The sequence below is a fragment of the Falsiroseomonas sp. HC035 genome, assembly GCF_050563525.1.
Classification (GTDB): domain Bacteria; phylum Pseudomonadota; class Alphaproteobacteria; order Acetobacterales; family Acetobacteraceae; genus Falsiroseomonas.
In genome coordinates, this window is record NZ_JBNXUN010000001.1 from 664,883 (window position 1) to 719,126 (window position 54,244).

Here is a 54,244-nt window from a genome sequence, read left to right on the forward strand (position 1 = left end):
CGGCGCGATCTCCGTGTGCTCGAGATGCAGCAGCAGGTAGACGGCCAGTTTCTGACCGCCCGGCCAGCGGAACTCCGGGCGCGCGGGCTGCGGGCTGAAGGCGTGCAGCGCGTGGTCCGGGCCGGGGCCGGGGCGAATCACTTCGCCGCCTGCGCGTAATGGTGGTCGAGGTACCAGTCGGCCATTTCGGCGCCCGTGGTGAACCAGATACCGTCGTGGCGGCGGATGTGGGCCAGAAGCTGGTCGAGGAAGCGGATGCGGTGCGGGCGGCCCATGATGTAGGGGTGCAGCGCGATGCACATCACGCGCGGCTGGGTTATGCCCTCGGCATAGAGCGTCTCGAACATGTCGAGTCCGGTGCGTAGGAAGTCCTCGCCCTCCCCGGCCCCGGCGCCGATCATCACCGCGTCGTTGAGGTCCATGGTGTAGGGCAGCGAGACCAGGCGGCCCGTGCGGGTCCGGATCGGGGTGGGCTGGTCGTCGTGGTAGAAGTCGCAGAGGTAGGAGATGCCGGCTTCGGCGACGAGGTCCGGCGTCAGCAGGGTGTTGGAGGCGGCGGGGGAGAACCAGCCGCGCAACTGCTTCCCCGTCATGCGACGCCAGGCTTCCACGCTGGCCATGATTTCGGCGCGCTCGGCGTCTTCCGGCAGGTTCCAGTGGTAGCGGGTATTGAACAACCCGTGGCTGAAGACGTCCCAGTCGCGCGCCAGCATGGCGTCGAGGATCTCGGGGAACATCTCCCCGACCGCCATGCTGAAGGACACGCTGCCGCGGATGCCGTGCAGGTCCAGCACCTCCATCATCCGCCACACGCCGGCGCGGTTGCCGTAGTCCTTCAGGGAGTAGGACAGCACGTCCGGATGCGGCGTGCGGGGCCAGGGGTCGCGCGGACTGCCCTGCTGGGCGGGCAGGAATTCGTAATGCTCGATGTTCGGACAGACCCAGACCGCCAGCCGCGCCTCGTTCGGCCAGGTGAGCCTGGGCCGGAACGGCAGCGGGGCGTGCGGGATGCGGTCCTCCGGCGCGATCATGCGGCAAGCTGGTCCTTCACGAAGCGGCCGTCGAGCATGATCGCGGGCAGATGCCGGCCCTGGTTCGTCAGCAGCGACAGGTCCTTCAGCGGGTCGCCGTCCACCACGATCAGGTCGGCGAAGGCGCCGGCGGCCAGGGTGCCGACCTGGCCCTCCATCCGCAGCAGCTTCGCGGCGTGGATGGTGGTGCTGCGGATCACCTCGATGGCGGGCAGGACGCGGCCGCGAATGGTGAACTCGTCGGACTGGTGGCGGTGCATCTCGCCCAGCAGGTCGGTGCCGAAGGCCATGGTCAGGCCGGCGCGGTGCATCTTCTCCAGGCTCTCGAGCCCGGCCAGCCGCACCGTGTCGATCTTGCCGACGCTGACTGCGTCGAGGCCGAGCGAGGCGCCCTCCGACTTCAGCGCTTCGTAGGTGACAAGGGTCGGGCAGGCGATGGCGCCGGCCTTGGCGGCGGTGCGGGCGGTGGCCTCGGTGATCAGGTTGCAGTGTTCCAGGCTGTGCACGCCGCATTCCACGGCGCGGGCGATGGCCTCATCCGTGTAGAGGTGGGCGGCGACATAGGTCTGCGCCATGGCGGCTTCCTCGACCGCGGCGCGCATCTCGTCCTTGGAATAGCCGAGGAAGGCGATCGGGTCGGTTGGGGAGGCGACGCCGCCATTGGCCATGATCTTGATGTAGTCGGCGCCGGCCTTGATCTCCTCCCGGCAAGCGCGGCGCACGGCATCGACGCCATCTGCCAGGCGGCCGAGGCAGCCGAGGCGGGCCTCCAGATAAGCCATGTCCCGTGAATCGTGGCGGCCGCGGCCGTCGCTGTGGCCGCCGGTGGCGGAGATGGCCTTGCCGCAGATGATCATGCGCGGTGCGTCGAAGTGGCCCTCGTCGCGGGCCAGGCGCAGGCCGTTCGTGGCGCCGCCGAGGTCGCGCAGCGTGGTGAAGCCGCGCATCAGCATGCCGTGCATGATCTTCGCCGCGCGGAAGGCGACCAGGGCATCGGGCAGCAGGGCGTGGCGGGCGAGGTTCACCTCGGAGGCGATGACGTGGACATGCGCGTCGATCAGGCCGGGCATCAGCGTCCGGCCACGAAGGTCGACGGTGCGGGCGGCGGCGGAGTTCAGCGGCTTGTCGGAGATCTCGCGGATCCGGCCGTCCTCGACCAGCACATGGCCCTCGCGGTCCGTGGTGCCGTCGAGCAGGCGGGCATTGGCGAAGAGGGTGGCGGTCATCGGGAGCTCCGGGCGATAGTTGAGCCCAGGCTAGACCGGTTTGGCAGCAGGGCAAGGGAGGCGGCGATGGAGCGGACGGCGTTTGAGGCTGAGCTGGCACGGGACGGCTTCGGAGAAACGGTGGAGCGCAGCCTGTCACCAGGCGAGGCGACGCCGGAACACGCGCATCCCTTCGATGCGCGACTGCTGATCCTGTCGGGCGAGTTGGTGCTGGAGCAGGATGGGGCGCGGCGGGCCTATCCGGCGGGGGCGGTGTTCGAGGTGGCCCGGGATGCGCGGCATGCGGAGATCGCAGGGAGCCAGGGGACGACCTATGTCGCGGGGCGGCGGCGCTAGAAGGCGACGCCCTCCTCGGCCAGCCGGGCGCGGATGAGGGCCTTCGGAACCTTGCCGTAGCCGGATTTCGGTAGCGCGTCCCAGACCACGACGCGCAGCGGCTGCTTGTAGCGGGCGAGACGGGGGGCGAGGTGGGCGAGGATTTCGGCCTCAGTTACCGATAGGCCGTCGCGGCAGACGATGCAGGCCACGCCGGCCTCGCCCCATTTCGGGTGCGGCAGTCCAACCACGGCGACCTCGGCTACGGCGGGATGGGTCAGGATCGCTTCCTCGGCCTCGCGCGGATACACGTTGGAGCCGCCCGAGATGTACATGTCCGAGCCACGGCCGGTGATGAACAGGAAGCCGCGGGCATCGAGCCGGCCGAGGTCGCCGGTGTGGAACCAGCCACCGGCGAAGGCCTTCGCATTCGCCGCGTCGTTCTCGAAATAGCCGGCGAAGACGGCGGGGCCGCGGACGCAGATCTCGCCGATCTCGCCGGGTGGCAGCCGCGTGCCGTCCTCGGACTGGATGGAGATGTCCATGCCGGTGCGGGCGGTGCCGCAGCTTCCGGCGTTCTCCGGCCTGTGCTGGTCGGGGCGCAGGACGGTGATGTTGCCGGTGACCTCGCCGAGGCCGAAATATTGCACCAGGCAAGGGCCGAGCTTCGCCAGGGCTTCCTGCTGGTCTGCCGCGTACATGGGCGCGCCGGCGTAGATGACGTGGCGCAGGCTGGAATGGTCGTAGCGATCCGCGGCCGCATGGCGCACCAGCGCTGTCAGGATGGTCGGCACGGTGAACATGTTGGAGACGCGATGGCGGGCGATGAGGGCGTAGGCTTGCTCGGGGTCCAGCTTCTCGCCGGGCAGCAGGATGGTGGCGGCGCCGCGCGCGACCTGGGCCAGCTGATGGATGCCGGCGCCGTGCGAGAGCGGCGCGACGGCGAGGGAGGCGTCGCGTTCGGTTGTGCCGGGCATCAGGTCGGCCAGGTGGTTCGTGACCACGAAGGCCATCTGGCCATGCGTCAGCACTGCGGCCTTGGGACGGCCGGTGGTGCCGGAGGTGTAGAAGAACCAGCAGGGATCGGCGTGTTCGACATCCGCCTCATGGTCGGGCGGCGGCGGCGTGGCGGCGGCGAGCAGGGTTTCGTAGTCGTGCTCCCCTGCCCCGGCATCGCCCACGGCGATGACGTGGCGCAGATGCGGGTTGGCCTCGCGGACTGCCTCGGCATGGGCCGAAAAGCCGGCATCGCGCAGCATGGCCACGGCGCGGGAGGAGCCGCCGAGATACGAGACCTCGGCCGGGGTCAGGCGGTAGTTGGTGGGCACCCAGACGGCGCCGATCTTGAAGCAGGCGAAGGTCGATTCGAACATCGCGTTGGTGTTGCGGGAATGCACCAGCACGCGGTCGCCCTTGGCGACGCCGAGGTTGCGCAGCGCCTGGGCCAGGCGGTCCACGCGGGCGTCGAGTTCCGCGAAGGTCCACGTATGGTCGCGCCAGACCAGGGCGGGGTGGTCCGGGATGCGGCGGGCGGTCTGGGTCAGCAGACGCCCGAGGTTCATCGCAGTCGCGCGGGACATCAGACGGGCCTGTCGCCCTTCTCCACCTTCAGTGTGCGGTTGTCGGCCGCGGGCAGCATCTTGGCGGGGTCGCGGGTGACGACGATGTCGAGGATGGTCGGCGTGTCCGTGTTCTCGAGGCCGGTGCGCAGCGCGCCGGCCAGCTTCTCCGGGTCCTCGACGCGGATGCCCTTGCAGCCCATGGCGTTGGCGATGTTGGCATAGTTCATCTCGACCAGGTCGCTGGACTGGTAACTGCCGGGGCCGAACACCGCGTGCTGCAGGGCCTTCACGTAGCCGGAGGCGGCGTTGTTGAAGATGCAGGCGACGATGGGGGCGCCGACGCGGCGCGCGGTCTCGAGGTCGCCCATCGACATGTTGAAGCCGCCATCGCCGGTCAGCGCCACAACGCGGCGCTTCGGGCCGACGCCGATCTGCGCGCCGATGCCGCCGGGTACGCCGTAGCCGATGGAGGCGAAGCCGCGATCGGCGACGAAGCCGCGGCCGGCACGCTTGGTGTCGAACAGCAGGCCGCCCCAATGGCCGGCGAAGCCGCCATCGGCGACCAGCACGGCGTCTTCCGGCAGGATGCGGTTCAACTCGCCCATCAGGCGGCCGACATTGATCGGCGTCTCGACGGATTCCAGGCGATCCTTGGCGGATTCAAGCCAGGCCGCCATGCGCCGCGGCACCTCCGCGCACCATTCGGCGCGCCGGTCGGTGTGGCGGCCGAGGGCGGCGTGCAGATCCTCCAGTGTGCAGCGGGCGTCGCCGACCAGCGCCACGTCCTGGCGGGTGGTGCGGCCGATTTCCTCGGCGACGATGTCGGCGTGGATCAGCGGGACGCCGGGCGGGATGAGGGTGAAGCGCTGGGTGGCGATCTCACCGAGCTTGCAGCCGACGACCAGCAGGCAGTCGCTCATCCCGATCAGGTCGTTGGCGATGCGGGAATAGCGGCCGAAGACGCCGGCGGACAGGGCGTGGTTGCAGCCGATGGCGCCCTTGCCGGACATGGTGTGCGCGACGGGGATGCCCTGGGATTCGGCCAGGGCCAGCAGGGCTTCATGCGCCTCGCTGATGTGGATGCCGCCGCCGGCCAGGATCAGTGGGCGCCTGGCCTTGGCCAGCAGCGCGGCGGCGCGCGAAAGATCATCCTGCGCGGGGCGGGACCGGCGGGACTGGGCGCGCAGCGTGCCGGGGTCGAACCAGAAGTCGCCGGCGTCGAAATCATGCTCGCCATGCGCCACATCCTCCGGCACCGCGAGCAGGACGGGGCCGGGGCGGCCGGAGGTGGCGACGGCGAAGGCGCGGCGGATGTGTTCCGGGATGCGGGAGATGACCTCGACGCGGATCGCTTCCTTGACCAGCGGGCGCAGCACGTCGAACTGGCGTGCCTCCTGCGTCATGTTCTTCCAGGCGTGCTGACGGTTGGCATCGCCGATGATGGCGACCATCGGCATGCCGGCGTTGAACGCCTCGGCCAGGCCGGTCGCCAGGTTCGTCGCACCCGGGCCGAGCGTGCCGTCCACCAGGCCAGGACGGTTGGTGACGCGGGCATAGGCATCCGCCGCGAAGGCGCCGCAGCGTTCGTCGTTGATGAGATAATGCTGCACACCCAGCACGCGGCAGGCCTCGTAGAAGGGCAATAGCTGGAAGCCGCCCATGCCAAACATCGGGCCAGATTCGTGCAGCTTCAGCATTTCGGCCAGGGCGGCGCCGCCGGTCATGCGGCGGGTGGCGTTCGCGGACATGGTCACAGGCTCTCCAGCAGGCAGGCGACGAGGTCGCGGGTGGAATGGCCGATGCGGCCGCCACGACGAATGGCGACCTCGTTCAGGGCGGAGACGTAGCCATCCTCCCAGGTGCTCATGCCGTCGCCGATGCGGGCCGAGAAGCAGGAGACGGTGGCAGCGGCGATGCCGCGGGCCGCGAGGGCCGGGAGGCGGGAGGTGCCGGCGCCATCGATGCCTATGCCGGCGTCGTTGTAGATGGCAGCGAAGACATCGGCCTTCACCGCGCTGGCCGGCTTGCCGCCGAGCAGCCCGCCATGCGAGCCGGTGACGACGATGTGGCCGGCATCCTCATGCGTGACCAGGCCGTTCGAATCGAGCGCGATGATGCGAAGGGGGCCGTCCGTGGCGATGTCCTGCCGCGCCTCGTCCTTGGCACCGGGCGCCTCGGCGGCCGGCAGGCGGGCGGCGATGAGGCGGGCCATGGCGGCGCGCACCGGCATGCCGGGCACCAGGCCAAGCGCGGTGGCCGGGCCATTGACGATGGACAGGACGCCGCGGGCCTGCATGTCCGCGCCATCGCCGATACGGGCGGAGTGATGCGATACGGCGGCGGCGGGCACGAAGCGGCCCTCCAGCCAGTCCAGCCCGCCAACCCCTGCCCTTTCGCGGCCGATTCCGGCATCGTGCAGGATCAGGCCGGCGACTCCGAGGCGGGCGGCGTACCAGGCGGCATAGACGCCGCCATGGCTGGCGCAGCAGGCGACCAGGCCGCGCGAGCTGGCGTCCAGTTGGGTCACGCTGTCCAGCACCAGCGGCGCGGCGTCCGACATGCTTCGTACCTCCCCCGGCTTGATTCCTTCGCGCGCTGACGCATGCTCCGCAAGCCCCCCTTGGCGCGGGGGCGGGGGAAACGGGGTGGGCGAATGACCGGGACGGGCGACAACCGCGCGCGATTGCTGGCGCTCTACACGATGATGTGCCGCATCCGCGCCTTCGAGGAAACGGCGCTGGCGGCGCACAAGGCGGGAGAGATTCCCGGTCCGCTGCATGTCTCGGTCGGGCAGGAAGCCGTAGCGGCGGGGGTGTGCCTGAACCTGCGGCGGGACGACCGCATCACCTCCAACCATCGCGGCCATGGGCATGCGCTGGCCAAGGGCGCCGGCGTTTCCGGCATGATGGAGGAGCTGTTCGGCCGCGCCGGCGGACATTGCCGCGGCAAGGGCGGGTCCATGCATATCGCGGATTTCAGCGTCGGCATGCTGGGTGCGAATGGCGTGGTGGCGGGGGGCATCCCGATCGCGGTGGGAGCGGCGCAGGGGCTGAAGCTGCTCGGGCGGGATTCGATCGTCGCCTGCTTCTTCGGCGACGGCGCGATCAACCGGGGGCCGTTCCTGGAGGGGCTGAACTGGGCGGCGCTGTACCGGCTGCCGGTGCTTTTTGTGTGCGAGGACAACGGCGTGGCTGCCTTCACGGCGACCGCGAGCGTGACGGCGGGGCCCGGCGTGGCGGCACGTTCCGAGGCGCTTGGCGTGCCGGCGCTGAGCGTGGATGGCAACGACGCGGCGGCGGTGGACGCGGCGGCGTCGCGCCTGGTTGCGGAGATCCGCGGCGGGTCCGGGCCGCAATTGCTGCACGCGACGACCTACCGCATCACCGGGCATACCAGCAGCGATCCAGCCGCCTGGCGGCGCGCGGAGGATGTGGCGGCGGCGCGGGCGGCGGAGCCGATCGGGCGGCTGGCTGCACGGCTTGCGGCGGAGGGCATGGCGGAGGCGACGCTGGAGGCCGTGCGCGGCGAGGCCTTCGGAGAGATGTCCGCTGCGCGGGCGGCTGCGCTGACGGCGCCCTGGCCGGACCCGGCGGTGGCCTGGGAAGACGTGCAGGATGCGGGTAGCCAGCGGGGAGCCGCCTGAAATGGCCATGATCACCTTGGTGGAAGCCGCCCGGCTCGCCGCGCAGCAGGAGATGCGGCGCGATCCCGGCATCTGGGTGCTGGGCGAGGATGTCGCGCGCGGCGGGCTGTTCGGACAGTATCGCGGCTTCCTGGAGGAGTTCGGCGAGGCCCGCATCGTCTCCACGCCGATCAGCGAAAGCGTCATCATGGGCGCGGGGCTCGGTGCCGCGCTGGTCGGCACGCGGCCGATCATCGAGATGCGGATCTTCGACTTCGTCATGTGCGCGATGGACGAACTGGTGAACCAGGTTGCCAAGGTGCGCTACATGTTCGGCGGGCAGGCGCGGCCAGCGGTGGTGATCCGCATGCCGCACGGCATCTGGCGCAATTCCGCGGCGCAGCATTCGCAGACGCTGGAATCCTGGTTCACGCATATTCCGGGATTGGTGGTGGCGGTGCCCTCGACGCCGGCGGATGTGGCGGGGCTGCTGGTTTCGGCCATCCGGAGCGACGACCCGGTGCTGTTCTTCGATCCGAAGAACCTGTTCCCGCTGACCGGCGAGGTGGCGGAGGTGATCGAGCCGATTCCGTTCGGCGAGGCGCGGCGGGCGCGGGCCGGCGGCGACCTGACGCTGGTGACGTGGTCCGCCATCGTGCCGCAGGTGGAGGAGGCGGCGGGGATGCTGGCGGCGCGGGGGATTGCGGCGGATGTGCTGGATTTGCGGACGTTGTGGCCATGGGACGAAGACGCCGTGGTCGAGTCCGTACGGCGCACCGGGCGGCTGCTGGTGGTGCATGAGGCGGTGACGACGGGCGGCTTCGGCGGGGAGGTGGTGGCCCGCGTCGTGGAGCGGCTCGGCACGCAGGGCGTGAAGGCGGTCGCGCGGCTCGGGCAGGCGCGGGTGCCGGTGCCCTTCTCACCGCCGCTGGAGGATGCGCTGAAGGTGGATACGGCGAAGATCGTGGCGGCGGCGGAGGCGTTGATCCGCGGTTGATGCCGGCATTTGCTGCTGTGCAGCATCGGTGCGGCACATGACGCTTGCGCTGCCTTAGCCCGGCGAAGCCAACCTCGACCGGGCCCAGGCGAGGTTGCGCGCTTCGCAGAGGCGTGTGTAGCTTTCGAGTGCGCAGCCCCGGCAAGGTGGCGCGCCAGGGGGAGCCAAGGACGGTATGGCAACGGTTTCGGTGCGTCAGGCGCTCAAGTCCTTCGGCACCACGCGCATCCTGCACGGCGTCGACGTGGAGATTGCGGATGGCGAGTTCGTCGTCCTGGTCGGCCCCTCGGGCTGCGGCAAATCCACGCTGCTGCGGATGATCGCGGGGCTGGAGAACATCACCGGCGGTGAGATCGCCATCGGCGGGCGTGTCGTGAACAACGTGCCGCCGAAGGACCGGGACATCGCGATGGTGTTCCAGAACTACGCGCTGTACCCGCACATGACGGTGCGGCAGAACATGGCGTTCTCCATGAAGCTGGCCAAGGCGCCGCCCGAGATCATGGAGGAGGAGGTGCAGCGCGCCGCCAAGATCCTCGGGCTGGATGTGCTGCTGGACCGCTACCCGCGGCAGCTTTCGGGCGGCCAGCGCCAGCGCGTTGCCATGGGCCGCGCCATCGTGCGGCATCCGCAGGTCTTCCTGTTCGACGAGCCGCTGTCCAACCTCGACGCCAAGCTGCGCGTGCAGATGCGCTCCGAGATCCGCGAGTTGCAGCAGCGGCTGGCGACGACGACCATCTACGTGACGCATGACCAGATCGAGGCCATGACCATGGCCGACCAGATCGTGGTGATGAACGCCGGGCGGATCGAACAGGCGGGTGCGCCGCTGGCACTGTATGACAAACCGGCGAACCTGTTCGTGGCGGGCTTCATCGGCAGCCCGGCGATGAACCTGCTGCCCGGTACAGTGGCGGATGGCGGCTTCCGGACCGCCGGCGGCGCGCTGCTGCCGCTGCCGCCGCACGCGCATACCAACGTGGCCACCTACGGCATCCGTCCGGAGCACATGAGCCTGGCCGATGACGGGGTGGAGGGCACCATCGTGCTGGTGGAGCCGACCGGCTCCGAGACCCAGGTGACGCTGCGGGTGGGCGAGACGGTGCTGACCGGGGCCTTCCGCGAACGTGTGCAGGGACGGCCCGGCGACAAGCTGCGGGTCCTGCCCGACCTTGGCATGGTGCATCTGTTCGGTCCCGACGGAGCGCGCCTGCCGAGCTGACAACCAAGAAACGCGAACAGGAGGAAACCAGAAGAAATGGCACATCTCATCACCCGTCGTGCGGCGCTTGCGCTCAGCGGTGCCGCGATCGTCGCGGGCCAGGCCGCGGCTCAGGGCAGCGCTCCGCGCGTCAGTTCCATTCCGACCCAGCAGGCAAACCCGCCGAACCTGCCGATCGAGCAGGGCGCGACGCTGCGCATGCTGCGGCCGGTGCGCTTCGTACAGCCGGATGAGGAGGTGTTCCGCGCCAACTGCGCGCGCTTCACGCAGCAGACCGGCGTCGAAGTCCGCGTCGACTTCGTGGGCTGGGAGGACATCACCCAGCAGACCGCCGTCACCGCCAATACCGGCGCCGGGCCGGACCTGATCATCGGATTCAACGAGGCGCCGCACATCTACGCCGACAAGCTGGTCGAGCTGACGGATGTGGCGGGCTACATCGGCCAGAAGTACGGCGGCTGGAAGGCGATGGCGCAGCGCTACGGCAAGCGTGCCGGCAGCGAGGCCTGGCTTGGCCTGCCCTTCGGTGCTTCCGGCGGGCCGCTGGTGTGGCGGAAATCTTCGGTGAACGCGGCGGGGTTCGAACGGCCGCCCGAGGACCATGCCGGCTTCCTGCGGCTGTGCCAGGCACTGAAGGCGGCCGGCAAGCCGGCGGGCTTCGCGCTGGGCAACGCGGTGGGCGACGGCAACGGCTTCGCGCAGTGGCTGGTCTGGTCCTTCGGCGGCTACCTGGTCAACGAGGACAACGAGGTCGCGATCAACAGCCGCGAGACCATCGCATCCCTGGAATACCTGAAGGAACTGTACCCGACCTTCATCCCGGGCACGGTCGCCTGGGGCGACATCAGCAACAACCGTGCCTATTCGGCAGGTGAGTGCCATCTGACGGCGAATGGCGTCTCGTTGTACTTCTCCCTGAAGAACGACCCGGCGATGCAGGCGATCGCGACGGATACCGAGCATTCGCTGCTGCCGAAGGGCCTGCAGCAGACCTCGCCGATGGCGGGGCTGACGCTGAATGCAATGGTGTTCAAGCACAGCCGCTTCCCGAATGCGGCGAAGGCGCTGCTGGCTTTCCTGCTGGAGACGGACCAGTACGACCCGTGGTTGCAGGCGAACCTCGGCTACTGGTCGCAGCCGCTGAACGCCTATTCCAACAGCGCGGTCTGGGAATCGGACCCGAAGGTCTCGGTGTTCAAGGGCGTGATGGATACGACCTTCTACGCCGGCTACAAGGGGCCGATCAGCCAGGCCTCTGCGGCGGCGAATGCGGACTACGTCATGGTGCAGATGTGCGCCTCCGTCGCCTCCGGCCAGTCGACGCCGCAGCAGGCGGCGGCGGAAGCCGAACGCCGCGCCCGCCGGTTCTTCCGCTCGCGCCGCTAGCCACCTGCCACGGCGCCCGCCTCACGCGGGCGCCGTGTGCCTTTCCGGGGATTGACCATGTCCGCGACAACAGCCGCGCCGGTCTGGACCAAGATGCGCCCGAAGCAGGGCGCGCTTTCGCGGTTGTTCGACTGGAAGCCGTTCCTGGCCTTCATCTGCCTGCTGCCCGCCGTCGGGCTGCTGATGACCTTCCTGACCTACCCGCTCGGTCTCGGCATCTGGCTGGCGTTCACTGACACGACGATCGGCCGGGAGGGTATCTGGGTCGGGATCGAGAACTTCGTCTGGTTGATGGACGACCCGATCTTCTGGAATGCCGTGTTCTACAGCGTGTTCTACACCGGCGTCGCGACGATCGGGAAATTCGCGCTCGGGCTTTGGCTGGCGCTGCTTCTGAACCAGCACGTGCCGTTCAAGTCCATGCTGCGCGCCATCATCCTGCTGCCGTGGATCGTGCCGACCGTGCTGTCCGCCATCGCCTTCTGGTGGATCTACGACCCGCAATTTTCCATCATCTCCTACGTCTTCGTGGAGGTGCTGGGCTGGCGCGACACGAATATCGACTTCATCAACACCGCCTGGCCGGCGCGCTGGTCGCTGATCGCGGCGAATATCTGGCGCGGCATTCCCTTCGTTGCGATCTCCCTGCTCGCCGGCTTGCAGACCATTTCGCCGTCGCTGTACGAAGCGGCGCTGCTGGATGGCGCCAGCGGGTGGCAGCGGTTCCGCTACATCACCTTCCCGATGCTGCTGCCGATCCTGGCCATCGTGATGACGTTCTCCATCATCTTCACCTTCACCGACTTCCAGCTTGTCTACGCCATCACGCGGGGCGGGCCGGTGAATTCGACGCATCTGTTGGCGACGCTGGCCTTCCAGCGCGGCATCCAGGGCGGGCAGCTTGGCGAGGGTGCGGCGATTGCGGTTTCGATGATCCCGTTCCTCGTCTTCGCCACGCTGTTCAGCTATTTCGGCCTGGCCCGGCGCAAGTGGCAGCAGGGAGAGGGCAATGACTGACGCCACCGTGGTCGACGAACCGAAGGCGACCAATGCCTCCTCCGCCCAGCCGGAGACGATGTCGTGGGACAGCAAGTCGCGGCGGTTCGTGCTGCTTTACCTGCCGCTGGGCTGCTTCCTGATCATCCTGCTGTTCCCGTTCTATTGGATGACGGTGACGGCATTCAAACCGAATGCGGAGCTCTACAACTTCGCCGCGCACAATCCGTTCTGGATCAGCTCCCCCACGCTGGACCACATCCGGCTGCTGCTGTTCAACACGGCCTATCCGAAGTGGCTGATGACTACGATGCTGGTCTCGGTCTGCGCCACCATCCTTTCGCTGTTCGCCAGCACGCTGGCGGCCTACGCGATCCAGCGGCTGCGTTTCCAAGGCAGCCAGTATGTCGGGCTGGCGATCTACCTGGCGTACCTGGTGCCGCCCTCGATCCTGTTCATCCCGCTGGCGACGATGGTGTTCCAGCTCGGTCTGTTCGACACGCCGTTCGCGCTGATCCTGACCTACCCGACCTTCCTGATCCCGTTCTGCACCTGGTTGCTGATCGGCTACTTCAAGTCGATTCCGTTCGAGCTGGAGGAGTGTGCGCTGATCGACGGCGCGACGCGGCTGCAGATCCTGTGGCAGATCACGCTGCCGTTGGCCGTCCCCGGGCTGATCTCGGCGGGCATCTTCAGCTTCACCCTGTCCTGGAACGAGTTCATCTACGCGCTGGCGTTCATCCAGAGCAGCGAGAACAAGACCGTGCCGGTGGCGATCCTGACGGAGCTGGTGACGGGCGACGTGTACCAGTGGGGCGCGCTGATGGCGGGGTCGCTGCTGGGGTCGCTGCCGGTGGCAATCTTCTATTCCTTCTTCGTCGACTACTACGTGTCCTCCCTGACTGGGGCTGTGAAGGAGTAGCAGCGGGAACCGGCTGACCGTTCCGGCGCTTAGCCCGCCGGAACGGGAGACCGAGGATGCCGCTCAAGGCCATCGCGCTGAACTGCACGCTGAAGCCCGATACCGGCACGGCGTCTTCCACCGATGCGATGTTGGCGGTGGTGAACGATGCCTTTGCCCGGCAGGGTGTGCAGGTGACGGAAACGGTGCGGGTGGCGGCGCTGGACATCAAGCCGGGCGTCACCTCCGACGAAGGGCTCGGTGATGCCTGGCCGGCGCTGCGGGCGAAGATCCTGGCCTGCGACATCCTGATCTTCGGTGGGCCGATCTGGCTCGGCCAGCCCAGCAGCGTCGCCAAGCGGGTGTTGGAACGGATGGATGCCTTCATCTCGGAGACCGACGACAAGGGCCGCATGCCGAGCTATGGCAAGGTCGCAGTCACCGCCATCGTCGGCAACGAGGATGGCGCGCATGCCTGCGCGGCTCAGATCTACCAGGCGCTGAATGACGTGGGCTGGACGATCCCGCCCTCGGCCAGTTGCTACTGGGTCGGGGAGGCGATGGGGTCCGTGGATTTCAAGGATTTGGACCCGGTGCCGGACAAGACGAAACAGACGGCGGCGATGATGGCCGCCAGCGCGGCGCATCTGGCGCGGCTTCTGCAAGCCGCGCCCTATCCCGGCCAGCCGGAAGACTGATCGGCTACAGCTTCTGATTCAGCGCCGCGACGTAGCTGCGGTTGTGCGTCGGCGTGATCCAAACCTCGTTGATCGTGACGTGCTTCGGCAGCATGGCGACGTAGCGGATCAGATCGCCGACATCCTCGGACTGCACCATGCGCGCGCGTTCCTCGGCACTCACCGGGTTCGGGCGCTTGTCGAGGATCGGTGTCGCCACTTCGCCGGGCAGGACGGCGCAACTGCGGATGCCGTTGATGCCTTCCTCCATGTTGATGGTGTGGCTCATCGCCACGACGCCGTGCTTGGCCGCGGTGTACCCGGCGCCCGACAGCATGGAGATGTTGCGGCCGGCCATGGAGGCGGTGTGGATCAGCACGCCGTCCTTCTGCGGCCGCATCAGCGGCAGCGCCACCGTCACGGCATAGAAGGCGGAGTTCAGGTTGCCGCGCACCAGCTCATCCACCCCCTCCGGCGTCAGCACGGCCCAGCGACGCGGCTGGATGTTCAGGCCGGCGTTGTTCACCAGGATGTCGAGCCTGCCGAATTTTTCGGCGATGAAGCTGCCGATGGCCTGTACCGCGCTCGCCACCATCATGTCGGCGGGCTGCACATGGGCTGTGCCGCCCTTCGCCTTGATGCGCGCGGCCACGTCTTCCAGCGGTGCGGCGCGGCGGCCGGTGAGGATCACCTCCGCGCCGTGCTCGGCGAGCGACAGTGCCGCGGCCTCGCCGATGCCGCTGCCGGCGCCGGTGATCCAGGCGATCTTGCCGGACAGTGCTGCCATGGTCGTTCCTCCGCTTTTCGTAACCCTGTCATGCAGCCTAGCAGCGGCCCGCGCGCTTGTCGGCCCCCCTGCCCCGTGCGAGTTTTCCGCAACGCAAGAGGAACGCAGCAAGATGACAAAGCCGAAGATCCTGACGCCCGCGGGGGCTTCCTTCACCGTCGCCGGCGGTGGCTACGGGCTGGAGATGGAGGCGCTGGAGAAACTTGGCGCCGAGATCGTGGAGTGCCCGGCGACGGAGGACGACTTCATCAAGGCCGTCGACGGCGCCGATGCGGTCTATGCCAAGGGCATGCGGATTTCCGGCCGGATGATCGAGGCGATGAAGACCGTGAAGGTCATCACCTGCGCGACGGTCGGCGTGGACTATGTGGACGTCGTGGCCGCGACGAAGCAGGGCATTCCGGTGACGAATTGCCCTGACACCTTCATCGAGGAGGTGGCGGATCACGCCATGATGCTGCTGCTGGCGACGCATCGCCGCGCCATCGAGCAGGACCGCATGGTTCGCGAGGGCCGCTGGGCGGAGGGCCGGCCGCAGTTGCTGAACGTGCCGCGGCTGATGGGCCAGACGCTGGGCTTCGTCGCCTTCGGCCGGGTCGCACGCCTCGTGGCGCTGCGCGCGCGCGCATTCGGGCTGCGGATGGTGGCGTACGACCCCTTCGTGGATGAGCTGACCATGTCCATGCTCGGCGTGGTGCCGGCGAGCCTGGACGAGGTGCTGACGCAATCCGACTTCGTGTCCATGCATGCGCCGGCGACGCCGGATACGATGAAGATGCTGACGACGAAGCACTTCGCGAAGATGAAGAAGACGGCGATCTTCATCAACACCGGTCGCGGCCCGACGGTGGATGAGGCGGCGCTGATCCAGGCGCTGTCGAGCAAGCAGATTGCCGGTGCCGGGCTGGATGTGTTCGAGGTCGAGCCGGCGAAGACAGACAACCCGCTGCTGGCGATGCCGCATGTGATCCTGTCGCCGCACAATGCCTCGGCCTCGGCGCGGTTCGACGAGGCGCGGAAGCGGCGGGCGGGGCAGGAATTGGCGCTGGTGTTGTCCGGGCGCTGGCCGATGTCCTGCGTCAACCCGACGGTGCTTCCGGATTCGGGCCTCCGCCGCTGGCAGCCCTACGCGATGGAGCGTGGCCCAAACAGCTGAGGCTCCGCCTCGCGGGGGGGACGGTTCCCCCCTGCCCCGGCCCCTGGCAATCTCACCCCAAGCGCCCCTTATGGGGCTTTGCTGATTCAGGAGACGCGCATGTACCCCAATACGCAGCTTTTCATCGCCGGAACCTGGCGCGACGCGCGCGGCGGCCGCAGCCTGCCTGTGCTGAACCCGGCCACCGAGGAAGTGATCGGGCAGGTCGCACATGCTTCGAAGGACGACCTTGACGAGGCGCTGGAGGCGGCGGCGAAGGGTTTCGCCGTGTGGAAGAAGGTCTCGGCCTACGACCGCTCCAAGCTGATGCGGAAGGCCGCCGATATCTTCCGTTCGCGGGCCGATGACACCGCGCGGCTGATGACGCTGGAGCAGGGCAAGCCGCTGGCGGAAGCGAAGATGGAGGTGATGGCAGCCGCCGACATCATCGACTGGTTCGCCGAAGAATCGCGCCGCGCCTATGGCCGCGTGATCCCGGCGCGGGCGGAAGGTGTGTACCAGCTTGTGGTGAAGGAGCCGGTCGGGCCGGTCGCGGCCTTCACGCCGTGGAACTTCCCGATCAACCAGGTGGTCCGCAAGCTGTCCGCGGCGCTGGCGACCGGCTGTTCCATCATCGTCAAGGCGCCGGAGGAGACTCCGGCCTCCCCTGCCGCGTTGATCCGCGCCTTTGCCGATGCCGGCCTGCCCCCTGGCGTGGCAAACTTGGTGTACGGCGTGCCGGCCGAGATCAGCGAGTACCTGATCCCGCATCCGGTGATCCGGAAGGTGACCTTCACCGGCTCCACGCCGATCGGCAAGCAGTTGTCGGCGCTGGCCGGGCTGCACATGAAGCGGGTGACCATGGAGCTCGGCGGCCATGCACCGGCCATCGTGTTCGACGATGCGGATCTGGAGCACGCGGCGAAGACGCTGGCGGGGGCAAAGTTCCGCAATGCCGGGCAGGTCTGCGTCTCCCCCACGCGGTTCCTGGTGCAGGAGAAGTCGTATCCGGAGTTCGTCGAGCGCTTCACCGCCATCGCCAAGGGCATGAAGGTTGGCGCCGGGTTGGATGCGGATACGCAGATGGGCCCACTGGCGCATGAGCGGCGCGTGCCCTGGATCGAGGGCCTCGTGGCCGACGCCCGGCAGCGTGGGGCGGAGGTACATACCGGTGGCGAACGCATCGGCAACAAGGGCTATTTCTACCAGCCCACGGTCATCACCGGCGTCGGTAAGGATGCGCGGATGATGAACGAGGAGCCGTTCGGGCCGCTGGCCATGATCGCACCCTTCGGCGACCTGGACGAGGTGATCGAAGAGGCGAATCGGCTGCCCTTCGGCCTGGCCTCCTACGCCTTCACGCGCAGCGCCAAGACGGCGAATGCGGTGGCGGCGCGGGTCGAGTCGGGGATGATGACCATCAACCACCTCGGCCTGGCGCTGCCGGAGGTGCCGTTCGGCGGGATGAAGGATTCCGGCTACGGCTCCGAGGGTGGGTCGGAGGCGATCGAGGCGTATCTGAACACGAAGTTTGTGAGCCAGGCGGGGCTGTAACCGCGAGTCCCCCTCACCTAACCCTCTCCCCCCGCGGGGGGAGAGGGCTTTTGGTCAGGCCTTGGCGGCCTTGCGCTTGGCCTTCTTGACACCGGCGAGCGCCGATTCCTTCAACGCCTTGCTGGCCTTGAAGCGGACGGTGGCGCCCGCCTTCACGGCCACCTTCTCGCCGGTGCGCGGGTTCAGGGCGGTGCGCTTGGCGGTCTCCCGCACGCTGAAGGCGCCGAAATCGGGGATGGTGAAGCGGCCGGACTGGACGATTTCCGTCTTGATCGCGGCGATGATGTCGGCGGCCAGCTTGCCGGCGGCGTTCGCCGGCATTTCGGTGGACTGCACGATGACGTCCGTCAGAAACTTCTTCGACATGCCAAGGCTCCTTGCGATAGCGGTCGCATAGCCGAACCTCGTCCCGCTGTCAGCGGGGGAATGCAAATTGCTGAAAGTTCATTGGGCGAGCACAGGTTCGGCCGCGGCGCGCTGGATCATCTCAGCCAGCATACGGCGCATCAGCACGCCGGGGCGGTCGGATGGCATGTTCATCTCGATGCCTGTCTGATCGAGCGGCACGTCGGGGTCCGTCGATTCGAGGATGTCGCGGTCCTCGTCGGTGACGAGTCGGTCAAAGGCGATGACGTCGGCGGCCTTGGCATCGGTCTCCGAGTCGTTGCGGAAGACGAACTGCACGACCATGGAGGAGGCGTCGTCGATCGGCGTGGCGCAGGTGACGATCGAGTGGCTGAGGCCGTTGGGATAGACGATGCGCAGCTTGCGCAGGAAGGGGGCGTACCAGCGGCCGCGCATGTGGCGGACCGTGGTGTCGCTGTCCATATTCAGGACCTTCTTCTGGATCTCGGGGTTCCGCACCGGAACCTCCGTGATCATCATGAAGCCGTCGGGGTGTTCCTCGATTTCAAGCTTCGCGGGTTCGGGGTGGCCCTGGTCGCCGAAGCTGGCACGGTGGACGAAGGCGAAGTGGGCATTGTCGAAGCTGTTCTCCATCAGGCGCAGCCCGGCGGTGGTCCAGACCTCGTAGAATTCGTCGATGCGTCGGAAGCCGAGCGCTTCCTCCTCGAAGTCGGGCAGGTCGTAGAGGGGGTCCTCCAGCGCCACCCAGACGTGGCCATAGCGCAGCGCGGCGCGGTAGGCGGGGACGCGCATGTTGGTGGCGCCCTGGCGGTCCACCGGGCGCTGCGGCACCCGCATGACGCGGCCATCGGCCGCAAATTCCCAGCCGTGGTAGCCGCAGGCGAGGCGGCCGGAGGTGTAGAATCCCTTGGAGAGCTTGGCCGTGCGGTGGCAGCAGCGGTCGTCCATGGCAGCCGGAATGCCCTCACCATCGAGCCACAGCACCAGGTCCTGGCCGAGCAGGCGGAAGGGCTTCGGGCCATCAGCCAGCAGGCCGACGGGCATGACGGGGTACCAGAAGCGGCGCAGCAGCGGGGTTTCGGTAGGGCGCATCCAACTCTCCTTGGCTGGACGCCAGGGTGCGAAAGCCGGCGGGGCCGCGGCAAGGGCGGAGATGGCGCGCGGCGCGGCGGCGGGTCATGGCGTGACGCCTGGGCGCCGAATCGGTGGGCAGGCTGCGCGCGGCTTGGGCAGGGATCAGGCTGTGGACGCCGCGTCGCGGGCCGACGGCCCCCTCGCCCCCCTCGCGCCGGCGGGATATCACCCCATCTCCGCCCTGCCCCGAGAGGTTCCGCCATGGCCGCGCTACCCACCCGTTTCTGGCAGGACCTGCCCTGGCCGGCCTTCCGCGACCTGCCGCCGAACACCGTCGCGGTGCTGCCGGTGGCCTCGATCGAGCAGCATGGGCCGCATCTGCCAGTCTCGGTGGACACCACCATCAACCAGGGCGTCGTGGCGCGGACGCTGAAGGTTATTCCGGCGGACCTGCCGGTGCTGGTGCTGCCGACACAATGCGTGGGCAATTCGGTGGAGCATCTGCGCTTCCCCGGCACCATCACCACCAGCCCGGAGACGCTGCTGGCGCTGGTGACGGATATGGGCGCCAGCGTGGCGCGGGCCGGGGTGAAGCGGCTGGTGGTGGTGAACAGCCATGGCGGCAATGTCTCGGTGCTGGACATCGCCTGCCGGCGCATCCGCATCCAGCATGGCATCCTGGCGATCAACGCCATGTGGGCGCGGATGGGGAAGCCGGAGGCGCTGAAGGATGCCGTGGAAGGCAAGTACGGCATCCATGCCGGGCGGGACGAGACTTCGGTCATGCTCGCCCTGACACCGGACCTGGTGCAGATGGAAAATGCCCGGAACTTCGTCAGCCGGTGGCAGGGCGTGGCGAATGCGGCGCCGGGGATGGCGCCGGATGCGGGGGCGCCGCTGGCCTGGCAGGCGCAGGATCTGAACCCGGCCGGCGCGGTCGGCGATGCGTCGTTGGCCACCGCCGAGATCGGCGAGCAGTTGCTGGACTTCGCGGCGGAGCGCATGGCGGCGCTGTGGGCGCAGGTTTCAGCGTTCGACGCCGAGGCGTTCCTGGCCAGCGAGCCAAACCCCCATGGCTGACATCGGCGCCCTGGCCGCCGCGCTGGACGGCATTGAGCTTTCGACGGACCGCGCGCTGCTGCGGCAGAAAAGCCGCGACTTCTACTGGTACAGCCCGATCCTGAAGGCGCAGCTGGACGGCAAATCCGCCGAGATCTTCGCGCGGCCGCGGGACGAGGCGGAGGTGCTGCGGGTGCTGGCGGCGGCGCGCGCGGCGCGCGTGCCGGTGACGGTGCGCGGCGGCGGAACCGGCAACTACGGGCAATGCGTGCCGATGCAGGGCGGCGTGGTGCTCGACATGACGGCGATGGACCGGCCGCTGGCGCTGCGCGACGGCGTGGTGGAGGTGGAGGCCGGGGCGAAGATGATCGACCTCGACCTGTGGGCGCGGGAACGGGGGTGGGAGTTGCGGCTTTGGCCCTCCACCAAGCGCACGGCGACGATTGGTGGGTTCGTCGCCGGGGGCGGCGCGGGGGTCGGCGGGATCAGCCATGGGACGCTGCGGGAACGCGGCAATCTGCTCGGTGCGCGCGTGGCCACCATGCAGGACCCGCCGGTGGTGCTGGAGTTGGAGGGCGACGAGGCCGCGCCGGTGAACCGCACCTATGGCACGACCGGCGTGCTGACGCGGCTGTTCCTGCCGCTGACGCCGGCGCAGGACTGGCGCGACGTGGCGGTGGCGTTCCCGGCGTTTCCCGCAGCCGCGCGATTCGCGCTGGCGCTGGCCTTCGCGGACGGCATCCCGAAGAAGATGTGCGGCGTCTTCGACAGCCAGTTCCCGCCGTTCTTCCGGGCCATCGCGGATGCGGTGCCAGCGGGCCATGCGCTGGCCTTGGTGATGGTGGCGCCATCGGGGATGCGGGCGCTGCGCGACCTGGCAGCCGAGCATGGGGGGACCATCGTCGCGGAGCAGTCGACGGTGGAGGCGGAGCGCGACGCGGAGAAGACGCCGTTCTACGAATACTGCTGGAACCACACGACCCTGCAGGTGCTGAAGCGCGATCGCGGCGTCACCTACCTGCAATGCCGCTTCCCCTTCGAGGGCACGCTGGAGGCGGTGGAGGCGGTGCGGGAGCCGTTCCGGGACGAGGTGTGGATGCATACCAAATGCGTCCGCTTCGGCGGCCGCATCACCATGTCCGCCCTGCCCGTCATCCGCTGGACCACCGCGGAGCGGCTGGCGGAGATCATGGCGGCCTTCGAGGCGCAGGGGATCGGCATCGCCAACCCGCATGTCCTGACCATCGAGGAAGGCAGCAACTACCGCCGCGTGCCGGGCGACCAACTCGGCTTCAAGCAGCGCACCGATCCGCTGGGGCTGTTGAACCCCGGCAAGATGCGAGATTTCGTTCCGCTGGAGACACCCGCATGAGCGTCGCCGCCGTGATGGCCGAGCTGCCATCTGTCGAATGGATCACCGATCCCGCTTTGGTGCGGCAAAGGTCACGGGATTTCTTCTGGTACTCGCCGGTGCTGAAGCGGCAGTTGAACGGTGTGACGGCCGAAGCCGTGGCCTGCCCGAAGAACGAGGCGGAGGTGATGGCGGTGATGGCCGCCTGCGTGCGCCACCAGGTGCCGCTGACGCCGCGCGGCGCGGGCACCGGGAATTACGGGCAGGCGATGCCGTTGAAGGGCGGCATCGTGCTGGACCTGATGGGGCTGAACCAGATGGTCTGGGTGAAGCCGGGCGTGGTGCGGGCGCAGGCCGGGTGCAAGCTGATCGACCTGGATGCGGTGACCCGGCGGGAGGTGCGCGGCGAGTTGCGGTTCCACCCCTCCACCAAGCGCACGGCCAGCATCGGCGGGTTCATCGCCGGCGGATCCTCCGGCATCGGGTCGTGCACCTATGGCAAACTGCGGGAGTTCGGCAACATCCTCGGCCTGCGCGTGGTGACGATGGAGGCGGAGCCGCGCGTGCTGGAGTTGCGCGGCACCGACATCGACAAGGCGAACCACGCCTATGGCACGAACGGCGTGATCACCGAGGTGGAGATGCCGCTGGCGCCGGCCTGGGACTGGGTGGACGTGCTGGCGGGGTTTCCCGACACGCTGTCCGCTGCGCGGTTCTGCGAGGCGCTGGTGGCGAGCGACGGGATCGCCAAGAAGATGGCGGGCGTCGTCGCGCCGGGGGTGGCGCAGACCTACTTCAAGCTGTTCCAGCCGATCGTGCCCCCGGGAATGGCCTGCGCGATGGTGATGGTGGCGGAGCCGTTCCTCGACCTGCTGGCGCCGCTGCTGGCGCGCTTCGGCGGCACGCAGCTTTATGCCGTGCCGACCGAACAGGCGGAGACGCCGCTGTACGAGTTCACCTGGAATCACACGACCCTGCAGGCGCTGAAGGTGGATCGCAGCCTGACCTATCTGCAGACGCTGTTCCCGACGCCGCACCATTTCGAGCTGATTGCCAAGATGGAGCGGGAGTTCGGCGACGAGGTGCCGATGCATCTGGAATTCGTGCGGCTTGGTGGCGTTGTGACCTGCTTTGGATTGCAGCTTGTGCGCTTCACCACGGAGGAACGGCTGCAGGAGATCATCCGCATTCATGAGGATGCGGGCGCGCCGATCTTCAATCCGCATACCTTCACGCTGGAGGAAGGTGGGATGAAGCGGATCGATGGGGAGCAGCTTGAGTTCAAGCGCGAAGCCGATCCCCACGGCCTGCTGAACCCGGGGAAGATGATCGCCTGGGACGATCCGGATTGGACGCCGGACCGGCCGCAGGGGTTCTATCTGTATGGGCGCGCGGATGCGCCGGAAGTCGAGGAAGTGCTGGAGTAGAGGGGGGCGGCGGCTCGGCGTTCATAGCCCCCCGGGGTCGCAGGCCCCCTCACCCAACCCTTTCCCCTGAACCAGGGGGAGAGGGCTTCGTCAGCGGTCGAGCAGGACTTCGACGCGGCGGTTGCGCTGGCGGCCCTCGGGGTTGTCGCGGCCGTCCTGGGTGTTGGGGGCGACCGGCTCGGCCTCGCCACGACCCTCTGTCTGCATGGGCGGCAGGCCGCCGCCATTCGCCGCGAGCCATTGCTGGACGCTGCGCGCGCGGCGTTGGGACAGGGACAGATTGTACTCATCGCTGCCCAGCGCATCCGTGTGGCCGAGGATGCGGACCTGGCGGGGGCGGCGCTGGCGGATGATCTCGGCGACGCGTTGCAGGGATTCGGTCGCTTCCGGGCGAAGATCCGCCTTGTCGAAGTCGAACAGCACGTCGTTCTGCACCGTCAGCTTGGTGGTCTGCGGGCCTTCCTCGATGACGACGTTGGCGCCGCGAATATCCACGGCACCGCCGGGCGGCACCGGAGTGACGATGGTCTGGCCGTCACGTTCGACGGTGAAGCCGCGCGGTTGAGGCGCAGGCTGTTCGACGGTGACGCTGCCGGTGGCACGTTCCTGCGCCAGCGCGGGGGCCAAGGGAAGCAGCAGCGACAGGGCAAGCAGGGTGCGGCGCATGAGGAGCCTCCTGGGGCGGTGGAGGCTGGAACGCATTGCCGGGTCTCGGGTGTTGCGGATCGCGATGCTTTGAGATTTTGCAACGATGCGGCGAATCCTTGACGTAACCGACATGGTCGTTGCATCGCGAAAACGTCAAAGCCGATGCGGAAACCACATGGTCGGCTTGGCGGTTGATGGCGGGCTTCCAGAATGGAGAAAGCCCATGCGTAACGCCCTTCCGACCCGCCTCACCGGCCTGGCGCTGACTGCCGGCGCAGCGCTGCTGGTCAGCGCCTGCACCTATGTCGAGCGCACGCCGGCCGCGCCGCAGCAGCCCGCGACGCTGGTGGTGCCGCAGGCCTCGCCGACCGTCGTGGCGCCGGCCGCGCCGCCGCCGACGGTGACGGTGCGCCCGAGCTACTGAGGCGGGCGCCAGCCCCCTCGCCCAGCCCTCTCCCCCGCCCGGGGAGAGGGTTTTCTATTGATTCAGCCAGTCCGGGCGGGGCAGGGCGCGGTAGGCTTCGCGCAGGCTTTCGGACCAGCGCTGACGCAGGAAGGCGAAGTACGGGTCCTCCTCGGTCAGGCGGCGGCGCAGGGCGATGGCCAGCGCGTCGCGGCGGATCACCGTCAGGTCGATCGGCAGGCCGACGGTCAGGTTGGAGCGCAGCGTGCTGTCCATGCTGATCAGCGCCAGGGTCACGCCATCGGCCAGCGGCGTCGCCGGGACCAGCACGCGGTCCAGGATCGGCTTGCCATATTTGTGCTCGCCGATCTGGAGGAAGGGCGTGTCGCGCGTCGCCTCGATGAAGTTGCCGGCGGCGTAGACCAGGAACAGGCGTGGCGGCTGCGTGCCGATCTGGCCGCCGAGCAGGATCGAGACATCGAAGTTCAGGCCCTGGCTGCGCAGGCCGGGACCATCGGCCTCGAACACCTCCCGCACCGCGGCGCCGATGAGTTGCGCGGCACGGAACATGGAGGGCACACGGGCGAGCGTGGTGATCTCGCCATCGAGGCGCACGCCTTCCTGCAACCGGTTCCACACGGCCTGGGTGACGGCAAGGTTGCCGGCAGTCAGCAGGACCAGCACACGCTCGCCGGGCTGTTCCTCGACGAAGGTCTTGCCGAAGACGGAGATGTTGTCGACGCCGGCGTTGGTGCGGGTATCCGATAGCATGACCAGGCCGGCATCGAGGAGGAGGCCGACACAGTAGGTCATGCGTTCAGGTAGAAATCCGCGATCTCCCGCCCGAGGTCGAGGTTGCGGTCGATCATCGTGGTCAGGAACGGGTGCAGCCCACCTTGCAGGATGCGGTCGATGTTGGTGTCGCGCAGCCGCGCATGGGCCTCCGCCGCAAGGCGGTGGCATTCGCCGCGGCGGCCGCCATTGGAGTCCGCGATGCGGTCCAGCACCTGGGCGACGCGGGCGTGGCAGGCCAGCAGGGAACGTGGCAGCTCGGGCCTCAGGATCAGCAGGTCTGCCACCAGCTTGGATTGCAGGCGGGTGTGGTAGACCCATTGGTAGGATCGCAGCGCGGAGACGCTGCGCAGCAGCGCCTGCCATTGCGCATAGGCGACGGCGCCATCGGCGCCCACGCCATCCAGTGCCAGGTGCTTGGCGTCCAGCAGCCGCGCGGTGTTGTCGGCTCGTTCCAGCATCACGCCGAGATGCACGAAGCGCCAACTGTCGTCGCGCAGCATGGTGTCCGCCGCGGCGCCATTGAACAGCAGCGTGCGGGCTCGGACCCAGTCGAGGAAGGCGGGCAGGCGATCCGCATCGGTGGCGGTGGGCGCCTGGTTGCGCATCTCGCGCCAGGTGTCGTTCAGCGCCTCCCACATGTCGACCGTCAGCGCGGTGCGCACGGCGCGACCGTTGCCGCGGGCGGACTCGATGCAGTTGGCAATGGAGGACGGGTTCTTCGGGTCCAGCGCCAGCCAGCGGATCACCGCCTCCGCGGTGACTTCTGGATGGTTTTCCAGGAAGCCGGGTTCGGCGCCGGCGGCGACGAGAAGGCTGTGCCATTCATCGACCAGCCCATCCTCCGCGCCGAGGCTGGAGCCCAGGCCGGCCATGCGGAGGGCCACCTGCATGCCGCGGGCGAGGTTGCCGGCGCGTTCGGTGTAGCGCCCGACCCAGAACAGGCTGTCGGCGGTGCGGGAGAGCATTACGGTCAACCCCCCTGCGACTGGGATTGCGACTGGGACTGGAAACCACCGCCGGATTGTGACTGGCTTTGGGACTGCGATTGCCGGGGCGCGTCGTCGACCACCCAGGTATCCTTGGTGCCGCCACCCTGCGACGAGTTCACCACCAGCGAACCCTCCCGCAGCGCCACGCGGGTCAGCCCGCCGGGGACGATGCGGACTTCCTTGCCGGTCAGCACATAGGGGCGCAGGTCCACATGGCGGGGGGCGATGGTATCGCCCGACAGCGTGGGCACGGTGGACAGCGCCAGGGTGGGCTGGGCGATGTAGTCGGCCGGGCGGGCCAGGATGCGGCGCGCGAATTCCTCCCGCTGTTCCGGCGTGCTGTGCGGGCCGATCAGCATGCCGTAGCCGCCGGAGCCGCGCGCCAGCTTCACGACGAGGTCCGCTATGTTCGCGAGGACATGGGCGCGGTCTTCCTCCCGCTCGCAGAGGAAGGTCGGCACGTTCTGCAAAAGCGCCGTCTCGCCGAGATAGAAGCGGATCATCTCCGGCACGTAGGGGTAGATCGCCTTGTCGTCGGCGATGCCGGCGCCGGGCGCGTTGGCGAGGGTCACGTTGCCGGCGCGGTAGGCGGCGAAGATGCCGGGCACGCCGAGCATGCTGTCCGGCCGGAATACCTTCGGGTCGAGGTATTCATCGTCGAGGCGCCGGTACAGTACGTCGACGCGCCTGGGGCCGGCGGTGGTGCGCATGAAGACCACGTCGTCCTGCACGAACAAATCGGCGCCTTCCACGACCTCCACGCCCATCTCGTCGGCCAGGAAGCAGTGTTCGTAATAGGCGCTGTTGAAGTGGCCGGGGGTGAGGATGGCGACGCAGGGCTCGCCGCGGCAGTTCGGCGGCGCGGCTTCCTTCAGCGTCTCCAGCAGGTCTTCCGGGTAGTGGTTCACTGGGGCGAGGCGATGGCTGGAACAAAGGCCGGGGAACAGGCGCAGCATCGCCTCACGGTTTTCCAGCATGTACGAGACGCCGGAGGGCGTGCGGCAATTATCTTCGAGCACGTAGAAATCATCCGTGCCGGTGCGCACCAGGTCGATGCCGGAGATATGGCTGTAGATGCCGCCAGGCGGGCGAAAGCCCTGCATCTCCGGCCGGTAGGCCTCGTTGCCCAGGACCAGGGCGGAGGGGACGATACCGGCTCGCAAAATCTCCTGCGCACCGTAGACATCGGCCATGAACATGTTCAGCGCGCGCACGCGCTGGGTCAGGCCGCGTGCGAGGCGGTCCCATTCGGCGCGGGCGAGGATGCGGGGGATGATGTCGAAGGGGATCAGGCGCTCGGGGTCACCGCCCTCGCCATACACGGCGAAGGTGATGCCGACGCGGCGGAACAGCGCTTCCGCCTCCGCCCGCTTGGCGGCCAGCGCTTCCAGCCCCTGGGCCTTCAGCCAGGCCTCGATGCCGGCATAGGCGGGGCGGACGGACTGGTCCTTGTCGTGCATCTCGTCAAAAGCGCGGGCCTGTTCGGTCACGTCCAGCCTTGTCCCCCGTGTTGGAATGACCTTGGGCGAATTGATCGGCAGTGGGAAGGGGCGAAGGGCGTCCGCCAGGCGGGCCGCGTGGCGCGGGTGCCTGCGGGCTAGGCGGGGGCTGCCCCGGCCTGGTGCAGCGCAACTTCCCGGATCAGCTTGGCGCGCATGGCGCGGGCGAAGTCCCGGCGGTCCTCCGCCTGCATGACGAAGGCGCCGGGGCCGCCCATGACGTCCTGCTCATAGGCGGCCTTGAGGCGGCCGCCGCGCCAGGAGGAATTGGCCTCGATCGCCAGGCCGTTGACGATGATGCCCTGCGCCACGGCGAGGTCCCGCGCGACGGGAGCTGGTGTGAGGCTGCGGATGTCCGGGCCGTCGCCGGACAGGTCGATGGTGCGTTCCTCGGCGGCCCAGGGGGCCCGGGCGATGAGGGCGGTGGCGTGGATCAGCGCGTCGCCGATCGCGTTGTAGGATTGCCGGGAGCGAGGCGCGTCACGCATGGCGTCGCCCGCGGCCTGCGCGCTGCCAGGGTCGGTCACGCGCATCCAGTCGACAACCGTGGCGGCGCCGCCGGGCGAGCCCCATTCGACCAGGGCGACGCCGATCGCGCCGCGCGGGCGGGACCGGATGGCGGCGAGGACGGTGGGGTGGGCGATGGCCTCCGCGATACCGTCGCGTTGCAGGGCGAATTCGCCGGCATCGATGGAGCCGGAGGCGTCGATGGCGAGGACGAGGAGGAGGTCGACGGGGGTGGCTTGGGCGTGGGCCGGCAGCGCCGCGAGGGCCGGCGTCGCCAGCACCGCGCGGCGCGGGTACCTCATATGGCGATGGCGTAGGCAGGCCGGCGCGGGTCGGCGCCGGCGCGTTTCAGGCCGGAGACCGGGTCGTCCAGCACCACCTCCACGCTGCCGGCAAGCCAGGTCATGTCGGGCCAGGGCTTCACCTCGTGGCCGAGCGCGGTGAGCGCCGCGCGGGTCGATTCCGGGATGCGGGATTCGACGGCGAGGCGACCCGGAAAGTACTCGTAGGGGGCGAAGGAGGAGGGAAAGGAATAGCTGGCGACGCGGGGCGCCTCGATGGCGTCCTGCACCTCCATGTCGAAATGCAGGATGTTGAGCATGACCTGGAGCATGGCCTGGATCTGCACGTCGCCGCCCGGCGTGCCGAAGGGCATCACCCCGCCATCCTTCGTCACCACCATGGCCGGATTCGGCGTCAGGCGCGGGCGCTTGCCGGGGGCGACGCCGGCGGGGTGCGACGGGTCCGGGCGGTTCTGCGTGCCGCGGCCGGAGACGACGAGACCGGTGCCGGGGATGACCGGCACGTTCCAGGAGCCATCGGAGGGTGTCGCGCTGAAGGCGTTGCCCCAGCGGTCCACGACCGCGACGTAGGAGGTGTCGGCCTCGACCTTCGGCAGGGCAGCGCGCGACGCCTCGGGCAACGCGTTGCCGCGGCCGAGGATTGGTTCGGGCAAGCCGGGGTGCGCGCGCCTCAGGTCGATGGCGGCAGCGCGGGCGGCGATGTGGCCGGGCGAGAGAAGCTGCTCCAGCGGCACGTCCACCATGGCGGGATCCCCGAAATGGTATTCGCGGTCCGCCAACGCGCCCTTCAGCGCCTCCACGATGATGTGGATGTATTCGGGCGAGTTGTGCGCCAGGCCGTCGAGGCCGAGGCGTTCGGCGATCAGCAGCGCCTCGGTCAGCGCGGGGCCCTGGCACCAGGGGCCGCAGGTGAGGATCTCGTGGCCGCGCCACTGGCGGGAGACGACGGGTTCGATGCGGGAGCGGAAATCGGCCATGTCCGTGGCGGACAGGAAGCCGCCCTCGGCCTGGACGTAGCGGACGATCTGGCGGGCGAGGTCGCCCTTGTAGAAGGCGTCATGCGCGGCGTGGAGCCCGGCCTCCCTTCCCTGCCCGGCCGCCGCCTTCTCCTGGTCCACCATGTAGGACAGGCTGCGGGCGAGGTCGGCCTGGACGAATTTCTGGCCGAGCACCGGGACCTTGCCGCCGGGCAGGAAGATCTCGGCGTTCTGCGGCCAGGTGCGGTACTCCGCCTCATGCGCCGCGATGCTTTCGCGTAGCAGCGGATAACACGCAAAGCCTTCGGCGGCGAAGCGGATGGCGGCGGCGGCGATGTCGCCGAAGGTCATCGTGCCGTGGCGGGCCAGGGCCTGGATCCAGGCATCGGGGGCGGCGGGCACCACCATGCGGCGGACGCCGGGCGGCATCTTTCCGCCGTGCTCGCGCATGAAGACGTCGGGCGGCGTGGCGGCGGGCCAGTGGCCGAGGCCGGCGATGGATTCCACCGTGCCGTCGGCCTTGCGGATCAGGATCGGCGCGACGCCTGCAACGCTGACGAGATCCGGTTGCAGCACGCCGAGCGCGAGGCCGGCGGCGCAGCCGGCATCCACCGCATTGCCGCCCGCTTCCAGGATGGCGAAACCCGCGGCGGCGGCGAGGTAGTGGCCGGCGCTGATGGCGTGGCGAGTGCCGGCGATGGTGGGGCGGCCGGTGGCGGACTGTGCGCTCATCGCGCCGGCACCGCGTGGATCGCGACCATCTGTTCGTCGAGCCTCGGCGTGTAGGCGATGCCGCGGCGGGCGGCGGCGATGGTCATCTGGGTGTAGATCGGGATGCCGGCATGCAGGCGCATCGCCTCCCGCATCGCCATGCGCAGCGCCCCCTCGCGGTCGCCTTCCATGCGGAAGGCGGCGTCCTCGATCAGGCGGTCGAGGTCGGGGTCACTGAAGGCACCGCGGTTGGATTGGCCGAAGCCGCGCGACACCTGCTGGCTGTGCATGGCGAGGCTCAGCACATGCGTCGCGTCGCGGGTGGAGGAGGAGGATTGGCCGAACAGCACCAGCGGCACGTCGTTGCGGCCGACCTGGGTGCGGGTGAAGAACACCGAGCCGGGTTGCGTCTCCACCTTCGCCTGGAAGCCGGCGCGGGTGAACATCTGGCCGAGCGCCTGGCAGACGCGGTTGTCGTTGACGTAGCGGTTGTTGGAACAGCCGACGGTGAAGCCGAAACCCTCCGGATAGCCGGCCTGCTCCAACAGGGCGCGGGCGCGGTCGGGGTCGTAGGCGGGGGTCGGGATGGCCGGGTCGTAGCCGCCGAAACCCTCCGGCACCAATTGCCCCGTGGCGACCGCCTGGCCGTCCATGGCGCGGGAGACCAGGGCCTCCCGGTTGATGGCGAGGCTGAGGGCCTGGCGCACACGGACATCGCGGAAGGGGTTGCGGTCGAGCGGCTGGCCGGTGCTGTCCGTGATCAGCGGCAGCGTCTCCGCGCCGACATGCGGCAGCAGGAACATGGTGCGGTCGGAGGGGCGCTTGAAGACGGAGACGCGGTCGGAGCGTTCCAGCCGCACCGCATCGGTGGTCGGCACGTTCTCGATCAGGTCCAGGTCGCCGGCGAGCAGCGCCGCGGTGCGGGATGCGTCGTTGCCGGCGACGCGGATCTGAACCCGCGCCCAATGCGGCTTCTCGCCCCAGTAGGTGTCGTTGCGGACCACATCCATGCCTTCCGGCCCGCGAAACTGCTCCAGCCGGAACGGGCCGGTGCCGATGGCGGCGCGGCCGGAGGCGAAGTCCGTGGGGCCGGCGCCTTCCGCGGCGCGACGGCTGACGATGAAGACGTTGGTGAGCTGGCCCGGCAGCACCGGGTTGGGCTGGCTGGTGTGGATGCGGATGGTCAGCGGGTCCACAACCTCCGTCCGCGTGATGCCGCGCAGGTTGGGGGTGTAGGGGCCGGGGTTGCCCGGGATGTTGGGGATGCGCTGGAAGGAGAAGGTGACGTCTTCCGCGGTGAAGGGCGTGCCGTCCTGGAAGGTGACGCCCGGGCGCAGTTTCAGCTCCCAGGTCGTCGGCGCGATGGCGGTCCAGGACAGCGTCAGGCCGGGCACCCAGCGGCTGTCGGCGTCGCGGTTCACCAGCGTGTCGTAGATGTGGCGGGAGGCCGCCATGTTGGGGCCGAGGAAGATGAAGTGCGGGTCGATGTTGAACGGGGCCCGCACGCCCATGGTGAGGGTCTGCGCCTGCGCGCCGCCCACCATCGCAAGGGCCATCGCCGCGCCAGCCATCCAACGTCGCATCATCATCCGTCGTCTCCGTCCGCCAGGCCGGAAGGCTCGGCGCGACGGGGGGCGGGTGTCAACGGGCAATGGCCTTGAGGCAGGCCTCGAAGCCCGCGAGATCCGTCCAGCGATCGGCTTCCGGAACCTGGCGGCGGATGAGGAGGCCGCCGGCGGCGCGGATGCCGCCATCGATCATCAAATTGTCGGTGAGGCCGAATTCCTCCAGCCCGAGTCCCTCGCCATCGACCCAGCGGCCGGCGGCGTTGCGGCTGGCGTGGTGGCCGAGGCTGCGCAACGTGCGGGCGGCGAAATCCGCCGTGTCGTTGGTATAGCCGAACACGGGGCGGCCGAGGGCACGCATGAAGCCCAGTTCGTACACCGTGCCGGCATCGGCGGAGGGGCCGCGGAAGGGGGTGAGGTTGGCGATCAGGGCGTCGCAGGCACGGATGTGCGCCTCGTTGCGCAGGTAGATGGCATACCAGGCATCCTGCGCGGCATCGGCGGCAGGGTCGGGGCGTGGGTCGGTGGGGAAGACGCCCTCGAGGCCGTGGCGCGCGCAGAGGCGCTTCTTCTCGGCGGCCATGGCGGCGGCCTCGGGCAGGAAGACGTCAGGGCCGGCGAGATAGACTTTCATCCGCGCACCATGCCGGATTTCAGGCGCTTTGCGGAGCGGGGCCGGTGCGTTTCGGCGATTCCGGGGTTGCCGGGATGATGGCGGGCGCGTGCAATACGGCGTGATGAATCTGGAAGCCGAATACAACAACCGGGCTCGGGTGCCGGAACACCCGGCGCACCTGGCGGCCTGGCAGCGGGATGCCGCGGCGTGGCGGGTGGCCTGTGCGCGGGCGGAGCTGGACCTGCCCTATGGCACCGCGGCCCGGGAGAGGCTGGACCTGTTCTGGCCAGAGGGCGCCGACGCGGCGACGCCGATCGCAATGTTCATTCATGGCGGCTACTGGCAGGGGCTGGGACGCGAATGGGTGTCACACTGCGCGCGCGGGCTGAACGGCCAGGGCGTGGCGGTGGCGGTGCCGTCCTACGATCTGTGCCCGGCGGTCACCATCGCCGACATCGTGGCGCAGATGCGGGCGGCTGCGCGGATGCTGCGGGCGCGGGTTGGCCGACCACTGCTGGCGGCAGGGCATTCGGCAGGTGGGCACCTGGCGGCGATGCTGCTGGCGCTGGAGCCGGGGACGGTGCGCGCGGGGCTGGCGATTTCCGGCGTGTTCGAGCTTGAGCCGCTGCGGCACACCAGCATCGGCACGGCCCTGCGGCTGGATGCGGCGATGGCCCGCGCCCTGTCGCCGCGCTTCCTGCCGCGGCCGGCGGGCGCCCTGCACTGCATCGTCGGCGGCGCGGAGAGCGACGAATACCTGCGGCAGTCGCGCGACATGGCGGCAGCTTGGGCTGGCGGGTTCGAGGTGCTGCCGGGTGCGGACCACTTCACGGTGCTGGCGCCGCTGGCCGATCCGGACAGCGGGATGGTGGCGCGTGCGAAATCGCTTGCATCGACGTGATGCTTGAAGCTTAAAATATTGGGAAGAACAGGGAGACCGACATGAGCATCCAGATTGGCCGGCGGCATGTGATGGGGCTGGCGGCGGCGGGTCTTGCCATGCCCGCGGTGGGGCGCGCGCAGGCGGCGCCGGTGAAGATCGGGCTGGTGGCGGTGCAGACCGGACCGGCGGCGTCGCTGGGCACGCATCTGCGGGACGGCTTCCTGCTCGGCATGCGGCATCTGGAGAACAGGCTCGGCGGCCGCATGGCGGAGGTCATCCAGATCGATGACGAGCTGAAGCCCGATGTCGCCGTCACCAAGGTCCGCGCCGCGCTGGAGCGCGACAAGGTGGATTTCGTGGTGGGCGTGGTGTTCTCCAACATCCTGGCGGCGGTGATGCGGCCGGTGACGGAGCAGCAGACCTTCCTGATCTCGACCAATGCCGGTCCGTCCCCCTTCGCCGGGCGCGGCTGCAATCCGTTCTTCTTCGCGACCTCCTACGTCAACGACCAGAACCATGCGGTGATGGGGCGGGCGGCGCAGGATGCCGGCTACAAGCGGATGATGCTGCTGACGCCGAACTACCAGGCAGGCCGCGACGCGATGGCCGGCTTCAAGTCGGAATACAAGGGCGAGGTGGTGGACGAGATCTTCACCCCGCTGACGCAGATGGACTTCTCCTCCGAACTCGCGCGCATCGCCTCGGCACGACCGGATGCGATCTTCACCTTCATGCCGGGCGGGCTCGGCGTGAACCTGGTGCGGCAGTACCGTCAGGCGGGGCTCGCCAACATTCCCTTCCTGTCCGCCTTCACGGTCGATGAGAGCGTGTTGCCGGCGCAGGGCGCCGCGGCGGTCGGCTTCCAGACCGGCACCAGCTGGACACCGACGCTGCCGGGCGAGGCGAACGCCCGCTTCGTCCGCGACTTCGAGGCGCAGTTCAACTACGTGCCGGCCAGCTACGCGGCGCATGCCTATGACGCCGCGATGCTGCTGGACAGCGCCATCCGCAAGACGGGCGGCAACCTGGCCGACAAGGGGGCGCTGCGCGCCGCGATCAAGGCGGCGGATTTCCGCAGCGTGCGCGGCAACTTCGCCTTCGGCGAGAACCACTTCCCGGTGCAGGATTTCTGGCTGGCGAAGGTGGCGGCGCGGCCGGACGGGAAGTTCCAGACCGAGCATGTGCGGAAGGTGTTCGACAACGTGACGGATCCGTTCGCGGCGCAGTGCCGGATGCCGGCGGCCTGAGCAACCAAGCTTAACCCCCTCACCCACTGTTCGACGCATGAGTCGATCCCCCCAAGGGGGAGAGGGCTTTCTGGAGTGCGTGGATGTCGTTGACGCTGCTGCTCGTGCAGGGGTTGAACGGGCTGCAGCTCGGCATCCTGCTGTTCCTGATCGCGGCGGGGCTGACCCTGGTGTTCGGGGTGATGGATTTCATCAACCTGGCGCATGGCGTGCAGTACATGGTGGGCGCCTATCTTGCGGCGTATTTCGCCGCGATGTCGGGCAGCTTCTGGGTGGCGCTGCTGCTGGCGCTGCCGGCGGCGCTGGCGGTGGGGCTGCTGCTGGAAATCCTGGTCTTCCGGCATCTGTATGACCGCGACCATTTGGCGCAGGTGCTGGCGACCTTCGGCGTCATCCTGATCCTGAATGATGGCGTGAAGGCGCTGTTCGGCTCCGCGCCGTTGCAGGTGCCGATGCCGGATGGGCTGACCGGCGGCATCGAGGTGATGCAGGGGCTGCTGTATCCGCATTATCGGCTGGCGATCATCGCCGGCGGGCTCGCCACGGCAGGGCTGCTGTGGTGGCTGGTGGAGCGGACGAAGGTGGGCATGCTGATCCGCGCGGGGGCGACGAATGCGCCGATGGTGGCGGCACTCGGCGTCGATATCAGGCGGCTGTTCATGGTGGTGTTCGGCTTCGGCGCCATGCTGGCGGGATTTGCCGGGGTGATGGCGGCGCCGATCCTGTCGGTGGAGCCGGGGATGGGCGACAATCTGCTGATCCTCGCCTTCGTCGTCATCGTCATCGGCGGCATCGGATCCGTGCGCGGTGCGTTCCTGGCGGCGCTGCTGGTTGGCCTCGTGGAAACACTTGGACGGTCCATGATGCCGGATCTGATGCGCTGGTTCATGGAGCCTTCGGCGGCGCGGCAGGTGGGGGCGGCGCTGGCCTCGATGCTGATCTACATCGCAATGGCCGCGATCCTGGCCTTCCGGCCGGCAGGGCTGTTCCCGGTGCGCGCATCCTGATGGGCGCGCTGCGCCGGGAGGCTCCTGCCCTGCTGCTGCTGGGCGCACTCGGCATCGCCCCCTTCATCGGTTTTGGCGAAGGCTATGTGCTGACGCTGCTGGCGCGCGCGATGATCCTGGCGATGGCGGCGGTGTCGCTTTCGTTCCTTGTCGGCGGCGCGGGGCTGGTCTCGCTGGGTCATGCGGCGATGCTCGGCTTCGGGGCCTATGCGGTGGTGATCCTGGACGACATGCAGGTGGTGGATGCGGTGGTCGTGCTGCCTGTGGCGATGCTGGCGGCGGCGGCGTTCGCGCTGGCGACGGGGGCGGTCGCCATCCGCACCAGCGGCGTGCACTTCATCATGATCACGCTGGCCTTCGGGCAGATGGCGTTCTTCACGGCCTCGTCGCTCTCCGGCTATGGCGGCGACGATGGCTACACGCTGTATGCGCGCAGCGAGGTGGTCGGCACGCGCATCCTGTCGGACCGGCTCGGCTTCCACTACGTCTGCCTCGGCGCGCTGACCCTGGCGTGGCTGGTCTGCCGGATGCTGCTGGCATCGCGCTTCGGGCGCGTGCTGCGGGCGGTGCGAGGCAATCCGCTGCGGGCGCAGGCGCTGGGGTTCTCGCCCTATCCCTACCGGCTGGTCGCCTATGTCATCGCAGGGGCGATCGCGGGTGCTGCGGGGTTCCTGTTCGCCAATGCGACGGAGTTCGTGGCGCCGGCCTACATCTCCTGGCAGCGCAGCGGCGAACTGCTGTTCATGGTGATCCTCGGAGGGATCTCCGGGCTGCATGGCGCGCTGCTCGGCGCGCTCGGCTTCGTGCTGCTGGAGGAATGGCTGAGCCACCAGTGGGAGCATTGGCGCATCGCCTTCGGGGTGCTGCTGATCCTGGCGGTGGTGTTCATGCCCGGCGGGCTGTCCGGACTTCTGGCGCGGGGGGTGCGGCGTGGCTGAGGCGCTGCTCTCGCTGCAAGGCCTGCGCAAGCGCTTCGGCGGGCTGGCGGTGACGGATGACGTCTCGCTGGAGGTCGCGGCGGGAGAAATCCATGCGGTGATCGGACCGAACGGCGCCGGCAAGACCACGCTGATCAACGAGATCAGCGGCGTGCTGCCGGTGGATGCCGGGCAGATCCGGTTCGAGGGGCGCGACATCACGCGGCTGAAGCTGCACCGGCGGGCCCGGCTAGGGCTGGCGCGGTCCTTCCAGATCACCTCGATCATCCCGGACTTCACGGCGCTGGAGAATGCTGCGCTGGCGGTGCAGGCAGGGGATGGCACCTCCTTCCGCTTCTTTCGCCCGGCGGCCGGCGAAGTGCGGCTGAACGCGGCGGCGATGCAGGCGCTGGACCAGGTGGGGCTGGCTGCGCGCGCCGCAGTCCCGGCGGGCGAGATGAGCCATGGCGAGAAGCGGCAGTTGGAACTGGCGATTGCCTTGGCGACGCAGCCGCGCCTGCTGCTGCTGGACGAACCGCTGGCCGGCGCGGGGCCGGAGGAGACGGAGCGGCTGATCGGCATCCTGCGCGGGCTGCGCGGCCGCTACGCCATCCTGCTCGTGGAACACGACATGCAGGCGGTGTTCGCGATGGCGGACCGCATTTCCGTGCTGGTCTATGGCCGCGTCATCGCGACCGGCACGCCCGATGCGATCCGCGCCAATGCGGAGGTCAAGGCGGCCTATCTCGGGGAGGATGAGGCGACGTGCTGAGCCTCCAAGGCCTCACCGCCGGCTATGGCGGCAGCCAGGTGCTGTTCGGGGTGGAGCTGGCGATCGGTGCCGGGGAGGTCGTGACGCTGCTCGGCCGCAACGGGATGGGCAAGACGACGACGATCCGCGCCATCATGGGGCTGCTGCCCTCCGTCGGCGGGCGGGTCTGGGGCGGCGGCATCGCGGTGGATGGCGCGCCGGTGGCCGGGCTGCCGGCGCATCGGGTGGCGCAACTCGGGCTCGGGCTGGTGCCGGAGGGGCGTCAGGTGTTCGCCACCCTGACGGTGGAGGAGAACCTGCTGGCGACGGCGGCCAACCGCAGCGGCCGCGCCGCACCGCGTTGGACGCTGGATGAGGTTTATGGGTTCTTTCCCCGGTTGCAGGAACGCCGCCGCAACCCGGGTGCGAAGCTCTCGGGTGGGGAACAGCAGATGGTGGCGATCGGCCGCGCGCTGATGACCAACCCGCGGCTGCTCATTCTCGATGAGGCGACGGAGGGGCTGGCGCCACTGATCCGGGCGGAGATCTGGTCCGTGCTGGCGAAGCTGAAGGCGGAGGGCCAGGCGATCCTGCTGATCGACAAGAACCTGGCCGCGGTGTCCCGCCTGGCGGATCGGCATGTGGTGATCGAGAAGGGCCGCACGGTCTGGACCGGGACGAGCGCCGATCTCGCGGCCTCGCCGCAGGTGCGGGACAGCTACCTGCACGTGTAAAGCCTTTACTGCTTCACAGCATCCGCCGAAGCGGGCTTTACCGGTTTCGCCGCCGGCCGCGCTGCGCACCATTCCCCCGGACGCCACGCATCCTTCATACGATCCACCTGCACAGGAGGATCGCATGTCGCTGCTGACCCGCCGTTCCGCGCTTGGCGCGCTGCTCGCCGCCCCCCTCGCCGCGCCTGCCCTTGCCAATGCCTGGCGGCCGGACCGCCCGGTGGAACTCGTCGTCGGCTTCGCGCCCGGCGGCGGCACGGACATCGTCGCGCGGCTGTTCGCGAAGCACCTGGAGACGCGGCTCGGCCAGCCGATCACGGTGGTGAACCGGCCGGGCGCGTCGAGCGAGGTGGCGCTGACATACGTTTCCCGCGCGCGGCCGGACGGGCTGGTGATGGGGCTGACCAACATGCCGTCCTTCGTTACCGTGCCGGTGGAACGGCGGGCGCAGTATTCGCTGGATAGCTTCGGCTTCATCGGCAACATCATGACGGACCCGACCGGCCTCATCATCCGCGCCGACAGCCCGATCAAGGACGTGCCGGACCTGGTGCGCCGCGCGCTGGCGGAGCCGGAGGGGATCACCATCTCGACCTCCGGCATCGGCACGGATGACCACCTGATGCTGGCGATGATCTCGCGGCTGAGCGGCGCAAGATTCACTATCGTCCACTACACCGGCGCGCCGATCCAGCGGAACGCGCTGATGGCGGGGCATGTGCAGGCGAACTGCGTCTCGGTGGGGGAGGTGATGCCAAACCCGGACGGCGTGCGCTTCATCGGCCATGGCGGCGCGGCGGAAACCCGCTTCGCGCCGGGCGTGCCGACCTTCAAGAGCATGGGCCTGGACTTCGAGATGTATTCGGAGCGCGGCCTGGTGGTGCCCTCCGCGACGCCGGCGCGCATCGTGGAACGGCTGCGCGACGCGGTGCAGGAGGCGGCCTCCGACCCCGCGACGCGGCAGACCTTCGCGGCGCAATTCATCGAGCCGACGCTGGAGCCGGGAGCGGCGTGGGAGGCGCGGATGCGGGCGGCGCAGACGCAGTATGCGGAATTGTGGCGCCGGGCGCCGTGGATCAACAGCTGAGGTTGGGGCGAAAGCCCTCTCCTCCGGAGCAGGCGAGGGTTCAAGCGGCGAGCAGGCGTTCGAGGGTGTGCCTGTCGAACAGGTAGAAGCTCATCCAACGCCGGTGAACAGCGCCACGATCTCCGCCGCGACCGTGCGGTCGGCATCCTCGGGCAGCGGGATCCGACCGGCGGGAAAACCCATGGTGCCACCGCGATCGGCATCGTCCAACGGCACGACCTTGACCATGGGCCTGCCGGCCTTGGCGGTGAAGGCCTAGGCCCGCGCCGCCTGCTCGATGAGCTCGGAAACCTGGGCTCCGGCCTCATGGATGTTGATGCACCGCATTCCCGGCTGACCTGGTCTGGTCCGTTCGACTTACTCCGCCGCGCGCGGCAGCGCATGCGGCACCGGTGCATGGGTCTTGGGGCGGGCCTTCAGCTTCAGCTCGCGCAGCTCCGCCTGTTCCTTCGCCGCATTGCGCAGCGCCGCATCCTGGCCCCACCGGTATTGCGGCGGGCAGGCCTGGTCGCGGACGCCGTATTGCGCGGCGGCGTGCAGCGTGAAGGACGGGTCGGTCAGGTGCGGGCGGCCAAGCGCCACCAGATCCGCGCGGCCGGCGGCGATGATGGTGTTGACCTGGTCGGCGCTGGTGATGTTGCCGACGCACATCACGGCGATATCCGCTTCATTACGGATCATGTCGGCCCAGGGCAGCTGGAACATGCGGCCATAGGTCGGGCTGGCATCGGCGACGGTCTGGCCGGTGGAGACATCGATGAGGTCCGCGCCGGCTTGCCCGAAGGCGCGGGCGATGGCGAGGCAGTCCTCATCCGTCAGCCCGCCGTCCGCCCAGTCGGTGGCGGAGATGCGGACCGACATTGGCTTCAAAGCGGGCCAAGCCTCGCGCAGCGCGCCGAAGACCTCCAGCGGGAAGCGCAGGCGGTTGGCGATGGGGCCGCCGTATTCGTCGGTGCGCTGGTTGGTCAGGGGTGAGAGGAAGGACGCCAGCAGGTAGCCGTGGGCGCAGTGCAGTTCCAGCATGTCGAAGCCGCAGGCGATGCCGCGGCGGGCGGCGGCGACGAAATCCGCCTTCACCGCATCCATGTCGGTACGCGTCATCTCCCGCGGCACTTGGCTGTGCGGGTGGTAGGGTGTCGGGCTTGCGGAGAGGAGGGGCCAGGCGCCTTCGGCTAGCGGCTGGTCCATGCCCTCCCACATCAGCTTCGTTGCACCCTTGCGGCCGGCATGGCCAAGCTGGAGCGCGAACCTTGCCGCGGAACTGCCATGCACCAGCTTCACGATGCGGGTCCAGGCGGCCTGCTGCGCGTCGTTCCACAACCCGGTGCAGCCGGGGGTGATGCGGGCGTCACGGCTGACGCAGGTCATCTCAGTGAAGACCAGCCCGGCACCGCCCACGGCGCGGGCGCCGTAATGGGCGAGGTGAAAGTCGTTCGGCAGGCCGTCGGTGGCGGAGTACATGCACATGGGCGAGACGACGACGCGGTTGGCGACCCGCATGTCGCGCAGCGCGAAGGGCTGGAACATCGGCGGTTTCCGCGGATCGCCGCCCACTTCCTCCGCCACCGCGCGCTGCGTCTCCGCCACGAAGTCCGGCGCGCGGAGGGCGAGGTTGTCCCAGGTGATGGCCTTGCTGCGCGTCATCACGCCGAAGGCGAAGCGGGTGGGGGAGAAGTCCCAGAAGCGCCTCACATGCTCGAACCAGACGAGGGAGACGTTGGCGGCGTGCTGCGTCTTCTCGACATCCTCGCGCCGCCCGGTCTCGAAGGCGTGCAGCGCCTCCGGCACCGTTGCATGGCGCAGGAAGGACTGGTGCAGCGCGATGGAATCCTCCATCGCCAGCTTGGTGCCGGAGCCGATGGAGAAATGCGCGCTGGCCTTGGCATCGCCGAGCAGCACGACGTTGCCGCGCACCCAGCGGGCGCATTTCACGGTGGGGAAGCGGCGCCAGGTGCTGCGGTTGGTGATCAGGCGATGGCCCTGTAATTCCTCGGAGAACACGCCTTCCAGAAAGGCAGCGCTGGCCGCTTCGTCCATGCGGTCCAGGCCGGCGCTCGCAAAAGTCTCGGGGTCGGTTTCCAGGACCCAGGTGCTGGCGCCGGGCTCGTACTGGTAGCAATGGGCGATGAAGATGCCGTGCGGCGTTTCCTTGAAGAAGAAGGTGAAGGCGTCGAAGGGCCGCGTGCTGCCCATCCAGGCAAAGCGGTTGGGGCGCAGGTCGATCTCGGGCTGGAAATGCTCGGCGAACCGCTCGCGGATCGGGGAGTTGATGCCGTCGGCGGCGACGATGAGGTCGGCGTCCGGGAAATCCTCCGGCGTGGCTTCGCGGCGGAATTCGAGTTCGACGCCGAGGGCGCGGGCCCGGTCGGCCAGCAGCATCAGCAGCGTGCGGCGGGAACAGCCGCAGAAGCCGTTGCCGCCGACGCGGTGTTCCTGGCCCTTCGCGTGAATCGAGATGTCGTCCCAGTACGCGAAGCTGGCCGTGATGGCGCGGTAGCTCGGCTCGTCAGCCTGCTGGAACGCGTCGAGGGTCGCGTCGCTGAACACCACGCCGAAGCCGAAGGTGTCCTCCGCCCGGTTGCGCTCGACCACCGTGATGCGCGAGCCCGGGAAATCCCGCTTCATCAGGATGGCGAAGTACAGGCCTGCCGGGCCGCCGCCGATCACCGCGATGCGCATCCGCGCTTCTCCCGATCCTGGATGGAGATAGTTTAGGCTTCAAAGATTGGCGGTTCAACGGAAATGCAAGGTTGCCCCGGGGGGCGGCGATGTTTTAGGCTTGAAGCATTGCGGAGGGATCATGGTCTCGGCAGCGCTTCACGGCAGGACGGCCCTGGTCACCGGCGGCGGCAGCGGCATCGGCGCTGCCTGCGCCGCGGCGCTGACAGCGGTGGGCGTGCGGGTGACGGTGCTGGGCCGGCGCGAGGACCGGCTGCGGGCGGTGGTCGAGGCGGGCGAGGCGCAGGCCTTCATCGTCGGGGACGTGAACGCGCTGCCAAAGCTGCCGGATTTCGAGATGCTGGTGCAGGCGGCGGGCGTGGCGGAAAGCGCGGCTTTCCTGAAGACGGATGCGGCGCTGTTCGAGCGGATGTGGCGCGTCAACCTGATCGGTGCCGTTGCGGTAACGCAGGCGGTGCTGCCAGGGATGCTGGCCGCAGGGTTCGGGCGGGTGGTGATGGTGGCCTCCACCGCATCCCTGAAGGGCTACCCCTACGTCACGGCCTATGCGGCTGCGAAGCACGGGTTGCTCGGGCTGGTGCGGTCCCTGGCGCAGGAGGTGGCGGCGAAGGGCGTGACGGTGAACGCCGTGTGCCCCGGCTTCACCGAGACCGATATCGTTGCCGACAGCGTCGCCCGCATCATGGACAGGACCGGCCGCAGCGAGGCCGAAGCGCGGGCGGAGCTTGCGAAGCACAACCCACAGCGGCGCCTGGTGCAGCCGGCGGAGGTGGCCGCGGCGGTGCTGGCGCTGTGCGGCGCCTCGGCGATCAACGGCCAGGCGATTGCGGTGGATGGGGGCGAGACATGACGCCCGTGGATGCGGAAACCGCGCTGGCGCACGCGCCGCCCGGCCACAAGGACGAGTTGCGGCTGTGGCTGCGGATGCTGACCTGCACCACGCTGATCGAGGGCGAGATCCGCCGCCGGCTGCGGCGGGACTTCGACACCACCCTGCCCCGCTTCGACCTTCTGGCGGCGCTGGACCGCGTGCCGGCTGGGCTGAGCCTGGGCGAGGTCTCGCAGCGGATGATGGTGAGCAACGGCAACGTCACCGGCCTCGCCGCGCGGCTGGAGGCGGAGGGGCTGGTCGAGCGGCGCGTGCGGCCCGGCGACAAGCGGGCGCAGATGCTGCGGCTGACGGCGAAGGGGCGGCGCGACTTCGCGCGGCAATCGGCGGCGCATGAGGCCTGGGTGGCGGAGTTGCTGGAAGGCATGGCGGAGGGCGAGCGCGGTGCGCTGTTCCTGCTGCTGGGCAAGGCCAAGCTTTCGGTGCGTGGCGCACTGACATCGGAGGAGGCGGCATGATCCCGCTGGCGGATTATCGGGCACAGCATGTGAGGCTGGAGGTGGCGGGGGGCGTCGCGACCATCACACTGGATCGGCCGGAACGGAAGAACCCGCTGACCTTCGAGAGCTATGCGGAGCTGACCGCGATGTTCCGCGCGGCGGCGCAGGATGACGCGGTGCGGGCCTTCGTGGTGGCGGGCTCGGGCGGGAATTTCTGTTCGGGCGGCGACGTGCACGAGATCATCGGGCCGCTGCTGGACCGCGACACCAAGGGGCTGATGCAGTTCACCGCGATGACCGGCGACCTGGTGAAGGCGATGCGCGGCTGTCCGCAGCCGATCGTCGCGGCGGTGGATGGCATCGCGGCCGGCGCGGGAGCGATCATCGCCATGGCGTCGGATATGCGGCTGGGCACGGCGCGGGCGAAGGTCGCGTTCCTGTTCAACCGGGTCGGGCTGGCCGGATGCGACATGGGCGCCTGCGCCATCCTCCCGCGCCTCATCGGTCAGGGGCGCGCGAGCGAGCTGTTGTTCACCGGCCGGTCGCTGGGCGGAGAGGAAGGCTTGGCCTGGGGCTTCTTCAACACGCTGCACGCGCCGGAGGGGCTGGCCGGCGCTGCAACATCGCTTGCGCGGCAGATCGCGGAGGGGCCGGGCTTCGCGCATGCCATGACCAAGCGGATGCTGGCGATGGAATGGGCCATGTCCGTCGAACAGGCGATCGAGGCGGAGGCGGTGGCGCAGGCGCTGTGCATGACGACGCAGGATTTCCGGCGCGCCTACGACGCCTTCGTGGCGAAGCAGCGGCCGGTGTTCCGGGGCGATTGATGGTAGACCCATCTTTCCTCGACTGGCCGTTCCTGGAGCCGCGCCACAAGGATTGGGCGGCGGAAGTGGAGGCCTGGGCGGCGCGGCACGCCGAGGTGCTGTCGGACGAGCATGACGCGGATGCCAGCGTGGTGCGGCTGGCGCGCGCGATGGGGGATGCCGGGCTGCTGCGTGTGCCCTGCCCGTCCGATGGCGTGCTGGATGTGCGGGCGCTGTGCCTGGCGCGGGACATCCTGGCGCGTCACAGCGGCCTCGCAGATTTCGCCTTCGCCATGCAGGGGCTCGGCACGGGGCCGGTGACGCTGTTCGGCAGCGCGGCGCAGCGGGACCGCTGGCTGCCGGGCGCGCGTGCCGGCACAGGGCTTGCCGCGTTCGCGCTGAGCGAGCCGGAGGCGGGCAGCGATGTCTCGGCCCTGGCGTTGACGGCGACGCCGGACGGCAACGGGCATTACCGGCTGAGCGGGCAGAAGACCTGGATCAGCAATGGCGGCATCGCGGCGAGCTACGTGGTGTTCGCGCGCACCGGGGAGGCGCCGGGGGCGAAGGGGCTTTCGGCCTTCCTCGTGCCCGCCGATGCGCCGGGGCTGACGGTCGCGGAGCGGATCGAGGTGACGGCGCCGCATCCCCTGGCGCGACTGGATTTCGCGGACGTTCGCGTGGCGGCCGAGGACATGCTGGGCAAGCCGGGCGAAGGCTTCCGGGTGGCGATGGCCACGCTCGACGTGTTCCGCGCCACCGTCGGCGCGGCCGCGCTGGGCTTCGCGCGGCGGGCGCTGGACATGACGGTGGCGCATGCCACGTCGCGCCGTATTTTCGGCGGGACGTTGTTCGACCAGCAGATGTCGCAGGTGGCCATCGCCGACAGCGCGACGGAGGTGGAGGCCGCGGCGCTGCTGGTCTACCGCGCCGCCTGGCTGAAGGATTCGGGTACGGCGCGGGTGACGCGCGAAGCCTCCATGGCCAAGCTGCATGCGACGGAGGTGGCGCAGCGCGCAGCCGACCGGAACGTGCAGATCCATGGCGGGCTCGGCGTGACGCGGGGCCACAAGGCGGAGGAGCTCTATCGGGAGGTCCGGGCGCTGCGCGTCTATGAAGGCGCCTCCGAGATCCAGCGCATCGTGATCGCGAAGGCGGAACGCGACCGCCACGGCGCCCGATGAGCGCGCATCAGGACAGCTTCGCCCGCGACCACCTGCCGCCGCGGGAGCAGTGGCCGGAGTTCCTGCTCGACCGGCCGGAGTACCGCTACCCGCCGCGGCTGAACTGCGCGGTGGAACTGCTGGACCGCAACCTGGAGCGCGGGCGCGGCGACCATCCGGCGCTGGTGACGCCACGGGAAACGCTGAGCTATGCGCAGCTTGCGGACCGCGTGGACCGGATTGCGCGGGTGCTGGTGGAACGGCTGGGGCTGGTGCCGGGCAACCGGGTGCTGCTGCGCTCGGCCAACAATGCCTGGATGGTCGCGGCTTACTTCGCGGTGCTGAAGGCCGGAGGGATCGTCGTCGCCACCATGCCGCTGCTGCGCGCCAGGGAATTGTCCCAGGTGCTGTGCAAGGCCCGCATCAGCCACGCGCTGTGCGATGCGAGGCTGGTGGAGGAACTCCGCAAGGCCGATGCGCCAGATTTGCGCCACCTGGTGTGCTGGGGCGATGGCGAGCTGGAGGGGATGGTGGCACAGACCGCCCCGGGATTTCCGGCCTGCGACACGGCGGCGGATGACATCTGCCTGATCGGCTTCACCAGCGGTTCGACCGGAGAGCCGAAGGGCACGCTGCATTTCCATCGCGATATGATGGCGATCTGCGACGGCTATGCGATGCAGGTGCTGCGGCCGGAACCCGCAGATGTGTTCATCGGCTCACCGCCACTCGCCTTCACCTTCGGGCTCGGCGGGCTGGTGCTGTTCCCGTTCCGCGTCGGCGCCACGGCGGTGTTGCTGGAACGTGCGCCGCCGGAAGAACTGCCGGCGGCGATCGAGCGCTACCACGGCACGGTGTGCTTCACCGCGCCGACGGCATACCGGGTCATGGCCGGGCTGGCCGGCCAACATGATATGTCGAGCCTGCGCAAATGCGTCTCGGCCGGGGAGGCGCTGCCGAAGCCGATCTTCGATTCGTGGCAGGCGGCGACAGGCCTCAAGCTGATGGACGGCATCGGCGCGACCGAGATGCTGCACATTTTTATCGGTGCGCCGGAGGAAGCGATTCGCCCGGGCGCCACCGGATTGCCGGTGCCGGGCTACGTCGCCCGGGTAGTGGATGAGGCCGGCGCCGACGTGCCGCGCGGCACCATCGGGCGGCTGGCTGTGAAAGGGCCGACCGGGTGCCGCTACCTGGATGACCCGCGCCAGGCGCAGTACGTGCAGCACGGCTGGAACATCACCGGCGACACCTACATCCAGGACCAGGACGGCTACTTCTGGTACCAGGCGCGCAACGACGACATGATCATCTCAGCGGGCTACAACATCGCGGGGCCGGAGGTGGAGGCGGCGTTGCTGGCGCACCCGGCGGTCGCCGAATGCGGTGTGGTCGGCGCGCCGGATGCGGAGCGGGGGATGGTGGTGCGGGCCTATGTCGTGCCGAAGCCGGGTATCGTGGCGGATGCGATGCTGGCGAAGGCGTTGCAGGATTTCGTCAAGGCGGAGATCGCGCCGTACAAATATCCGCGCAGCGTGGTGTTCTGCGACGCGCTGCCGCGGACCGAGACAGGCAAGCTGCAGCGCTTTGCGCTTCGGCAAAAGGCAAGGGCATGACGCGGCCGGTGCCCCTGCCCGCCTCGGCGCTTCCCATGCAGGCCTTCCGCAGCGAACAGCGCGTGCGCTTCGGCGATTGCGACCCGGCGGGAATCGTGTTCTTCGCGACCTGGTTCGCCAAGGCGAATGCGGCGGTGGAGGATTGGTTCGAGGCGGCACTCGGCATCGACTTCCACGCGCTGCACGCCGAACGCCGCGTCGGCACCGGCTTCGCCCATGCCGAGGCGGATTTCTTCGCGCCTGGGCTGATGGGGGACCGGGTGGCGCTGACGCCGCTGGTGACGCGGATCGGCGGGGCTTCCTACGGGCTGACTCTACATGTGCATCGGGGGGAAGCGGAGTTGCTGCGGATGCATCTGGTGACGGCGACCACCAACCTCGATGCGCGGCGCGCGGTGCCGGTGCCGGCCGATCTGCGCGCGGCGCTGGCGGCGTATCAGGAGCGTTGCGCATGAACCCCCTCACCGCCCTGCAACCGCCCGGCTGGCCGGCGCCGCGCGGCTATTCGAACGGGATGATGGGGCGTGGGCGCCTCGTGCTTGTGGGCGGGCAGATTGGCTGGGATGCGGAGGGGCGCTTCGCCCCGGGCTTCGTCGCGCAGGTGCGGCAGGCGCTGGGAAACATCCTGGCGGTGCTGCGGGAGGCCGGCGGCGGCCCGGAACATGTCGGGCGGCTGACCTGGTATGTGGTGGATATCGCAGAATACCGCGCCAGCCTGGCCGAGCTCGGCCCGGCCTACCGTGCCGTGATGGGGCGCAACTTTCCGGCCATGGCCTTGGTGCAAGTGGTGGCGCTGGTGGAGCCGGAGGCGCGGGTGGAGATCGAGGCGACCGCGATTCTGCCGGATTGAGCGCTTCTCACGCAATCTCCTGATCCTGTAGGGTCGGTATGTTGCCGGGTGCAGACCTGGAGGATCGCCGCTTTTCTATTTTTTGCCCGGCGCGAGTGAGAACCAGCCCTGCCAGATCTGGATTGGAACGCCGAGACCTGGGATGGCGCCTACGACTGGGAAAATGGTGGCGAGGAATGGAGCGACGCCTGGGGTGGCAGCGAAGCACAGTGGTTTGGCTCGCTCTACCCCCGCCTGCATCGCTTCTTGCCGACGGGACGTGTGCTGGAAATAGCGCCCGGCTACGGACGTTGGACGAAGTTTCTGATCGGCTTGAGTGAGTCGTTCGTCGGCGTCGATCTTTCAGATCGATGCGTCAAGGCCTGCAAGACCCGCTTCGCCGCGAGCCACCATGCCAGCTTCTTGAAAACCGATGGAACTTCCTTGGCGATGACCGATGGAAAATTCGACTTCGTCTTTTCATTCCATTCTCTGGTTCATGCCGAAGTCTCGATTGCCGGGGCATAAATACGCATCGCCAGGGGCTACGTCAGCGCCGGGATTGTCGCGGACTTTATAAGGGAAAATGGCGGCTCCGTCCTCCTTCAGGAGAAGGTCAACTGGGGCTCTGCGGAGCTGACCGACAGCCTGACGCTTTTTGGCCAAGCCGCGTGCTTCGCGGGGGAAACGAAACAACTGGAAAATACGAGCTTCATGGACGAGGCGCACATCATCAAGGCCTTCCAGAGCTTCTACGGGCGCCTCTCAAGATGCAGGAACTGGCCCGCCGCAGCAGCGGTGGGAACGCGTTTGCCGTGGCCGCCGAATCTGCGGCGCTCCGCCGCAGCGAGGCGCGTGCCGCGAAGGCCGAGGCCTTGCTGCACGACTGCCAGGGTCGTCTCGCCTCCATGGAGACCAGCACCATCTGGCGCGCCAGCGGCCCGGTCCGCAGCTACCTGGCCGCCAATCCCCGCATGGGGGCAGCGCTGAAGCAGGTCCTGCAGCCGATCTGGCGAGGGATACGCCGCCTGAGGTGACAGCGGGGCTCGCCGTGCTCAGCGCTGGTCCCGCCCGGGTCGTTAGGGCCCTCCGGATAGGCTCCAACAGCAACGGGAGCCCGCACGTTCAGGTGGCGTCGGCAAGCCCGGTGTCCATGTCCGGCATCGCGTCCGGCAGGGGATCGGGCTCGATGGCGGCGTCCCGGCGCCAGCCGCGGCGTTCCTCGCAGATCCGGCGGGCGAGCAGGACGGTGCCCACCGCGCCGGCCCCGATGGCGAGCGTGGTCACGGCGCCGGCCAGCAGCATGCCGCCCATCATCGTTCCTGCGGCCATTCGCAGCATCATCGCTCAGACTCCATTTGCTGTCCGACTATCTGGGCGGGGTGCGGCGGGAGTCCAGCGTCGGCGGCGGCGGTGGGAGGGATCGTTCCGCAGCGCAGGAGCACACGATGCTGCCATCGGCCAGACGGTTCGGCATGGTGGGCTCCGCGCAATGCGGGCACTCCACGGGTTCAGGGCGGGTCAATTCGATCGCGATCGCTCCTTGCAAGGTCAGGCATGCGGCCCGCGGGGTTGCCCCCGCAGGGTCAGGTTGGCATGTTCCCGCCGCATACATCCCCCAGGACACGGCGGCGGCCGCGAAGGATATCAGGCATGGCGAAGATCAAGGTGAAGACCCCCGTCGTGGAGATGGACGGGGACGAGATGACGCGGATCATCTGGGGGTTCATCAAGGACCGCCTGATCCTGCCCTACCTCGACATCGACCTGAAGTACTACGACCTCGGCGTCGAATACCGCGACCAGACCGATGACCAGGTGACGGTGGATGCCGCCAACGCCACCAAGCAGTACGGCGTCGGCGTGAAGTGCGCGACCATCACCCCGGATGAGGCCCGGGTGAAGGAATTCGGCCTGAAGAAGATGTGGCGCAGCCCGAACGGCACCATCCGCAACATCCTGGACGGCACCATCTTCCGCGAGCCGATCATCTGCCAGAACGTGCCGCGCCTGGTGCCGCACTGGTCGAAGCCGATCGTCGTCGGCCGCCACGCCTATGGCGACATCTACCGCGCGGTCGAGATGAAGATCCCGGGCGCCGGCAAGGTGACCATGACCTACACGCCGGAAGGCGGCGGCGCGCCGGTCGAGATCGGCGACTTCCCGTTCAAGGCGCCGGGCGTGTTCATGGGCCAGCACAACCTGAACGCCTCGATCGAGGGCTTCGCCCGCGCATCCTTCAACTATGGGCTGGCGCGGAAGTATTCCGTGTATTTCAGCCACAAGAACACGATCCTGAAGGCCTATGACGGCAACTTCAAGGACATCTTCAAGTCGATCTTCGACGCGGAATTCGCCGACAAGTTCAAGGCGGCCGGCATCGTCTACGAGGACCGGCTGATCGATGACATGGTGGCCTCCGCGCTGAAGTGGGAAGGCGGCTACATCTGGGCCTGCAAGAACTACGATGGCGACGTGCAGTCCGACATCGTGGCGCAGGGTTTTGGGTCGCTCGGCCTGATGACATCCGTGCTGCTGTCCCCGGATGGCAACACCGTCGAGTCCGAGGCGGCGCACGGCACCGTCACGCGCCATTACCGTGAGCACCAGAAGGGTCGCGAGACCAGCACGAACCCGATCGCCTCGATCTTCGCCTGGACCCGCGGCCTGGCCTATCGCGGCAAGTTCGACGGGACGCCGGATGTGGTGGACTTCGCCGATGCGCTGGAGAAGGTCTGCATCGAGACGGTGGAGTCCGGCGACATGACGAAGGACCTCGCCATCCTGATCTCCAAGGACCAGCCCTGGCTGAACACCCAGGCCTTCCTGGCGAAGCTGGACGAGAACCTGAAGAAGAAGATGGGGTGAGACGGGACGGCATCAGGTCACTTAGGCTGACCTGATGCCGATCTTCTCAACCCTCGACTGGCTGGCGCTGACAGTCTTCGCGTCCTGCTGGCTGGGCTATTCCAACCTGGTCGACCGGGTGCCACGCATCCACCGGTCCAGCGTCATCGCGGCGATGGACGAACACCGGCGCCGCTGGATGCGCGCCATGCTGGACCGGGACAACCGCATCGCCGACATGGCGGCGATCGGCAACCTGATGAACAGCACCAGCTTTCTCGCCACCACCAGCATCTTCATCCTGGGCGGCCTGGTGGCGCTGCTCGGCGCGCCGGATCTGGGGCAGCGGGTGGTGCAGGCACTGCCCTATGCGGCGGTGCCGAACGAGGTGCTGTGGGAGCTGAAGATCGGCCTGCTGCTGCTGATCTTCGTCAACGCCTTCTTCGAGCTGACCTGGGCGCTGCGGCAGTTCAACTACACCTCGATCCTGGTCGGCGGCATCGCCTCCGGCGCACCCTCCCCGGCCAGCATCGGGCAGGCGGAGGCGGCGGCGCGGGTGCTGAACCGCGGCGCGCGGCACTTCAACACGGGGCTGCGCAGCTACTATTTCGGCCTGGCCGCGCTGGCCTGGATCGTCCACCCGGTGGCGCTCATCGCCACCAGCCTGTTCGTGCTGCGCGAACTGCACCGGCGGGAGTTCAAATCCGCAGTGCGGGAGGCTTTGACACCTTCCCCCTGATCAGGCTTGCCGGAGATCGGCCAGGCGAAGGTCGGTCAGGAACATGTGGCCGACGCTGTGCGTGATCATTTCCGGGATGCCGGCGGCCATGGCCACGGCCTGCGGAGTGACGCCGCAGCCCCAGAACATCGGCACCTCGTCCGGCGCCAGGTCGCAGGCGGTGGTCCAGTCGGCGCGACTGGGATCGACGCCGATGGCGGCGGGATTGCCGACATGGACGGGGCCGCCATGCGTGGCGGGATAGCGCGCCGTCACCGCCCGCACCTGGTCCGCCCAGCGCGGCGGGATCGGCTTCAGGCTGACCACCATCGGGCCACGGAACGGGCCGGCCGGGATGCAGTCGAGGCTGGAGGTGAAGGTCGGGATCCGGCTGCCCCGGCGGAAGCTGCGGGCCGGGATGCCCTCGGCCTCCAGCGCCGCGTCGAAGGACAGGCTGCACCCCATGACGAAGCCGACATGGTCGGGGCGCCAGATGGCGCGCAGGTCGGACACTTCCTCGACGAACTGGCCGTGCCGGTAGATCCGGTAGCGCGAAAGATCGGTGCGCAGATCGCTGCCAGGGGCGACCTGGCGGGCCTCCGGGCTGCCGGTATCCGTCACGTCCAGCAGCGGGCAGGGCTTCGGGTTGCGCAGGCAGAAGCGCAGGAAATCCAGCGCCTGGGCCTCGGGCAGGATGGCAAGATTCGCCTGGATGTAGCCGCCGGCAAGGTCATGCGTGGTGCCGCGCCACTGTCCGGCGCGGATCGCGGCGCGGGTCTCGGCGGCGGTGCGGCCGGCGAGGTCCTCGCGCCGGAGGTCGTCGAGCGGCATGGCTGGTGCCCTTTCCAATCCTGGAAGCCTGCGTGCAATCAGGGCAGGCGGCAAGCCGCGCGGCGCAGGGCGACCACCTGGTCCAGCGGCAGGGCCTGGCCGGTGACGCGGCGGCCATCGAGGTGGGACACGATGGTGGTGGCGCAGCACAGCGCATTCAGCACCGCCTCCTCCGTCGCCTCCGCCACGGCGACGAACAGCGGCGACATGCGGTCGTTCGGCCAATCCGCGACGGCACCGTGCTCCGGCGTGCGGCGGACATCGGCGTGGGTGGCGAAGGCGAGGGCGTAGTCGCCGGAGCCATCCGAGAAGGCGGCGCCGGTGCGGGCGATGCCGGCCATGGCGCGGCGGGCCAGGCGTTGCAGGTTGCGGTCGGACAGCGGCGCATCGGTGGCCAGGACCACCATGACCGAGCCATCCGCATCCGCCTGTTCCGCCGCATGTTCTGCCAGGTAGAACTTCCGCAGCAGCCGCCCCACGGGCAACCCATCCATCAGCAGCGCGCCGCCGTAATTCGCCTGCACCAGCGCCCCCACCGTCCAGCCGCCGAGTGCTGCCGGCAGGATGCGGGAGGAGGTGCCGATGCCGCCCTTCCAGCCGAAGGCCATGGTCCCGGTGCCGGCGCCGACGCTGCCCTCCGCCACCGGTCCATCGCTTGCCTGGTCCAGGGCCTGGCGCATGTGGTCGGTGGTGACGCCGCGGGCGCGGATGTCATTCAGGCGACCGTCATTGGTCTCGCCGACGACGGCGTTGACGGAGCGGACCGTCGCATTGCCTGGCTGTGCCAGAGTCCAGTCCACGAGCGCCTCCACCGCCCGCCCCACCGCCAGGGTGTTGGTGAGGAGGATAGGGGTTTCGAGTTCTCCGAGTTCCTGCACCTGCGTCACGCCCGCCATCTTCCCAAAGCCGTTCATGGCGAAGACGCCGGCGGGAACGCGGCTGGCGTAGGGATTGCCGGAATGCGGCAGGATGGCAGTGACGCCGGTGCGGATGGTCTCGCCCTGGATCAGCGTGACCTGGCCGACACGAACGCCGGCGACGTCCGTGATGGCGTTGTGCAGGCCGGGGGCGAAGAGGCCGGGGGCAAAGCCGAGGGTACGGGCGCGATGCCGCGCGGCATCTTGGATTGGCATGGCCATGGGGCACTTCCTATACTCTGGTCATGTCGGGACACGAGAGCGAAGCCACCAGCCCAGCCCGAGCAGGCCTCAAATCCCGCGCCTGGGTCGTCCGTGCCGCCGGGTGGCAATCCCTTCCTCCCGACTGCGAAACCGGTGCAGCTGGACTATCTCATCAAGTCCTTCGGCCCCTTGAAGTACAGCAAACCAGCCGCGGTCGGTTCCAGATAGGCGGATCAGCAGCCTCAGCAGGGCAACGGCCGCGAGCCTACTGAAAGCCATCACGACCGGCTGGCGCCAGGTCGGCGCCGCGAGGCCTGCCGCGACGAGGCTGCCGGAAAAAGGCGCGAGGATCGCGACGTAGAGGTCGGCGCCGAATCGACGAGAGGCGGAGCGCGCCGCCAGGTTGTTGCGCTCGATTGCGCGATCCAGCTCATTGGCCAGGAAAAGGAAAAAGCTGCGCCGGCACAAGCTTCTCGACCGCACGGTCCAGCAGGGTCGAGGGCCGAAGCGCGGGCGCCGCGCTCTCGCTGCCGCGGAGCGACCAGCCAGCCACGAGGGCGGCGAGGGCGGCCATTCCGCCAGTCGTCAGCAGGCCGGCCACTGCCATGGCCTGCGACGCCTGAAGTACCGCCACCGCCTTGGTGTCCAGGGTCCTGCTGGCGTCGATCTGGCCCAGGATGAGGCCCTGCGCCTGGCGCAGGACTCCTGGGCCGAGGCTGGGTCGACCTTGCCACTCACCCGGCCAGCGCCGCCCTCACCGCCGCCAGGGCCTCGGCTGCCTTCGCCGCATCGGGGCCGCCGGCCTGGGCCATGTCGGGCTTGCCCCCGCCGCCCTTGCCGCCGACGGCGAGTGCCGCGGCGCGGACCAGGGTGGGCGCATCCGCCTTGTCCTTCGCGGCCGGGCCGACGCCGACGAAGATGCTGGCCTTGCCTTCCGCGGTGGAGACCAACGCCACGATGTCGGCGGTGTCCGCCTTCAGTATTGCCTCGGCGACACCCTTGAGGTCGCGCGGCGGCATCTCGCCGAGTTCGCGGAGCGCGAGGCGCAGGCCGTTGACGGTCTCGACCTCTGCCGCCGCGCCGCCCGTCGCCAGCTTCCTGCGGAGGTCGGTCACCTCGCGCTCCAGCCGCTTGCGGTCCTCCAGCAGGCCGGTGATGCGGTCGGCCAACTCGGCGGGGCGCGCCTTGAGGACGGCGGCGGCCTCGTTCAACTGCCGGTCGCGCTCCTCAAGCAGCTTGAGCGCCGCTTCGCCGGTCACCGCCTCGACGCGTCGGATGCCGGCCGCGACGGCGCCTTCGGAGACGATGCGGAACAGGCCGATGTCGCCGGTGCGGCGGACATGGGTACCGCCGCACAACTCCAGCGAATAGACGCCGTGGCGTTCAGTGGCGGCGGGGTCGTGGCCCATGCTGACAACGCGGACCTCGTCGCCGTATTTCTCGCCGAACAGCGCCATGGCGCCGACGGCCACGGCCTGGTCCGGCGTCATCAGGCGGGTGACGACCTCGGCGTTCTCGCGGATGCGGGCATTTACCTCGGCCTCGACCCAGGCAAGGTCGTCGTCCTTCATCGGCGTGGGCTGGGAGACGTCGAAGCGCAGGCGGTCCGGCGCGTTCAGCGAGCCCTTCTGCGCGACATGCGTGCCGAGGCGGCGGCGCAGCGCCTCATGCAGCAGGTGCGTCGCGGAATGGTGGGCGCGGATGGTGGACCGGCGCGCGTGGTCGACCTCGGCCACCACGGGCAGGCCCAGCTTCGCCTCGCCGTGAGCCACGATGCCGTAGTGGACGAAGACGTCCGAGAGCTTCTTCTGCGTATCGCGCACGACGATGCGGCAGGCCTCGCCGGCCGAGATCAGCCCGGCATCGCCGACCTGGCCACCGGATTCGGCGTAGAAGGGCGTCTGGTTCAGCACCACCGCAACCTCGGTGCCGGCAGGCGCGGAGTCGACCGGCTTGCCGTCCACCAGGATCGCCAGGATGGA

56 protein-coding genes (2 of these 56 cut by a window edge) are annotated in these 54,244 nt (G+C 69.0%); 32 read left to right on the forward strand and 24 right to left on the reverse strand.

Annotation, left to right across the window (positions count from 1 at the left end):
- The 3 genes in view from ACLF3G_RS03265 to ACLF3G_RS03275 are tightly spaced (each overlapping or abutting the next) and all read right to left on the reverse strand, a layout consistent with a single transcriptional unit that may run on beyond the window.
- A protein-coding gene (locus ACLF3G_RS03265) for a polysaccharide deacetylase family protein (RefSeq protein ID WP_430667881.1) crosses the window boundary here: on the reverse strand, positions 1–141 show its 5' portion. 750 nt of this gene lie to the left of the window's left edge; 141 of the gene's 891 nt are visible here — the first part of the coding sequence; it begins with the start codon at positions 139–141; the stop codon falls past the left edge of the window.
- A complete protein-coding gene (locus ACLF3G_RS03270; RefSeq protein ID WP_430667882.1) occupies positions 138–1,031 on the reverse strand; it encodes a polysaccharide deacetylase family protein in 894 nt (297 codons plus the stop codon). Before ACLF3G_RS03270 ends, ACLF3G_RS03265 begins: the two co-directional genes overlap by 4 nt.
- The gene (locus tag ACLF3G_RS03275) at positions 1,028–2,257 is read right to left on the reverse strand and encodes an amidohydrolase family protein (RefSeq protein WP_430667883.1); all 1,230 of its coding nucleotides are present in this window, start codon (positions 2,255–2,257) and stop codon (positions 1,028–1,030) included. The genes ACLF3G_RS03270 and ACLF3G_RS03275 overlap by 4 nt, the downstream gene beginning before the upstream one ends.
- A gap of 66 nt (positions 2,258–2,323) precedes the next feature.
- Here ACLF3G_RS03275 and ACLF3G_RS03280 point away from each other — a divergent pair, with 66 nt between their 5' ends.
- Complete coding sequence (locus ACLF3G_RS03280) at positions 2,324–2,593, forward strand: cupin domain-containing protein (RefSeq protein ID WP_430667884.1); 270 nt, start codon at positions 2,324–2,326, stop codon at positions 2,591–2,593.
- Here the strand turns inward: ACLF3G_RS03280 and ACLF3G_RS03285 are convergent.
- Genes ACLF3G_RS03285 through ACLF3G_RS03295 form a run of 3 tightly spaced genes read right to left on the reverse strand, consistent with a single transcriptional unit; the run spans position 2,590 to position 6,694 of the window.
- Positions 2,590–4,152 carry an acyl-CoA synthetase gene (locus ACLF3G_RS03285; RefSeq protein WP_430667885.1) on the reverse strand — a complete coding sequence of 521 codons (1,563 nt, stop codon included), beginning with the start codon at positions 4,150–4,152 and terminating at the stop codon, positions 2,590–2,592. The two genes, ACLF3G_RS03280 and ACLF3G_RS03285, sit on opposite strands and share 4 nt — an antisense overlap.
- Positions 4,152–5,882 carry a thiamine pyrophosphate-binding protein gene (locus ACLF3G_RS03290; protein ID WP_430667886.1) on the reverse strand — a complete coding sequence of 577 codons (1,731 nt, stop codon included), beginning with the start codon at positions 5,880–5,882 and terminating at the stop codon, positions 4,152–4,154. Before ACLF3G_RS03290 ends, ACLF3G_RS03285 begins: the two co-directional genes overlap by 1 nt.
- A 2-nt stretch (positions 5,883–5,884) precedes the next feature.
- The gene (locus ACLF3G_RS03295) at positions 5,885–6,694 is read right to left on the reverse strand and encodes a hypothetical protein (protein ID WP_430667887.1); all 810 of its coding nucleotides are present in this window, start codon (positions 6,692–6,694) and stop codon (positions 5,885–5,887) included.
- A gap of 93 nt (positions 6,695–6,787) precedes the next feature.
- On the opposite strand from ACLF3G_RS03295, the gene ACLF3G_RS03300 reads away from it, so the two are divergent.
- From ACLF3G_RS03300 to ACLF3G_RS03330, 7 genes are all read left to right on the forward strand, one after another.
- On the forward strand, positions 6,788–7,777 hold the full coding sequence (locus ACLF3G_RS03300) for a thiamine pyrophosphate-dependent dehydrogenase E1 component subunit alpha (protein ID WP_430667888.1): 990 nt from the start codon (positions 6,788–6,790) through the stop codon (positions 7,775–7,777).
- Position 7,778: 1 nt separating this feature from the next.
- Positions 7,779–8,753 (forward strand): alpha-ketoacid dehydrogenase subunit beta, encoded by a 975-nt coding sequence (locus ACLF3G_RS03305; RefSeq protein ID WP_430667889.1) that lies wholly within the window; start codon positions 7,779–7,781, stop codon positions 8,751–8,753.
- A 175-nt stretch (positions 8,754–8,928) separates the two neighbouring features.
- Positions 8,929–9,975: an ABC transporter ATP-binding protein gene (locus ACLF3G_RS03310; RefSeq protein ID WP_430667890.1), complete on the forward strand. Its 1,047-nt coding sequence runs from the start codon at positions 8,929–8,931 to the stop codon at positions 9,973–9,975.
- A gap of 36 nt (positions 9,976–10,011) precedes the next feature.
- Entirely contained in the window at positions 10,012–11,361 is a 1,350-nt protein-coding gene (locus ACLF3G_RS03315) for an ABC transporter substrate-binding protein (protein WP_430667891.1), read from the forward strand.
- A gap of 57 nt (positions 11,362–11,418) precedes the next feature.
- Entirely contained in the window at positions 11,419–12,378 is a 960-nt protein-coding gene (locus tag ACLF3G_RS03320; RefSeq protein WP_430667892.1) for a carbohydrate ABC transporter permease, read from the forward strand.
- Complete coding sequence (locus tag ACLF3G_RS03325) at positions 12,371–13,279, forward strand: carbohydrate ABC transporter permease (protein ID WP_430667893.1); 909 nt, start codon at positions 12,371–12,373, stop codon at positions 13,277–13,279. The genes ACLF3G_RS03320 and ACLF3G_RS03325 overlap by 8 nt, the downstream gene beginning before the upstream one ends.
- A 56-nt stretch (positions 13,280–13,335) precedes the next feature.
- Positions 13,336–13,956 carry a flavodoxin family protein gene (locus ACLF3G_RS03330; RefSeq protein WP_430667894.1) on the forward strand — a complete coding sequence of 207 codons (621 nt, stop codon included), beginning with the start codon at positions 13,336–13,338 and terminating at the stop codon, positions 13,954–13,956.
- A gap of 4 nt (positions 13,957–13,960) precedes the next feature.
- Here ACLF3G_RS03330 and ACLF3G_RS03335 read toward each other — a convergent pair whose 3' ends face one another.
- The gene (locus tag ACLF3G_RS03335; RefSeq protein WP_430667895.1) at positions 13,961–14,722 is read right to left on the reverse strand and encodes an SDR family oxidoreductase; all 762 of its coding nucleotides are present in this window, start codon (positions 14,720–14,722) and stop codon (positions 13,961–13,963) included.
- A 112-nt stretch (positions 14,723–14,834) separates the two neighbouring features.
- On the opposite strand from ACLF3G_RS03335, the gene ACLF3G_RS03340 reads away from it, so the two are divergent.
- Both ACLF3G_RS03340 and ACLF3G_RS03345 read left to right on the forward strand, forming a co-directional pair.
- A complete protein-coding gene (locus tag ACLF3G_RS03340; RefSeq protein ID WP_430667896.1) occupies positions 14,835–15,878 on the forward strand; it encodes a C-terminal binding protein in 1,044 nt (347 codons plus the stop codon).
- 99 nt (positions 15,879–15,977) lie between these two features.
- Entirely contained in the window at positions 15,978–17,411 is a 1,434-nt protein-coding gene (locus tag ACLF3G_RS03345) for an NAD-dependent succinate-semialdehyde dehydrogenase (RefSeq protein WP_430667897.1), read from the forward strand.
- 54 nt (positions 17,412–17,465) lie between these two features.
- Here ACLF3G_RS03345 and ACLF3G_RS03350 read toward each other — a convergent pair whose 3' ends face one another.
- Both ACLF3G_RS03350 and ACLF3G_RS03355 read right to left on the reverse strand, forming a co-directional pair.
- Entirely contained in the window at positions 17,466–17,777 is a 312-nt protein-coding gene (locus tag ACLF3G_RS03350) for an HU family DNA-binding protein (RefSeq protein WP_430667898.1), read from the reverse strand.
- Positions 17,778–17,855: 78 nt separating this feature from the next.
- On the reverse strand, positions 17,856–18,869 hold the full coding sequence (locus tag ACLF3G_RS03355) for a Rieske 2Fe-2S domain-containing protein (RefSeq protein ID WP_430667899.1): 1,014 nt from the start codon (positions 18,867–18,869) through the stop codon (positions 17,856–17,858).
- 243 nt (positions 18,870–19,112) lie between these two features.
- On the opposite strand from ACLF3G_RS03355, the gene ACLF3G_RS03360 reads away from it, so the two are divergent.
- From ACLF3G_RS03360 to ACLF3G_RS03370, 3 genes are read left to right on the forward strand one after another with little or no spacing between them, the layout of a single operon-like run.
- Complete coding sequence (locus tag ACLF3G_RS03360) at positions 19,113–19,931, forward strand: creatininase family protein (RefSeq protein WP_430667900.1); 819 nt, start codon at positions 19,113–19,115, stop codon at positions 19,929–19,931.
- Positions 19,924–21,282 (forward strand): FAD-binding oxidoreductase, encoded by a 1,359-nt coding sequence (locus ACLF3G_RS03365; RefSeq protein ID WP_430667901.1) that lies wholly within the window; start codon positions 19,924–19,926, stop codon positions 21,280–21,282. The genes ACLF3G_RS03360 and ACLF3G_RS03365 overlap by 8 nt, the downstream gene beginning before the upstream one ends.
- Positions 21,279–22,688: an FAD-binding oxidoreductase gene (locus ACLF3G_RS03370; protein ID WP_430667902.1), complete on the forward strand. Its 1,410-nt coding sequence runs from the start codon at positions 21,279–21,281 to the stop codon at positions 22,686–22,688. The genes ACLF3G_RS03365 and ACLF3G_RS03370 overlap by 4 nt, the downstream gene beginning before the upstream one ends.
- Before the next feature lie 90 nt (positions 22,689–22,778).
- On the opposite strand, the gene ACLF3G_RS03375 is transcribed toward ACLF3G_RS03370, so the two are convergent.
- Positions 22,779–23,354, reverse strand: coding sequence for an OmpA family protein (locus tag ACLF3G_RS03375; protein ID WP_430667903.1), 576 nt, complete (start codon positions 23,352–23,354; stop codon positions 22,779–22,781).
- Positions 23,355–23,559: 205 nt separating this feature from the next.
- On the opposite strand from ACLF3G_RS03375, the gene ACLF3G_RS03380 reads away from it, so the two are divergent.
- Positions 23,560–23,760, forward strand: coding sequence for a hypothetical protein (locus ACLF3G_RS03380; RefSeq protein ID WP_430667904.1), 201 nt, complete (start codon positions 23,560–23,562; stop codon positions 23,758–23,760).
- Between the two features lie 54 nt (positions 23,761–23,814).
- On the opposite strand, the gene ACLF3G_RS03385 is transcribed toward ACLF3G_RS03380, so the two are convergent.
- The 7 genes from ACLF3G_RS03385 to ACLF3G_RS03415 all read right to left on the reverse strand — a co-directional run bounded on the left by ACLF3G_RS03385 (position 23,815) and on the right by ACLF3G_RS03415 (position 31,718).
- Entirely contained in the window at positions 23,815–24,510 is a 696-nt protein-coding gene (locus ACLF3G_RS03385) for a peptidase (RefSeq protein ID WP_430667905.1), read from the reverse strand.
- Positions 24,511–24,548: 38 nt separating this feature from the next.
- Positions 24,549–25,499, reverse strand: a complete 951-nt coding sequence (locus ACLF3G_RS03390; RefSeq protein ID WP_430667906.1) for an alpha-E domain-containing protein — start codon at positions 25,497–25,499, stop codon at positions 24,549–24,551.
- A 5-nt stretch (positions 25,500–25,504) separates the two neighbouring features.
- Positions 25,505–27,013 carry a circularly permuted type 2 ATP-grasp protein gene (locus tag ACLF3G_RS03395; RefSeq protein ID WP_430667907.1) on the reverse strand — a complete coding sequence of 503 codons (1,509 nt, stop codon included), beginning with the start codon at positions 27,011–27,013 and terminating at the stop codon, positions 25,505–25,507.
- Positions 27,014–27,120: 107 nt separating this feature from the next.
- Positions 27,121–27,831, reverse strand: a complete 711-nt coding sequence (locus tag ACLF3G_RS03400) for a DUF1194 domain-containing protein (RefSeq protein WP_430667908.1) — start codon at positions 27,829–27,831, stop codon at positions 27,121–27,123.
- A complete protein-coding gene (locus ACLF3G_RS03405) occupies positions 27,828–29,540 on the reverse strand; it encodes a gamma-glutamyltransferase family protein (protein ID WP_430667909.1) in 1,713 nt (570 codons plus the stop codon). Before ACLF3G_RS03405 ends, ACLF3G_RS03400 begins: the two co-directional genes overlap by 4 nt.
- Complete coding sequence (locus ACLF3G_RS03410) at positions 29,537–31,108, reverse strand: ABC transporter substrate-binding protein (protein WP_430667910.1); 1,572 nt, start codon at positions 31,106–31,108, stop codon at positions 29,537–29,539. Before ACLF3G_RS03410 ends, ACLF3G_RS03405 begins: the two co-directional genes overlap by 4 nt.
- A gap of 52 nt (positions 31,109–31,160) precedes the next feature.
- Positions 31,161–31,718, reverse strand: a complete 558-nt coding sequence (locus tag ACLF3G_RS03415; RefSeq protein WP_430667911.1) for a nucleoside 2-deoxyribosyltransferase — start codon at positions 31,716–31,718, stop codon at positions 31,161–31,163.
- 103 nt (positions 31,719–31,821) lie between these two features.
- Between ACLF3G_RS03415 and ACLF3G_RS03420 the strand changes: the two genes are divergently transcribed.
- The 7 genes from ACLF3G_RS03420 to ACLF3G_RS03450 all read left to right on the forward strand — a co-directional run bounded on the left by ACLF3G_RS03420 (position 31,822) and on the right by ACLF3G_RS03450 (position 38,326).
- On the forward strand, positions 31,822–32,601 hold the full coding sequence (locus ACLF3G_RS03420) for an alpha/beta hydrolase (RefSeq protein WP_430667912.1): 780 nt from the start codon (positions 31,822–31,824) through the stop codon (positions 32,599–32,601).
- 41 nt (positions 32,602–32,642) lie between these two features.
- Complete coding sequence (locus ACLF3G_RS03425) at positions 32,643–33,830, forward strand: ABC transporter substrate-binding protein (RefSeq protein WP_430667913.1); 1,188 nt, start codon at positions 32,643–32,645, stop codon at positions 33,828–33,830.
- A gap of 83 nt (positions 33,831–33,913) precedes the next feature.
- Positions 33,914–34,837 carry a branched-chain amino acid ABC transporter permease gene (locus ACLF3G_RS03430; protein WP_430667914.1) on the forward strand — a complete coding sequence of 308 codons (924 nt, stop codon included), beginning with the start codon at positions 33,914–33,916 and terminating at the stop codon, positions 34,835–34,837.
- Complete coding sequence (locus tag ACLF3G_RS03435; RefSeq protein ID WP_430667915.1) at positions 34,837–35,775, forward strand: branched-chain amino acid ABC transporter permease; 939 nt, start codon at positions 34,837–34,839, stop codon at positions 35,773–35,775. The genes ACLF3G_RS03430 and ACLF3G_RS03435 overlap by 1 nt, the downstream gene beginning before the upstream one ends.
- Positions 35,768–36,526 (forward strand): ABC transporter ATP-binding protein, encoded by a 759-nt coding sequence (locus ACLF3G_RS03440; RefSeq protein ID WP_430667916.1) that lies wholly within the window; start codon positions 35,768–35,770, stop codon positions 36,524–36,526. The genes ACLF3G_RS03435 and ACLF3G_RS03440 overlap by 8 nt, the downstream gene beginning before the upstream one ends.
- Positions 36,520–37,239 carry an ABC transporter ATP-binding protein gene (locus tag ACLF3G_RS03445; protein ID WP_430667917.1) on the forward strand — a complete coding sequence of 240 codons (720 nt, stop codon included), beginning with the start codon at positions 36,520–36,522 and terminating at the stop codon, positions 37,237–37,239. The genes ACLF3G_RS03440 and ACLF3G_RS03445 overlap by 7 nt, the downstream gene beginning before the upstream one ends.
- Positions 37,240–37,363: 124 nt before the next feature.
- Positions 37,364–38,326 (forward strand): tripartite tricarboxylate transporter substrate binding protein, encoded by a 963-nt coding sequence (locus tag ACLF3G_RS03450; protein ID WP_430667918.1) that lies wholly within the window; start codon positions 37,364–37,366, stop codon positions 38,324–38,326.
- Between the two features lie 90 nt (positions 38,327–38,416).
- Here ACLF3G_RS03450 and ACLF3G_RS03455 read toward each other — a convergent pair whose 3' ends face one another.
- The gene (locus tag ACLF3G_RS03455; RefSeq protein WP_430667919.1) at positions 38,417–38,554 is read right to left on the reverse strand and encodes a hypothetical protein; all 138 of its coding nucleotides are present in this window, start codon (positions 38,552–38,554) and stop codon (positions 38,417–38,419) included.
- A 129-nt stretch (positions 38,555–38,683) separates the two neighbouring features.
- Positions 38,684–41,005 (reverse strand): bifunctional salicylyl-CoA 5-hydroxylase/oxidoreductase, encoded by a 2,322-nt coding sequence (locus ACLF3G_RS03460; RefSeq protein WP_430667920.1) that lies wholly within the window; start codon positions 41,003–41,005, stop codon positions 38,684–38,686.
- 121 nt (positions 41,006–41,126) lie between these two features.
- Between ACLF3G_RS03460 and ACLF3G_RS03465 the strand changes: the two genes are divergently transcribed.
- From ACLF3G_RS03465 to ACLF3G_RS03505, 9 genes are all read left to right on the forward strand, one after another.
- Positions 41,127–41,855 (forward strand): SDR family NAD(P)-dependent oxidoreductase, encoded by a 729-nt coding sequence (locus ACLF3G_RS03465; RefSeq protein WP_430667921.1) that lies wholly within the window; start codon positions 41,127–41,129, stop codon positions 41,853–41,855.
- Positions 41,852–42,352 (forward strand): MarR family winged helix-turn-helix transcriptional regulator, encoded by a 501-nt coding sequence (locus tag ACLF3G_RS03470; RefSeq protein ID WP_430667922.1) that lies wholly within the window; start codon positions 41,852–41,854, stop codon positions 42,350–42,352. The genes ACLF3G_RS03465 and ACLF3G_RS03470 overlap by 4 nt, the downstream gene beginning before the upstream one ends.
- Positions 42,349–43,161, forward strand: a complete 813-nt coding sequence (locus tag ACLF3G_RS03475; RefSeq protein ID WP_430667923.1) for an enoyl-CoA hydratase family protein — start codon at positions 42,349–42,351, stop codon at positions 43,159–43,161. The genes ACLF3G_RS03470 and ACLF3G_RS03475 overlap by 4 nt, the downstream gene beginning before the upstream one ends.
- Positions 43,161–44,321, forward strand: a complete 1,161-nt coding sequence (locus tag ACLF3G_RS03480; RefSeq protein ID WP_430667924.1) for an acyl-CoA dehydrogenase family protein — start codon at positions 43,161–43,163, stop codon at positions 44,319–44,321. Before ACLF3G_RS03475 ends, ACLF3G_RS03480 begins: the two co-directional genes overlap by 1 nt.
- The gene (locus tag ACLF3G_RS03485; RefSeq protein ID WP_430667925.1) at positions 44,318–45,916 is read left to right on the forward strand and encodes a benzoate-CoA ligase family protein; all 1,599 of its coding nucleotides are present in this window, start codon (positions 44,318–44,320) and stop codon (positions 45,914–45,916) included. Before ACLF3G_RS03480 ends, ACLF3G_RS03485 begins: the two co-directional genes overlap by 4 nt.
- Positions 45,913–46,371 carry an acyl-CoA thioesterase gene (locus tag ACLF3G_RS03490; protein ID WP_430667926.1) on the forward strand — a complete coding sequence of 153 codons (459 nt, stop codon included), beginning with the start codon at positions 45,913–45,915 and terminating at the stop codon, positions 46,369–46,371. The genes ACLF3G_RS03485 and ACLF3G_RS03490 overlap by 4 nt, the downstream gene beginning before the upstream one ends.
- Positions 46,368–46,766: a RidA family protein gene (locus ACLF3G_RS03495; RefSeq protein WP_430667927.1), complete on the forward strand. Its 399-nt coding sequence runs from the start codon at positions 46,368–46,370 to the stop codon at positions 46,764–46,766. Before ACLF3G_RS03490 ends, ACLF3G_RS03495 begins: the two co-directional genes overlap by 4 nt.
- Positions 46,767–47,012: 246 nt before the next feature.
- Positions 47,013–47,273, forward strand: a complete 261-nt coding sequence (locus ACLF3G_RS03500; protein ID WP_430667928.1) for a class I SAM-dependent methyltransferase — start codon at positions 47,013–47,015, stop codon at positions 47,271–47,273.
- Positions 47,274–47,560: 287 nt separating this feature from the next.
- A complete protein-coding gene (locus ACLF3G_RS03505; RefSeq protein WP_430667929.1) occupies positions 47,561–47,782 on the forward strand; it encodes a hypothetical protein in 222 nt (73 codons plus the stop codon).
- A gap of 88 nt (positions 47,783–47,870) precedes the next feature.
- Here the strand turns inward: ACLF3G_RS03505 and ACLF3G_RS03510 are convergent, their stop codons facing one another.
- Entirely contained in the window at positions 47,871–48,089 is a 219-nt protein-coding gene (locus tag ACLF3G_RS03510; RefSeq protein WP_430667930.1) for a hypothetical protein, read from the reverse strand.
- Between the two features lie 309 nt (positions 48,090–48,398).
- Here ACLF3G_RS03510 and ACLF3G_RS03515 point away from each other — a divergent pair, with 309 nt between their 5' ends.
- Both ACLF3G_RS03515 and ACLF3G_RS03520 read left to right on the forward strand, forming a co-directional pair.
- Positions 48,399–49,613 carry an NADP-dependent isocitrate dehydrogenase gene (locus tag ACLF3G_RS03515; protein ID WP_430667931.1) on the forward strand — a complete coding sequence of 405 codons (1,215 nt, stop codon included), beginning with the start codon at positions 48,399–48,401 and terminating at the stop codon, positions 49,611–49,613.
- A 34-nt stretch (positions 49,614–49,647) separates the two neighbouring features.
- Positions 49,648–50,331 (forward strand): DUF599 domain-containing protein, encoded by a 684-nt coding sequence (locus ACLF3G_RS03520; protein WP_430667932.1) that lies wholly within the window; start codon positions 49,648–49,650, stop codon positions 50,329–50,331.
- On the opposite strand, the gene ACLF3G_RS03525 is transcribed toward ACLF3G_RS03520, so the two are convergent.
- From ACLF3G_RS03525 to alaS, 4 genes are all read right to left on the reverse strand, one after another.
- A complete protein-coding gene (locus ACLF3G_RS03525) occupies positions 50,332–51,141 on the reverse strand; it encodes a putative hydro-lyase (RefSeq protein ID WP_430667933.1) in 810 nt (269 codons plus the stop codon).
- 38 nt (positions 51,142–51,179) lie between these two features.
- Positions 51,180–52,280, reverse strand: a complete 1,101-nt coding sequence (locus tag ACLF3G_RS03530) for a P1 family peptidase (protein WP_430667934.1) — start codon at positions 52,278–52,280, stop codon at positions 51,180–51,182.
- 69 nt (positions 52,281–52,349) lie between these two features.
- Positions 52,350–52,730, reverse strand: a complete 381-nt coding sequence (locus ACLF3G_RS03535; protein WP_430667935.1) for a hypothetical protein — start codon at positions 52,728–52,730, stop codon at positions 52,350–52,352.
- A 266-nt stretch (positions 52,731–52,996) separates the two neighbouring features.
- Positions 52,997–54,244, reverse strand: the 3' portion of a protein-coding gene (gene alaS, locus ACLF3G_RS03540; protein ID WP_430667936.1) for an alanine--tRNA ligase. It continues 1,401 nt past the right edge of the window; the window shows 1,248 of its 2,649 coding nt (coding positions 1,402–2,649); its start codon lies off the right edge, out of view; its stop codon occupies positions 52,997–52,999.

Excerpts from the sequence above, each read along its gene's own strand:
- ACLF3G_RS03415 (WP_430667911.1), bottom strand. The coding sequence starts at position 31,718 with ATGAAAGTCTATCTCGCCGGCCCTGACGTCTTCCTGCCCGAGGCCGCC.
- ACLF3G_RS03450 (WP_430667918.1), top strand. The coding sequence starts at position 37,364 with ATGTCGCTGCTGACCCGCCGTTCCGCGCTTGGCGCGCTGCTCGCCGCC.
- ACLF3G_RS03435 (WP_430667915.1), top strand. The coding sequence starts at position 34,837 with ATGGGCGCGCTGCGCCGGGAGGCTCCTGCCCTGCTGCTGCTGGGCGCA.
- ACLF3G_RS03355 (WP_430667899.1), bottom strand. The coding sequence starts at position 18,869 with ATGCGCCCTACCGAAACCCCGCTGCTGCGCCGCTTCTGGTACCCCGTC.
- ACLF3G_RS03340 (WP_430667896.1), top strand. The coding sequence starts at position 14,835 with ATGACAAAGCCGAAGATCCTGACGCCCGCGGGGGCTTCCTTCACCGTC.
- ACLF3G_RS03515 (WP_430667931.1), top strand. The coding sequence starts at position 48,399 with ATGGCGAAGATCAAGGTGAAGACCCCCGTCGTGGAGATGGACGGGGAC.
- ACLF3G_RS03400 (WP_430667908.1), bottom strand. The coding sequence starts at position 27,831 with ATGAGGTACCCGCGCCGCGCGGTGCTGGCGACGCCGGCCCTCGCGGCG.
- ACLF3G_RS03405 (WP_430667909.1), bottom strand. The coding sequence starts at position 29,540 with ATGAGCGCACAGTCCGCCACCGGCCGCCCCACCATCGCCGGCACTCGC.
- ACLF3G_RS03425 (WP_430667913.1), top strand. The coding sequence starts at position 32,643 with ATGAGCATCCAGATTGGCCGGCGGCATGTGATGGGGCTGGCGGCGGCG.
- ACLF3G_RS03370 (WP_430667902.1), top strand. The coding sequence starts at position 21,279 with ATGAGCGTCGCCGCCGTGATGGCCGAGCTGCCATCTGTCGAATGGATC.
- ACLF3G_RS03305 (WP_430667889.1), top strand. The coding sequence starts at position 7,779 with ATGGCCATGATCACCTTGGTGGAAGCCGCCCGGCTCGCCGCGCAGCAG.
- ACLF3G_RS03295 (WP_430667887.1), bottom strand. The coding sequence starts at position 6,694 with ATGTCGGACGCCGCGCCGCTGGTGCTGGACAGCGTGACCCAACTGGAC.
- ACLF3G_RS03475 (WP_430667923.1), top strand. The coding sequence starts at position 42,349 with ATGATCCCGCTGGCGGATTATCGGGCACAGCATGTGAGGCTGGAGGTG.
- ACLF3G_RS03430 (WP_430667914.1), top strand. The coding sequence starts at position 33,914 with ATGTCGTTGACGCTGCTGCTCGTGCAGGGGTTGAACGGGCTGCAGCTC.
- ACLF3G_RS03510 (WP_430667930.1), bottom strand. The coding sequence starts at position 48,089 with ATGATGCTGCGAATGGCCGCAGGAACGATGATGGGCGGCATGCTGCTG.
- ACLF3G_RS03365 (WP_430667901.1), top strand. The coding sequence starts at position 19,924 with ATGGCTGACATCGGCGCCCTGGCCGCCGCGCTGGACGGCATTGAGCTT.
- ACLF3G_RS03350 (WP_430667898.1), bottom strand. The coding sequence starts at position 17,777 with ATGTCGAAGAAGTTTCTGACGGACGTCATCGTGCAGTCCACCGAAATG.
- ACLF3G_RS03285 (WP_430667885.1), bottom strand. The coding sequence starts at position 4,152 with ATGTCCCGCGCGACTGCGATGAACCTCGGGCGTCTGCTGACCCAGACC.
- ACLF3G_RS03495 (WP_430667927.1), top strand. The coding sequence starts at position 46,368 with ATGAACCCCCTCACCGCCCTGCAACCGCCCGGCTGGCCGGCGCCGCGC.
- ACLF3G_RS03525 (WP_430667933.1), bottom strand. The coding sequence starts at position 51,141 with ATGCCGCTCGACGACCTCCGGCGCGAGGACCTCGCCGGCCGCACCGCC.
- ACLF3G_RS03290 (WP_430667886.1), bottom strand. The coding sequence starts at position 5,882 with ATGTCCGCGAACGCCACCCGCCGCATGACCGGCGGCGCCGCCCTGGCC.
- ACLF3G_RS03455 (WP_430667919.1), bottom strand. The coding sequence starts at position 38,554 with ATGGTCAAGGTCGTGCCGTTGGACGATGCCGATCGCGGTGGCACCATG.
- ACLF3G_RS03325 (WP_430667893.1), top strand. The coding sequence starts at position 12,371 with ATGACTGACGCCACCGTGGTCGACGAACCGAAGGCGACCAATGCCTCC.
- ACLF3G_RS03465 (WP_430667921.1), top strand. The coding sequence starts at position 41,127 with ATGGTCTCGGCAGCGCTTCACGGCAGGACGGCCCTGGTCACCGGCGGC.
- ACLF3G_RS03345 (WP_430667897.1), top strand. The coding sequence starts at position 15,978 with ATGTACCCCAATACGCAGCTTTTCATCGCCGGAACCTGGCGCGACGCG.
- ACLF3G_RS03380 (WP_430667904.1), top strand. The coding sequence starts at position 23,560 with ATGCGTAACGCCCTTCCGACCCGCCTCACCGGCCTGGCGCTGACTGCC.
- ACLF3G_RS03280 (WP_430667884.1), top strand. The coding sequence starts at position 2,324 with ATGGAGCGGACGGCGTTTGAGGCTGAGCTGGCACGGGACGGCTTCGGA.
- ACLF3G_RS03480 (WP_430667924.1), top strand. The coding sequence starts at position 43,161 with ATGGTAGACCCATCTTTCCTCGACTGGCCGTTCCTGGAGCCGCGCCAC.
- ACLF3G_RS03530 (WP_430667934.1), bottom strand. The coding sequence starts at position 52,280 with ATGGCCATGCCAATCCAAGATGCCGCGCGGCATCGCGCCCGTACCCTC.
- ACLF3G_RS03310 (WP_430667890.1), top strand. The coding sequence starts at position 8,929 with ATGGCAACGGTTTCGGTGCGTCAGGCGCTCAAGTCCTTCGGCACCACG.
- ACLF3G_RS03300 (WP_430667888.1), top strand. The coding sequence starts at position 6,788 with ATGACCGGGACGGGCGACAACCGCGCGCGATTGCTGGCGCTCTACACG.
- ACLF3G_RS03360 (WP_430667900.1), top strand. The coding sequence starts at position 19,113 with ATGGCCGCGCTACCCACCCGTTTCTGGCAGGACCTGCCCTGGCCGGCC.
- ACLF3G_RS03490 (WP_430667926.1), top strand. The coding sequence starts at position 45,913 with ATGACGCGGCCGGTGCCCCTGCCCGCCTCGGCGCTTCCCATGCAGGCC.
- ACLF3G_RS03375 (WP_430667903.1), bottom strand. The coding sequence starts at position 23,354 with ATGCGCCGCACCCTGCTTGCCCTGTCGCTGCTGCTTCCCTTGGCCCCC.
- ACLF3G_RS03390 (WP_430667906.1), bottom strand. The coding sequence starts at position 25,499 with ATGCTCTCCCGCACCGCCGACAGCCTGTTCTGGGTCGGGCGCTACACC.
- ACLF3G_RS03410 (WP_430667910.1), bottom strand. The coding sequence starts at position 31,108 with ATGATGATGCGACGTTGGATGGCTGGCGCGGCGATGGCCCTTGCGATG.
- ACLF3G_RS03330 (WP_430667894.1), top strand. The coding sequence starts at position 13,336 with ATGCCGCTCAAGGCCATCGCGCTGAACTGCACGCTGAAGCCCGATACC.
- ACLF3G_RS03320 (WP_430667892.1), top strand. The coding sequence starts at position 11,419 with ATGTCCGCGACAACAGCCGCGCCGGTCTGGACCAAGATGCGCCCGAAG.
- ACLF3G_RS03420 (WP_430667912.1), top strand. The coding sequence starts at position 31,822 with ATGAATCTGGAAGCCGAATACAACAACCGGGCTCGGGTGCCGGAACAC.
- ACLF3G_RS03270 (WP_430667882.1), bottom strand. The coding sequence starts at position 1,031 with ATGATCGCGCCGGAGGACCGCATCCCGCACGCCCCGCTGCCGTTCCGG.
- ACLF3G_RS03385 (WP_430667905.1), bottom strand. The coding sequence starts at position 24,510 with ATGCTATCGGATACCCGCACCAACGCCGGCGTCGACAACATCTCCGTC.
- ACLF3G_RS03315 (WP_430667891.1), top strand. The coding sequence starts at position 10,012 with ATGGCACATCTCATCACCCGTCGTGCGGCGCTTGCGCTCAGCGGTGCC.
- ACLF3G_RS03470 (WP_430667922.1), top strand. The coding sequence starts at position 41,852 with ATGACGCCCGTGGATGCGGAAACCGCGCTGGCGCACGCGCCGCCCGGC.
- ACLF3G_RS03335 (WP_430667895.1), bottom strand. The coding sequence starts at position 14,722 with ATGGCAGCACTGTCCGGCAAGATCGCCTGGATCACCGGCGCCGGCAGC.
- ACLF3G_RS03275 (WP_430667883.1), bottom strand. The coding sequence starts at position 2,257 with ATGACCGCCACCCTCTTCGCCAATGCCCGCCTGCTCGACGGCACCACG.
- ACLF3G_RS03485 (WP_430667925.1), top strand. The coding sequence starts at position 44,318 with ATGAGCGCGCATCAGGACAGCTTCGCCCGCGACCACCTGCCGCCGCGG.
- ACLF3G_RS03520 (WP_430667932.1), top strand. The coding sequence starts at position 49,648 with ATGCCGATCTTCTCAACCCTCGACTGGCTGGCGCTGACAGTCTTCGCG.
- ACLF3G_RS03460 (WP_430667920.1), bottom strand. The coding sequence starts at position 41,005 with ATGCGCATCGCGGTGATCGGCGGCGGCCCGGCAGGCCTGTACTTCGCC.